This window comes from Mycobacterium sp. E787 (assembly GCF_001668725.1).
Taxonomy (GTDB): Bacteria; Actinomycetota; Actinomycetes; order Mycobacteriales; family Mycobacteriaceae; genus Mycobacterium.
Window position 1 is genome coordinate 1 of the sequence record NZ_LZKL01000119.1, and the last position, 54,462, is coordinate 54,462.

Below are 54,462 nucleotides of genomic sequence, written 5' to 3' on the forward strand. Positions count from 1 at the left end.
CCCGCCACGTTGGACGAGCTGGCGGCGCCGGCCGCCGCCCCGGCCGCCGGTGCGGCGGCCGCCGGCGGCGTCAGCGCACTCACCACCGGGTTCCAGGCCGCGGCCACCGGCGGGGCGAGGGTCAGCAAGGAACCGGAGGCGTCGAAGTTGAGACCCTCGGAGAGGATCTGATAACCGACCGTTCCGGCGCTGAGCGTGTGGAACGTCTGCAACGGATAGCTGTTCAGCACGTCCAGGATCGGATTCGGCCCGTTCAGGTAGTCGATGATCGGGTTGCCCGCGGGAGCCGAGGCCGCCGGTGCCGACATGCCCTGCAGCAGATTCGGCACGTTCGCGAGCGCCGACTGGGTGCTCGAGCCGGTGGCGGTGGCCGCCGCGTTGCTGACCGCGGGGCCCTGGGCCGTTGTTCCGGCCTGGTTGGTCGTCGGCGGCGGTGTGGCGAACGCCGTCAGCCTCGTCGCGGCCGCCGAGGCCCCGGCGTAGCCGTACATCGCCGCGGCGTCCTGCGCCCACATCTCGGCGTACTGCGCCTCGGTGGTCGCGATCGCCGGGGTGTTCTGCCCAAAGGTGTTGGTGGCCACCAGCGATGCCAGCAAGGCCCGGTTCACCTCGATCTCCGCCGGGGGCACCGTGGCCGCAAACGCCGCCTCGTAGGCCGCGGCCGCCGAGCCGAGCTGACCGGCGGTCTGCGAGGCCTGGGCGGCGGTCGCGGTCATCCACGACAGGTAGGGGGTCACCGCCGCGGCCATCGCCCCCGACGACGGGCCCACCCACGGCCCGTCGGCGAGCCCGGACACCACTTCGCGATAGCAGCTCGCGGTCGAATTCAGCTCCGCCGCAAGCGCTTCCCAGGCCGCCGCGGCCGCCGTCAGCGACCCCGCGCCGGGACCCGCGTACATCCGGGCGGAGTTGACCTCCGGCGGCAATCCCGCGAAATCCAGGCCGATCACAGCATCGCCTCCTTGATCAGGCGCGCCGCCGCGTCGCGCTCCATCGCGGCTTCGGCGATCTCCTTGCGCAGCTTGCCGAGCTCTTCGCGCTCCCGGTCGCTCAACGCGCTGGCGACGTGCTGCCGAGCCGGTTGCGCCGGCGCGGGCCGCCCGGCCGCCTCGTCGGCGCCCTGCTCGCCCGGCATCGTCGGGACCACCTTCTGGCCCGACCCGGTTCGTGCCCGCGTCTCCTCGCCGCGGGGCGCGTTGACCAGGCTGCCCACGGGCGGGACGCCGCCGAAGAAGCCCCCCGGCCCGGCCTGCGGCGCGCCGCCGGGGCCGGCCGCCGGCAACGGCGTCGCGGTGGCCGCCAGCCGGATCCCCGGGGTGGCCGACGCCCACGACTGCGGCACCGACAACTTGCCGACGGAGCCCGCCCCACCCGCGCTCGCGGCGACGGACCCGCCCACCCCCGGGTTGACCGAACCCGCCAGCGAACCGAGCCCCGCGGCGGGCGCCACGTCGCCGGCCACGCCCGCGGCCTGCGGAACCGCCAGCCCGTACAGGCCGCCCAGCAGAGGTGTGATGCCCGACGCCGTGAACAACGGCCCACTGATGACCAGGGCCCAGTTGCCGGTGTCGGTGGTGAAGGTGTTGAGCGCCTGGCCGGTGGTGGTGCCCAGCACGTCCTCCACGAACGAGATCGGGTCCCACGATCCCCCGGACCCGAGGCCCTGCAGCGCGGCCGGCACCAGGTTCATCGCCTGCGTCAGGCCGGACTGCGCGCCGGGACCCGTCGCGGCCGCGGCGGCCTGGCTGACCGCGGCGGCCTGGGCGGCCGTCCCGCCCTGGTTGGTGGTCTGCGGCGGCATGCCGAAGGGGATCAGCTTCGTGGCCGCCGCCGACGCGCCCGCGTAGCCGTACATCGCCGCGGCGTCCTGGGCCCACATCTCGGCGTACTGCGCCTCGGTGGCCATGATCGCGGGGGTGTTCTGCCCCAGGAAGTTGGTGGCCACCAACGCCGCCAGCAGCGCCCGGTTCACCTCGATTTCCGGTGGCGGCACGGTCGCCACGAACGCGGCCTCGTACGCCGCGATCGCCGACTTGAGCTGACCGGCCGTCTGCTCGGCCTGCGCGGCCGTTGCGCTCATCCAGGACAGGTACGGGGTCACCGCGGCGACCATCGTGGCCGACGACGGGCCCACCCACGGGCCGCCGGTGAGCTCGGAAATCGCCGAGCGATACGAACGTGCCGCGATGGTGAGCTCCGCGGCCAACCCGTCCCAGGCCGCGGCGGCGGCGACCATCGGCCCCGGGCCCGGCCCCGCGTACATGCGTCCGGAGTTGACCTCCGGCGGCAATGCCGCAAAATCCAGCGTCACAACTCCCCCTGACAAGCCCACCCGGCGCGGGCGCACACATTCCCGGCAGCCGTGCCTGCGCGAACGATGGTTGGACGCTGGCTTCTCAACGCCCGGCAATGCGCGCGGTGCGGTCTCGGCAGAGACGTGGCCGGCAGCGCACCGGCGCGCACTTCGCCATGCCAGCGTCTGGATCGGCGCGCAATGACTACATGGTGGCGCGCCAGGCTGAAACCAGCCTGGTTAACTCCTGATAATTAGCTGAAGGTACGCCCAGACGCTCTGGGCATGCTGGCGGCGGCGCCCCCGCAGCTAACGGCCATCCGGCCGTGGCCGGAGCCACGCGGGGCGCCGCTCGATCGACCTGGACGGGCCGCGGACTACGCCGACGCGAGATGAAAATGCTTATACAACAAGGCGTGTCGCCGGTCCGGACGCGCGCGCCGCCGGGACCTCAAGGGCGGCGTTCAGGGCCGCTCGGGGACCCCACACTCGTGGCCCCCGCAACCCGAAAGCGCGGCCGGTCGATCATGCCGCCGCAGACGTCCGTCCGTCCGGATGGCATTGCCATTGCCATACTCGGCAAGCAATGGCCGCCATCCGGGCGGAGGGTCCGTCGGAACCCGCGGGGCGGGGCTAGTCGCTATAGGGTCCCCACGCGTGTCGCTTCATGGCGGCCGGTTTCTTGCCGAGTTTTCCGGCGCGCACCATCACGGCCAGGCTGTCCAGGATGACCCGGCTGCTCATCAGCGCGGTCTGCTCGGCCCAGTCGTAGGGCGGCGAGCATTCCACCACCTCGATCCCGTTCAGCCCGGGTTCGGAGATCAGCCGGATGAGGTTGAGCGCTTCGCGCGGCAACAGCCCGCCGGGCTCGGGCCAACCGGTGCCCGGCACGAAGCCGGCGTCGATGACGTCGATGTCGAACGACAGGTAGACCGCCTTGGCGTCCTTCCACGCCGTTTCGAGGGCGATCTCGGCGACCTTCTCGATCCCGACGCGCTCGACGTCCCCGACCGTGATCACGGTGCTACCCCGCTGCCGGCCCACCTGAACCCCGGCGCGCGGCGCCTGCCACCCGCCGATGCCGATCTGCACCAGGTTGGTGGCCGGCGCGTTCTTGATGTTGGTGGCGTGAAACCACGGGGTGGTGTGCATGCGCTCGTCGAGGTCGGTTTCCTGGGTGTCGACGTGGCGGTCGAAGTGGATGATGCCCACGTTGCCGTCCATGTGCGGGGCCAGGCCCCGCACGGTCGGGAATCCGATCGAGTGGTCGCCGCCGAGGATCACCGGGAACACGCCCTGGGAGACAACGTGGGACATGGCCTGGCTGATCTGGTCGAAGGACTTCTCGATGTTGGCCGGGATCGTCAGCACGTCGCCGATGTCGACGATGTTGAGTTGCTCCCGCAGGTCGACCCCCAGCTCGTAGCAGTAGGTGCCGAACAGGTTGGTCGAGCGGCGGATCCCCATCGGGCCGAACCGGGTGCCCGGCCGGTAGGTGGTGCCGGCATCCAGGGGCGCCCCGAAGACCGCCACCTCGGCGTCGCCCACGTCGTGCACGTCCTCCAGGAACGGGCACTTGAGGAACGTTCCGCGCTCCCCGGCGAAGTGCGGCAGCTCACCGCGGGAGAAGGTGGACAGCGTGCGGTCGTTGATCGTCGGGGCGGCCTCGAGGCCGTGGGCGAGGCACCGCTCGATCTCTTCGCGATGCCGCCGGGTGGGCAGTTCCGCCTCGGCCTGCTGTGCCCAGCTGCCTTCCCGGTTGGGAATGTCGGCCTGACCGGCGAACGGGTTTGTCATCAATGTGTCCTCTCGTCGCGAACCAATTCACGGCGGAGGATGCCCCGACGACCGGCGTCTAAGCGGAAGACAGGTCCAGGGACCAGTTTTGGGTGAACCGGCGCGTCAGGCATCCCGCGGTCGCCGTCTTGTCGCTTTCCGGGTACGGCGAACTCGTCCGGGCGGCCCCTGCGGCGCGCCGCTATTGAAGGTACCGGCTCGTTCGGCGGGGGCAACTTTCGGCGGCGGCCGTGTCGCACCGCGGCGATCGGCTCCGTCCCACCCGCCGGTCCCGGGCTTCGCCGCATTCATGCGCTGGGTGAAAGGCGTTGCACAGCAATGCGTTTCACGCAGACGCTGCCGCGCATCCGGCCCCCGCGAAGCCGAGACGTTGGCGAGGCGTCGGCCGAACGCAACGAAGAACCGCTCCGGGGCGGCGCGCAGAACCGGCCACCGCGGGTCGTGATTTCCGTTGCGGAGCAGGCATTTTCGCAGCCCGGCCGCCGCGCCGCCGGCAGCCTACGTGACGACTGGTCGAGCGCTGGGAACTTGCTGGGAATTACGCCTCGAGGTTCTGCAGGCGCACCTGGCCGCGGGCCACCACCCGATCGGCGGCGTCGGTGATCGTGACGAGCCAGAGCTGCTGGCGCCGGCCACGGTGGATCGGCTCCGCGCTGCCGTGCACGGTTCCCGAGCCGATCGAGCGCAGGAAGTCCGTGTTGTTGTTGACGCCCACCACGTTGCCGCCGTCGCCGTTGGCGTTGAGCCAGGTGTAGGCGGCAACGCTGGCCATGCTCTCGACCATGGAGCAGTAGACACCGCCGTGCACCAGGCCCATCGGCTGTAGCAGTTTCGGGGTGACCTCGAGCTGGGCGCGTGCGCCGTCCGGTCCGAGTTCGGTGAACCGCAGCCCCAGCTCGGTGTCGAACGGCGCGGTGAAATTCGGCGGCAGGATCGCGTCGGGCGGCGGTGGCACGTTATGTGTCTACACCATTGCCGACCGGCGGCCGGCGGGGCGGAACGGCCGCCCGAAAACGGGCGAGCCCCGCGCTGGGCGCGGGGCTCGCCGATCGAGTAGACCGGGGGTCGCTGCAGCCCTCAGGACTCTGCCGCGGTCATTGTCGCTCGACCGCCATTAGCATAGGCAAGGCTGCCCTAATTTCGCAAGAGCTTCCCGGCGAAACGCGACGCGACGTGACCGCGTTGGTACGACCGGCAGTAGTAAGCGGAGTACGCTGGTTTCGACGCTCAGGAGATGAACGCACTATGGCCAAGCTGACCCGGTTGGGCGATCTGGAACGCGCCGTGATGGACCATCTGTGGTCCACGGCCGAACCGCAAACCGTTCGCCAAGTCCACGAGGCGTTGTCGGCGCGGCGCGACCTCGCATACACGACGATCATGACCGTCCTGCAACGGCTGGCCAAGAAGAACCTGGTCTCCCAGATCCGCGACGACCGCGCCCACCGGTACGCGCCGGTGCACGGCCGCGACGAGCTGGTCGCCGGGCTCATGGTCGACGCGCTGGCGCAGGCGGAGGACTCCGGGGACCGGCAAGCCGCGCTCGTGCACTTCGTCGAGCGGGTCGGCGCCGACGAGGCCGAGGCGCTTCGGCGCGCCCTCGACGAGCTGGAAGCCAATCAACGCGACGACACGCCGTCGGCTGGCGCAGCGGCGGAGGACTGAGGGAGACTGGCAGCGTGGCAGCGCTGGCCTTCACCATCCTCGCGGTGCTGTTGGTCGGCCCCGCGCCGGCCCTGTTGGCACGCGCGACGTGGCCCCTACGCGCACCCCGCGCCGCGATGGTGCTCTGGCAGGCCGTCGCCCTGGCCGCGGTGCTGTCTGCGTTCAGCGCCGGGATCGCGATCGCCAGCAGGCTGCTCGTGCCCGGGCCCGACGGGCGGCCCACCGCCGGCATCGTCGGCGCCGCGGGCCGGCTCGGCTGGCCGCTGTGGACGGCATACATCGCCGTCTTCGCGTTGACCGTGGTGGTCGGCGCCCGGTTGATGGTTGCCGTCCTGCGGGTGGCCATCGCCAATCGGCGCCGGCGGGCCCATCACCGCATGGTCGTCGACCTGGTCGGGGTCGGGCATGGCGCGGCCGCCGCCCAGCCGTGTGCCCGCACGCGCGACCTTCGCATCCTGGATGTCCGGCAGCCGCTCGCCTACTGCCTGCCCGGCGTCCGGAGCCGGGTCGTGGTCAGCGAGGGCGCGCTGCAAACGCTCGCCGACGAGGAAGTCGCGGCGATCCTCACCCACGAGCGGGCCCACCTGCGGGCCCGCCACGATCTGGTGTTGGAGGCGTTCACCGCGGTGCACGCCGCCTTCCCGCGGCTCGTCCGTAGCACCAACGCGCTGCGCGCGGTGCAACTGCTGGTCGAACTGTTGGCCGACGACGCCGCGGTGCGCGCCACCGGTCGCACCCCCCTGGCCCGGGCGCTGGTCGCCTGTGCGTCGGGTCGGGCGCCGTCGGGTGCGCTGGCCGTCGGCGGCCCCAGCACGGTGGTGCGGGTGCGCCGGCTGTCCGGGCGCGGCAACAGCCTGAAGCTCTCGGCCGCGGCGTACCTGGCCGCGGCCGCCGTGATGGTGGTGCCGACCATCGCGCTGGTGGTCCCGTGGCTCACCGAGCTGCGCCGGCTGTTCAACGTCTGACGCCGGCGACCGGCAGCCAAGCACCCCGGGCGGAGACGTGGCCGCTGTGCAACAGTGGCACAGAAAGACTTTCGAATCCCCTCCCAGCCTGAGAGGCCAACACATGAGTTCGTCCGATTCGAATACGGGTACCGCGCAGATCGGCGTCACCGGCCTTGCGGTCATGGGTTCGAACATCGCCCGCAATTTCGCCCACCACGGTTATACGGTCGCGCTGCACAACCGGTCCGTCGCCAAGACCGACGCGCTGCTCCGCGAGCACGGCTCGGATCTTGGAGAGGGCAACTTCGTGCGCTCGGAGACCATCGCGGAGTTCCTCGACGCGCTGGAGAAGCCGCGGCGGGTGCTCATCATGGTCAAGGCCGGCGACCCCACCGACGCCGTCATCAACGAGCTCGCCGACGCCATGGAGGAAGGCGACATCATCATCGACGGCGGCAACGCCCTCTACACCGACACCATCCGCCGCGAGAAGGCGATGCGCGAGCGCGGGCTGCATTTCGTCGGCGCCGGCATCTCCGGCGGCGAGGAGGGCGCGCTCAACGGGCCTTCGATCATGCCTGGCGGTCCGGCCGAGTCGTACAAGTCGCTGGGCCCGCTGCTCGAGGAGATCTCCGCACACGTCGACGGGGTGCCGTGCTGCACCCACATCGGGCCCGACGGCGCCGGACATTTCGTCAAGATGGTGCACAACGGCATCGAATACTCCGACATGCAGCTGATCGGCGAGGCCTACCAGCTGCTGCGCGACGGGCTCGGCAAGACCGCCGACGAGATCGCCGACGTGTTCGACGAGTGGAACTCGGGCGATCTGGACAGCTTCCTGGTCGAGATCACCGCGCAGGTGCTGCGGCAGAAGGACGCCAAGACGGGCAAGCCGCTCATCGACGTCATCCTCGACGAGGCCGAGCAGAAGGGCACCGGCCGCTGGACCGTCAAGTCCGCCCTCGACCTGGGTGTGCCGGTGACCGGCATCGCCGAGGCCGTGTTCGCCCGGGCCCTGTCGGGCTCGGTGACCCAGCGCAAGGCCACCACCGGGCTGGCTTCGGGCGAGTTGGGTGAAAAGCCAAGCGATGCAAAGCAATTCGTCGAGGATGTCCGCCAGGCCCTGTACGCGTCGAAGATCATCGCCTACGCCCAGGGGTTCAACCAGATTCAGGCCGGCAGCGCCGAATACGACTGGGGCATCACGCCGGGCGACCTGGCCACCATCTGGCGCGGCGGTTGCATCATCCGGGCGAAGTTCCTCAACCGGATCAAGGACGCTTTCGACGAGGACCCCGACCTGCCGACGCTGATCGTCGCGCCGTACTTCCGCAGCGCGATCGAGGCCGCGATCGACGGCTGGCGTCGCGTCGTGGTGACCGCCACCCGGCTGGGCATCCCGATCCCGGGTTTCTCCTCGGCGCTGTCCTACTACGACGCGCTGCGCACCGAGCGGCTGCCCGCGGCGTTGACCCAGGGGCTGCGCGACTTCTTCGGCGCGCACACCTACGGCCGCACCGACGCCGATCCGGACAAGCGCTTCCACACGCTCTGGAGCGGTGACCGCAGCGAAGTGCCCGCCTGAGCGCGGCTCGCGTGTAAGAGGGCGCAAAGGGGGCAGTCGACTGTCATGAGGTTCTTGGACGGGCACCGGCCGGGGTATGACCTGACCTACAACGACGTGTTCATCGTGCCCAACCGGTCCGAGATCGCGTCGCGCTTCGACGTCGATCTGTCCAGCGCAGACGGCTCGGGCACCACGATTCCCGTGGTGGTCGCCAACATGACCGCGGTGGCCGGGCGGCGGATGGCGGAGACGGTCTCGCGGCGGGGCGGCATCGTGATCCTGCCCCAGGACCTGCCGATCACCGCGGTGCAGCAGACGGTGCAGTTCGTCAAGAGCCGCGACCTGGTGCTCGACACCCCGGTGGTGCTGGAGCCCGACGACTCGGTGTCCGACGCGATGGCGCTCATCCACAAGCGCGCGCACGGCGTGGCCGTCGTGTTGTTCGAGGGCCGCCCCATCGGCGTGGTCAGCGAATCCTCCTGCCAGGGCGTGGACCGCTTCACCCGGGTGCGCGACGTGGTCGCGACCGACGTCGTCACCGCTCCGCTGGGCACCGAACCGCGCAAGATCTTCGACCTGCTCGAGCACGCCCCCATCGGCGTCGCGGTGGTGACCAACGGCGACGGCACCCTGGCCGGAGTGCTCACCCGGACCGGGGCCGTGCGCGCCGGCCTGTACACGCCTGCCACCGACGCCCGGGGGCGGTTGCGGATCGGCGCGGCCGTCGGCATCAGCGGCGACGTCGGCGCCAAGGCCCGGTCGCTGGCCGAGGCCGGCGTCGACGTGCTGGTGATCGACACCGCGCACGGGCATCAGGTCAAGACGCTGGACGCGATCAAGGTGGTCGCCGGGCTGGACCTGGGCTTGCCGCTGGCGGCGGGGAACGTGGTGTCGGCGGAGGGCACCCGTGATCTGCTGGGCGCCGGGGCGACCATCGTCAAGGTGGGCGTCGGGCCGGGCGCGATGTGCACCACCCGGATGATGACCGGGGTCGGTCGCCCGCAGTTCTCGGCCGTGCTCGAATGCGCCTCGGCGGCAAGGGAAATGGGCGGCCACGTGTGGGCCGACGGCGGCATCCGGCACCCGCGGGACGTGGCTTTGGCGCTGGCCGCCGGGGCGTCGAATGTGATGATCGGCTCCTGGTTCGCCGGCACGTACGAGTCGCCCGGCGACCTGATGCGCGACCGCGACGACCAGCCGTACAAGGAGAGCTACGGCATGGCGTCCAAACGGGCGGTGGTCGCCCGCGCCGGCGAGGAGACCGCGTTCGACCGCGCCCGCAAGGCGCTGTTCGAGGAAGGCATCTCGACGGCGCGGATGGGGCTGGACCCCGACCGCGGCGGCGTCGAGGACCTGATCGACCACATCACCTCGGGCGTGCGCAGCACCTGCACCTACGTCGGCGCGGCCACCCTGGCCGAGCTGCACGAGCGCGCCGTCGTGGGGGTGCAGTCGGCCGCCGGGTTCGCCGAGGGCCACCCGCTGCCGCTGGGCTGGTGAGCGCTGAGCCGCCGACGGTCGATCTGCCCGGTACGTGTTGGCTAACATGTGAATTCACGTGAGTTTTCTCCCTGGCAGCAAAGCGCTGCGTCGCACCGAGGAAAGGGATGACGTGCCGCAGGCACGCGCCGACGCCCCACCACCGGCCCGGGCCGTCCGCAGGAAGCGGCCGTGAACGTCGCCCTCACCGCGGTCAGCCTGCTGGCCATCGCGCTGCTCATCTTCGCCAACGGGGTCTTCGTGGCGGCCGAGTTCTCGCTGACCGCGCTGGACCGCAGCGTGGTGGACGCCAACGTTCGCGCCGGCAGCCGCCGCGACCGCCTCATCCAGCGCGCCCAGCAGCGGCTGTCTTTTCAGCTGTCGGGCGCCCAGTTGGGCATCTCCACCACCACGCTCGCCACCGGCTACCTGACCGAGCCGCTGGTGGCGGACCTGCCGCATCCGGCGCTGAGCTCCCTCGGCATTCCCAACGGGCTGGCCGACGGGATCATCGCGTTCCTGGCGCTGGTGATCGTGACGTCGGTGTCGATGGTGTTCGGTGAGCTCGTCCCGAAGTACCTCGCCGTGGCGCGCCCGCTGTCGAGCGCCCGCGCCGTCGCGGGTTTCCAGTTGCTGTTCTCGCTGCTGTTCACCCCGGCCATCCGGTTGACGAACGGCGCGGCCAACTGGATCGTCCGCCAGCTGGGCATCGAGCCGGCCGAGGAGCTGCGTTCCGCCCGGTCGGCGCAGGAGCTGGCGTCACTGGTGCGCAGCTCGGCCCGCAGCGGCACCATGGACGCGGCCACGGCCGTGCTGCTGCGGCGATCGCTGGAGTTCGGCGAGCTGACCGCCGAGGAACTGATGACGCCGAGGTCGAAGATCGTGGCACTGCAGACCGACGACACCGTCGCCGACCTGGTCGCGGCGGCCGCCGAGTCGGGGTTCTCCCGGTTCCCCATCGTCGACGGCGACCTCGACGAGACCGTCGGCATCGTGCACGTCAAGCAGGTGTTCGCGGTGCCGCCCGGCGAGCGTCCGCGCACCTTGCTGACCACCCTCGCGCAACACGTTCCGGTGGTGCCCTCGACGCTGGACGGCGACGCGGTGATGGCCGAGATCCGCGCCAACCCACTGCAAACCGCGATGGTCGTCGACGAGTACGGCGGCACGGCCGGCATGGTGACGGTCGAGGACCTGATCGAAGAGATCGTGGGCGACGTCCGCGACGAACACGACGACGCCACCCCCGACGTCGTCCCGGCCGGCGCCGGCTGGCGGGTGAACGGGTTGCTGCGCATCGACGAGGTGGCCGCCGCCACCGGATTCCGGGCCCCCGAAGGGCCGTACGAGACGATCGGCGGCCTGGTGCTGCGCGAGATCGGCCACATCCCGGCGGCCGGGGAAACCGTGGAGTTGACCGCCCTGGACGCCGACGGCCTGCTGGACTCCTCGATGCGCTGGCAGGCGACGGTGGTCCGGATGGACGGTCGGCGGATCGACGTGCTCGAGCTGCAGCGGCTGGACCGCCGCGCCGAAACCGCCGCCGGACGGGCCCCCCGATGAACGACCTGCTCGCGGTGCTGGTGGCGGTCCTGCTGATCGGGGTGAACGCGTTCTTCGTCGCAGCCGAATTCGCGTTGATCTCGGCCCGCCGCGACCGCCTCGAAACCCTGGCCGAGCAGGGTAAGGCGCGCGCCGTCACGGTGATCCGCGCGAGCCAGAACCTCCCGGCCATGCTGGCCGGCGTGCAGCTGGGGGTGACGGTCGCCTCGCTGCTGCTCGGACGGGTCGGCGAGGCCGCGGTCGCCAACCTGCTGCGCAGGGCGATCGGGCTCACCGGCATGCACCCGGCGCTGCTGCACACGGTGTCGCTGGTGATCGCGCTGGGAATCGTGGTGACGCTGCACGTGCTGCTGGGTGAGATGGTGCCGAAGAACATCGCGTTGGCCGGCCCGGAGCGCACGGCGATGCTGCTGGTCCCGCCCTACCTGGTGTATGTGCGGTTCGCGCGGCCGTTCATCACCTTCTACGACAACTGCGCCAACGTGGTGCTGCGCGCGCTGCGCGTCGAGCCCAAGTCGCAGCTCGACATCGCCGTCTCCACCACGGAACTGCGGGTGATGATCAGCGAGTCGGTGTCCGAGGGCCTGTTGGACGCCGAGGAGCACGGCAGGCTGACGCGGGCGCTGCAGCTTCGCACCCGTGTGGTCGGCGACGTCGCGCGGCCGCTCGCCGCGATCCGCGCGGTGCGGGTGGCCGCGCCCGGCTCCGGGCCGACCGTCGGCGCGGTCCAGGAGGCCTTGGCGCAAACCGGCTACTCCCGGTTCCCCGTCGCGGATCTCGACGGCAAGTTCGTCGGCTACCTGCACATCAAGGACGTGCTGACGCTCGACGACGACCCGAAGACGGTGATCGACCAGGCGCTGGTGCGACCGCTGCCGCGGGTTCCCCGATCGTTGCCGCTGGCCGACGCGCTGTCGCGGATGCGCCGCAGCAACAGCCACCTGGCGTTGGTGACGGCCGACAACGGGGTCACCGGCGACGTGGTGGCGATGGTGGCCATGGAGGATCTGGTGGAAGACCTCGTCGGGGCCATGCGCGACGCATAGCCGCCCGCCGGGCCCGGCGGATGGGTGGGCCCGCGCGCAGGCCGTATGATCTGCAACGGCTACCAGTCAAGGAAATGCTGGAGAGCAGAGGGTCCCGGCCCGCGGAACATGCGTTGCCAGAAGCGACCCTCGGGACCCGCCGCGGCGCCATCGTTGTGGCTGGAGCCCGGGCGTGACCTGCTGTTGCGGGTCGCCCGGGTAACTGTCGTCGGGCTGCCGGTCGGTAGGCTGACGACGATGCCTGTTGTGGCCGGTGAGGTTCCGCTTGGCCCCTGAGGAGCCCATTTATGGAGGAGAAACATGACTGACCGCGTGTCGGTGGGGAACTTGCGCGTCGCCAAGGTGCTCTACGACTTCGTGAACAACGAGGCCCTGCCCGGCACCGGAATCGACCCGGACAGCTTCTGGGCCGGTGTCGACAAGGTCGTCACCGACCTCACGCCGCAGAACCAGGATTTGCTGAACCGCCGCGACGAGCTGCAGGCGCAGATCGACAAGTGGCACCGGCAGCGGGTCATCGAGCCGATCGACACCGAGGCCTACCGGGAGTTCCTGACCGAGATCGGTTATCTGCTGCCCGAGCCCGACGACTTCAGCATCACCACGTCCGGCGTCGACCCCGAGATCACCACCACCGCGGGCCCCCAGCTGGTGGTGCCGGTGACCAACGCCCGCTTCGCGCTCAACGCCGCCAACGCCCGCTGGGGCTCGCTGTACGACGCCCTCTACGGCACGGACGTGATCCCCGAAACCGACGGCGCCGAACAGGGCACCAGCTACAACAGGGTGCGCGGCGACAAGGTGATCGCCTATGCCCGCCAGTTCCTCGACGGGGCCGTGCCGCTGTCGTCGGGTTCCTGGGCGGACGCGACGGGCCTGAGCATCGCCGACGGCCGGCTCGAAGTCACCCTCGGCGACGAATCCGTCGGGCTCGCCCAGCCCGAGAAGTTCGTCGGATACAGCGGCGAGCTCGGCTCCCCCAGCTGGTCGGTGCTGCTGATCAACAACGGCCTGCACATCGAGATCCTGATCGACCCCGAGTCGCCCGTCGGCCGGACCGACCGCGCCGGCATCAAGGACGTCGTCCTGGAGTCGGCGGTGACCACGATCATCGACTTCGAGGACGCGGTGGCCGCCGTCGACGCCGACGACAAGACCGCGGCCTACCGCAACTGGCTCGGCCTGATGCGGGGCGACCTGGCCGCCGAGGTGGACAAGGACGGCAAGACGTTCACGCGGGTGCCCAACCAGGACCGCAACTACACCACCCCCGACGGCGGTGAGCTGGTGCTGCCCGGGCGCGCGCTGCTTTTCGTGCGCAACGTCGGGCACCTGATGACCAACGACGCAATCGTTCTGAGCACCGACGGCGGCGAAGAAACGGAGATCTTCGAGGGCATCCAGGACGCGCTGTTCACCGGCCTGTGCGCGGTCCACGGCCTCAAGGCCACCGACGCCAACGGGCCGCTGGTCAACAGCCGCACCGGCTCCATCTACATCGTCAAGCCCAAGATGCACGGCCCCGACGAGGTGGCGTTCACCACCGAACTGTTCAGCCGGGTCGAGGACGTGCTCGGACTGCCGCAGACCACGCTGAAGGTCGGCGTCATGGACGAGGAGCGGCGCACCACCGTCAACCTGAAGGCGTGCATCAAGGCCGCCGCCGACCGCATCGTGTTCATCAACACCGGGTTCCTGGACCGCACCGGCGACGAGATCCACACCTCGATGGAGGCCGGCCCGATGGTGCGCAAGGGCACGATGAAGAGCCAACCGTGGATCCTGGCCTACGAGGACAACAACGTCGACACCGGCCTGGCCGCGGGCTTCGCCGGTCACGCCCAGATCGGCAAGGGCATGTGGACCATGACCGAGCTGATGGCCGACATGGTCGAGCAAAAGATCGGCCAGCCCAAGCAGGGTGCCAGCACCGCCTGGGTGCCGTCGCCGACGGCGGCCACCCTGCACGCGTTGCACTACCACCAGGTCGACGTCATCGCGGTGCAGCGGGAACTGGCGGGCAAGAAGCGGGCGAGCATCGAGCAGCTGTTGACCATCCCGCTGGCCAAGGAGCTGGCGTGGGCCTCCGAGGAGATCCGCGAGGAGGTCGACAACAACTGCCAATCCATCCTTGGCTACGTGGTGCGCTGGATCGACCAGGGCGTCGGGTCGTCGAAGGTGCCGGACATCCACAACGTCGCGCTGATGGAGGACCGCGCCACGCTGCGGATCTCCAGCCAGCTGCTGGCCAACTGGCTGAAGCACGGCGTGATCACCAGCGAGGACGTCCGCGCGAGCCTGGAGCGGATGGCCCCGATGGTCGATCAGCAGAACGCCGGTGATCCCAAGTACCTGCCGATGGCGCCGAATTTCGACGACAGCATCGCCTTCCTGGCCGCCCAGGAGCTGATCCTGTCCGGAGCACAGCAGCCCAACGGCTACACCGAGCCGATCCTGCATCGGCGCCGGCGCGAATTCAAAGCCCGCGCCGCCGGTGGGTGAAACCGGCTCGACAATGCGGTGAGCAGTGCCTCTGATGACTAGAATCTGCGCCGAGTCCATGACGAGTCGACGGAAAGGCGGCGGGCACCGGTATGGGTAGGCACAGCATGCCCGACCCGGAGGACTCCGTCGACCGGCCGGCCGACGAATACGTCGCCGGTGATCAGGACGCCGCCGAGGACACCGGTCACCACTACCGCGACGCCGCGGCCGACGACCGTTATTGGCACGACGACTTCGCCGACGAGAACTTTCCCGCGCGCGGCGAGGCGGCCCATCCCGCCGACGACACGTTCGCGGACGGCACCGCCGACGACTATCCGGAATTCCCGCCGCGCAGGCAGGGCCCGGCGGGCGACGAGCCGCCGGCCTCCCCGCCGTCGCTGTCATCCCGGTTACGGGGCGGGCACCGGGGGCTCGGCGAGCGGCTCGGCGGCCACCGCAGCGAGGGCGGGCGCCGCGGCGTCAGCATCGGGGTGATCGTCGCGCTCGTCGCCGTGGTCGTCGTGGTGGGCACCGTGATCCTGTGGAGCTTCTTCGGCGACGCGTTGTCCCACCGGTCGCACAACGCCGCCGCCCGCTGCGTCGGGGGTCAGGAGTCGGTCGCCGTCATCGCCGACCCGTCGATTTCCGATCCCGTGCAGCAGCTGGCCCAGAGCTACAACTCCACGGCCGGCCCGGTCGGCGACCACTGCATGGTGGTGAACGTCAAACCGGCCGGTTCCGACGCGGTGCTCAACGGGTTCGCCGGCAAGTGGCCCGCAGATCTGGGCGGGCAGCCGGCGTTGTGGATCCCGGGCAGCTCGGTGTCCGCCGCGCGGCTCGCCGCCACCGCGGGCCAGAAAACGATCACCGAAAGCCATTCGCTGGTGACGTCGCCGGTCATGCTCGCCGTCCGGCCCGAGCTCGGGCAGGCGCTGGGCAACCAGAACTGGGCGGCGCTGCCGGGCCTGCAAACCAACCCGAACGGGCTGGCCGCGGTGAACCTGCCGACGTGGGGGTCGCTGCGGCTGGCGCTGCCGACGAACGGCAACGGCGACGCGTCGTATCTGGCCGGCGAGGCCGTCGCGGCCGCGTCGGTTCCGGCGGGCGCGCCGCCCACCCAGGGCACGGGCGCCGTCCGCGCCTTGTTGAGCGCCCAACCCAAGCTGGCCGACAACTCCCTGACCGAGGCGTTCAACGCCCTGCTCAAGCCCGGCGACGCGGCGGCCGCGCCGGTGCACGCGGTGCTGACCACCGAGCAGCAACTGTTCCAGCGCGGCCAATCGCTGTCCGATGCCAAGAGCACGCTGGCCTCGTGGCTGCCGGGCGGCCCCGCGCCGGTCGCCGACTACCCCACGGTGCTGCTCAGCGGCCCCTGGCTGACGCCGGAGCAGACCTCCGCCGCCAGCGGGTTCGACCGCTACCTGCGCAAGCCCGAGCAACTCGCGAAGCTGGCCAAGGCCGGTTTCCGGGTCAACGGGGTCAACCCGCCGAGCAGCCCGGTGACCAGTTTCGCGGCGCTGCCCGCCACCCTGTCGGTGGGTGACGACGCGATGCGCGCGACGCTGGCCGAAGCCATGGCCGCCCCGGCGAGCGGACTGGCCGCGACCATCATGCTCGACCAGTCGATGCCGGTCGACGAGGGCGGGAAGACCCGGCTCGCCAACGTGATCGCGGCGCTTCGGGACAAGATCAAGTCGATGCCGCCCAGCGCCAGCGTGGGCCTGTGGACCTTCGACGGCCACGAGGGCCGCTCGGAGGTGCCGGGCGGACCGCTGGGCGACCCCGTCGGCGCCGCCGGAGGCCAACCGCGCTCGGCGGCGCTGGCGGCCGCGCTGGACAAGCAGTATTCGTCGGCCGGCGGCGCGGTTTCGTTCACCACCCTGCGCATGATCTACCAGGAGCTGCAGACCAATTATCATGCGGGCCAGGCGAATTCGATCTTGGTGATCACCTCCGGACCGCACACCGACCAAACCCTGGACGGCGCCGGACTGCAGGATTTCATCCGCAAGAGCGCTGACCCGGCCAAGCCGATCGCGGTCAACGTCATCGACTTCGGCAGTGACCCGGACCGCTCCACCTGGGAAGCCGTCGCGCAGCTCAGCGGCGGCGGATACCAGAACCTGTCCACGTCGGCGTCACCGGACCTGGTCGCCGCCATCAACACTTTCTTGAGCTGAGGGCGTCGGGGGCGAGCACGGCTGACGCGGCGCTGTCACCCCTTCCGCATACGATCGTGGGCGTTGCCGAAGGGAGCGTCATGCAGGTCGATTTCACCCCGGATCCCCAGCTCTATCCGTTCGAGTCGCGGTGGTTCGACAGCTCGCGGGGGCGTCTGCACTACGTCGACGAGGGCGACGGCCCGCCCCTGCTGCTGTGCCACGGCAATCCGACGTGGAGCTTCCTGTACCGGAACATCATCGTCGCGCTGCGTGACCGGTTCCGTTGCATCGCACCGGATTACCTCGGGTTCGGGCTGTCCGAGCGACCCGCCGGATACGGATACAAGATCGATGAGCACGCGCGGGTGGTCGGCGAATTCGTCGATCACCTCGGGCTCGACGGCTACCTGACCATGGGCCAGGACTGGGGCGGCCCGATCGGGATGGCGGTCGCCGTCGAGCGCGCCGACCGGGTGCGCGGCGTCGTGCTGGGCAACACCTGGTTCTGGCCGGCGGACACGTTCTCGACCAAGGCGTTCAGCCGGGTGATGTCCAGCCCGCCGATGCAGTACGCCATCCTGCACCACAACTTCTTCGTCGAACGGCTCGTCCCGGCGGGCACCCAGCACCGGCCGAGCGCGGCGGTGATGGAGCATTACCGCGCCGTGCAACCCAGCGCGGAGGCGCGCAAGGGCGTGGCCGAGATGCCCAAGCAGATCCTGGCCGCCCATCCGCTGCTGGCCCGCCTGGCCCGTGAGGTGCCGGCCAAACTGGGCGACAAGCCGGCGCTGTTCGTCTGGGGCATGAAGGACTTCGCCTTCCGGCCCGGCACGTCACTCCCGCGGATGCGCGCGACGTTTCCCGACAACGTCGTGGTCGAGCTGCCCGACGCCAAGCACTTCATCCAGGAGGACGCGCCGGACCGGATCGCCGCGGCGACCATCGAGCGCTTCGGCTGACCGGCCGCGGCGACAACCTAGGCGAACGCCTCCACCGGCGGGCAGGAGCACACCAGGTTGCGGTCGCCGTACGCGCCGTCGATGCGGCGCACCGGCGGCCACACCTTGGGCCGGAAGCCTTTGCCCAGCGGGTAGGCCGCCTCCTCGCGGGTGTACGGGTGATCCCAGTGCGAGACCAGCAGGCACTCCGCGGTATGTGGCGCTCCCCGCAGCGGGTTGTCGTCGGCCGACCACTCCCCCGAGCCCACGCGGTCGATCTCGCGGCGGATGGCGATCATGGCCTCGCAGAAGGCGTCGATTTCGGTCAGGGTTTCGCTCTCGGTGGGCTCCACCATCAGCGTGCCTGCCACCGGGAAGCTCATGGTGGGCGCGTGAAAGCCGTAGTCCGCCAAGCGCTTTGCCACGTCGTCGACGGTCACGCCGGTGGACTTGGTGATGCCGCGCAAGTCCAGGATGCACTCGTGGGCCACCATGCCGTTCTCCCCTGCGTAGAGCACCGGGAAGTACTCGTCGAGCCGCCGGGCGATGTAGTTGGCCGACGCGATCGCGGTCAGTGAGGCCGCCCGCAGGCCGCTAGTTGCTCCGCCGCCCATCATCCTGATGTAGGCCCAGGTGATCGGCAGGATGGAGGCCGACCCGTAGGGCGCCGACGACACCGCGTGGCCGCCGGGCAACTCCGGCGCGTAGGGGTGGCCCGGCAGGAACGGGGCCAGGTGCGCGCGCGCCGCGACGGGGCCGACGCCCGGCCCGCCGCCGCCGTGCGGGATGCAGAACGTCTTGTGCAGGTTCAGGTGGCTGACGTCGCCGCCGAACTTCCCGGGCCGGGCCAGCCCGACCAGCGCGTTGAGGTTGGCGCCGTCGATGTAGACCTGACCGCCGGCGTCGTGCACGGCCGCGCAGATCTCGGCGATGTCGTGCTCGTAGACGCCGTGCGTGGACGGGTAGGTGATCATCAGCGCGGCCAGCCGGTCGGCGTGCTCGGCCACCTTGGCCCGCAGGTCGTCGAGGTCGACGTCGCCGTTCTCGCGGCAGGCGACCACGGCCACCCGCAGCCCGGCCAGCGCCGCGGACGCGGCGTTGGTACCGTGCGCGCTCGACGGGATGAGGCAGATGTCGCGGTGCGGCTCGCCCCGGCTGGCGTGGTAGTCGTGGATCGCCAGCAGGCCCGCGTACTCGCCCTGTGAGCCGGCGTTGGGCTGCAGCGAGACGGCGTCGTAACCGGTGATCTGCACCAGCCAGCTCTCCAGGTCGGCGACCAGCCGGCGGATCCCCGCGGTGTCGGAGGCCGGCGCGAACGGGTGCAGGCGGGCGAACTCCGGCCAGGTGATCGGTTCCATCTCGGCGGCCGCGTTGAGTTTCATCGTGCAGGAGCCCAGCGGAATCATGCTGCGGTCCAAGGCGACATCCTTGTCCGCCAGCGTGCGCAGGTACCGCATCATCGCGGTTTCGGTGCGGTATTGCGTGAATGCGGGATGGGTGAGGAACTCCGAGCTGCGGGTGGCGATGCCGACGGACTCCGGCTCGGCGGGCTGAACCCCGAACGCCTGCAGCACCGCGGCCACGTGCTCGTCGGTGGTGACCTCGTCGCAGGCCACCGACACGTGGTCGGCGTCGACGCGCCACAGGTTGATGCCGTGGGCCTTCGCCGCCGCCAGCACCTCGTCGGCGCGCCCGGGGACCCGGGCCAAGACGGTGTCGAAGAACGTGTCGTGCACCAGCGCGGCACCCAGTGCCGCACCGATCCTGCGGGCCTGGGTGTGGACCCGCCGCGCGATCGCGGTCAGCCCGTCGGCGCCGTGGTAGCTGGCGTACATCGCGGCCATCACCGCCAGCAGCACCTGTGCGGTGCAGATGTTGCTGGTCGCCTTGTCGCGGCGGATGTGCTGCTCACGCGTCTGCAGCGCCAGCCGGTAGGCCGGTGACCCGTCCGCATCCAACGACACCCCGACCAGCCGCCCCGGCAGCTGGCGGGCGTGCTTGGCGTGCACGGCCAGGTAGCCGGCGTGCGGGCCGCCGAATCCCATTGGGACACCGAATCTTTGGGTGGTGCCGAACGCGACGTCGGCACCGATCTCGCCGGGCGGTGTGATGAGCGTCAACGCCAGCAGGTCGGCGCCGACGGCGACCAGCGCGCCCCGGTCGTGGGCGGCGGCACCCAGCGCCGACCAGTCCGTGACCCGGCCGCTGGCGCCGGGCAACTGGGTGATGACCCCGAAGAAGTCACCGTCCGGGAGGCCGTCACGCAAGTCGGCGGTGACGATCTCGACGCCCAGCGGCCTGGCCCGGGTGGCCAGCACGGCCGCGGTCTGGGCGAAGACGTCGGCGTCCACCGCGAGCCGGTTGGAGCCGCGCGCCGCGCGGTGCATCAGGGTCATGGCCTCGGCCGCGGCGGTGCCCTCGTCGAGCATCGACGCGTTGGCCACCTCGAGGCCCGTCAGGTCGGCCACCATCGTCTGGAAATTCAGCAGCGCCTCCAGCCGGCCCTGACTGATCTCCGGCTGATACGGGGTGTAGGCGGTGTACCAGGCCGGGTTCTCCATGATGTTGCGCAACAGCACCGGAGGCGTGAGCGTGTCGTAGTAGCCCTGCCCGATCATCGACACGGCCACGGTGTTGGCGTCGGCCAGGCGCCGCAGCTCGGCCAGCGCCTCGGCCTCGCTGGCGGGCGGCGGCAACTGCTCCAGGCCGGGGGCGGCGCCGCCGTCGACGAGCCGGTCCAGGATGCCGGTGGGAACCGCCTTCGATGCCAGCTCGTCTAACGACTCCACGCCGATGACGGCGAGCATGGCCGCGACGGCCTGGCTGTCGGGGCCGATGTGCCGGTCTGCGAACGTTGATTGGTCGGGCACTCGCGAACTCCTGAGGTCGAGGGACTGGCGGCCCTCTCCCTCTGTCTTCACCCGCGGCCCGGGCGCCTGAGAGATTCGGCGCCGGGCGCCTTTCCCCATCGGCGGGTGGGGATCGTGTCTCCACCGCTTTCCAGAGGCGTCGTCAACTCGCGCGGTCCGGGTGCCTGAGAGGTTGACGGAGAGGTGTTGCTCCTTCGGCGTCCGTGACTGGCAGCCACGGAACTCTCCCGCCCGAGTGCGACGCGCCCGCCAGTTTACCCGTGGCCCGGACGCGGTGGCGAACAGACGCAAAAGCCCGCGACACGCCAGGCTTCGGGGGGCTTTTGTGTCTGCTCGCGGAGAAAGTGGCGGCTAGCCGATCTTGCGGTCGCGGTGCTTGCGCCGGGAGGCCAGCTCGTCCTCCGGGGCGGCGATCGATTCGCCGCCGTCGGCGCGCTCGCCGTGGAAGTCGGCGATGACGCCGGTCAGCTCGCGCATGGCCCCGGAGACGGCGATGCCGAACACGCCCTGCCCGCCCTGCAGCAGGTCGACGACCTCTTCGGCCGAGGTGCACTCGTAAACGGTGGTGCCGTCGGAGAACAGCGTGATGTTGGCCAGGTCCTGGACGCCGCGCTGGCGCAGATGGTCGACCGCCACCCGGATGTTGTGCAGTGAGATGCCGGTGTCGAGCAACCGCTTGACGATCTTGAGGACCAGGATGTCCTTGAACGAGTAGAGCCGCTGGCTGCCGGAGCCGGCCGCGCTGCGGATCGACGGGACCACCAGCGACGTGCGCGCCCAGTAATCCAGCTGCCGGTAGGTGATCCCGGCGATCTGGCAGGCGCTCGGCCCGCGGTAACCCACGAGCTCGTCGGGCACGGAATCGTCGGGAAACAGCCCGGGTTGCACGGGCGCGCTCGCTGCGGTGACGGTCGGGTCGCTGCTCGCGGCGGTCGCATTGTCAGCTAGGTCCAGCTGCTCTTGACGTGGCTGCTCGCTCACGGTGGTTCCTCTCGCCGATCGCGCTGTCGTCATTGGCTGCACCGCAGCCACGTTTGCTCAGGCCCGAGTGCTAGAGAGCTTACGCTTTTCGATAGCCGCCGCGCCCGTAAGTCGTGATCAAAGTATGGCGGCTGCGCGGCCGTGTGGCCGCACTATCGGCCAGCGTGTCGACATCGCGGTGCCAGATGAGATGGATCCGTGATGTCGGGATCCAGCCTAGTGGTCCGGGATGGCCCGGGGTCAGGTGGCCTTGAAGTCGTCCGGCGAGACGCTGTCCAGGAATTCCTTGAACTTCTCCACCTCGTCCTCCCGGACGGCGGTGTTGCCCTCTTCGTCGCTCTCGTCGGGGATGAGCAGGCCGGCCTGGGCGAGGACCGCCTCCTCGACGTAGATCGGAACGCCGACCCGCAGCGCGATCGCCACCGAGTCCGACGGGCGCGCCGAAACGGTGATGTTGCGGTCGAAGACCAGGTCGGCGTAGAAGGTGCCCTCCTGCAGATCCACGATCCGCACTTCTTTCAGCGAATGCCCAAGGGCGGCAATGAGATCCCTGATCAGGTCGTGCGTCAGCGGGCGAGGCGGTTCGACGCCTTGCTGCTCCAGCGCGATGGCCGCGGCTTCCGACTGGCCAATCCAAATCGGCAGGTATCGGTCACCGTTGGCCTCGCGCAGCAACAGCACCGGCTGGTTCTGCGGCTGCTCGACGCGAATGCCGACAACACGAACTTCACCCATTTGTGTCTGCCCTCCGCATATGCCGCTCTGGTCGCACTGCCAGCCTGGTGTGCACACACCAAGCTGTCCAACGAAGTCTAATCCTCAGCGATGCAGAACGTCGCGAACGGCGGACTTGATCAGCGAGGTGTGCAGTGTGATAGCGAGCGCAGCCACCTCACGCGCCAGGTCGTCGGCGCGGTCGCGGGCGCCGGTCTTGCCCGCTTTGACTACCGGCCCGGCAATTTGGGCGATCAGGTCGGACTGGCGGTCGGCGGCGTTGCGGAAGGCGCGCAGATGCCGCGGTTCGACGCCGTACTCCGATAACGCCCGCGCGCACTGGAGGATCACCACGGCGTGTTCGTCGAAGAAGCCGCCCGGGCCGGTGGTGATGACCCCGGCCTTGAGCAGCGCCGTCAGGAGATTGTCGTCGACCCCGGAGCGTTCCAGCAGGTCTTCGCGGCTCAGCCGGACGCGGGGCGGAGCGACCGCCGCCGCGTCGGGCCTGGCCTCGCCCGCGGCGCCGACGTCCCCGCCGTCGGGCACCGACACCAATCGCGGTACCCCGTAAGGCGATCCGATCGGCGGCAGCTCACCGTGGGGCTGGGCGTCCAGCTGCGCCCTGATCACCTTCAGCGGCAGGTAGTGGTCGCGCTGGGCGGTGAGGATGAACCGCAGCCGGGCACAGTCGTAGGCGGTGAACCTCCGGTATCCGGATGCGGCGCGCTGCGGCGTCACCAGCCCCTCGGCCTCCAGAAAGCGGATCTTGGAGATGGTGACATCGGGGAAATCCGGTCTCAACAGATCCAGGACCGCCCCAATCGACATCCCGGCGAGTGCCGGGCTATCGGGCGCGCTCACTACCCTCCGGAACCTCCATCGTCGTCACCCTGCTTGGGGCCGGTCAAAAACACCAACCGGAACTTGCCGATCTGCACTTCGTCGCCGTTCGCGAGCACCGCCGAATCGACGGGTTCGCGGTTGACGTACGTGCCGTTCAGGCTACCGACATCGACGACGTGGAATTCGTTGTTTTCCAACCGGAATTCGGCGTGGCGACGGCTGACCGTGACGTCGTCGAGGAAGATGTCGCTGTCGGGGTGCCGGCCGGCGGACGTGATGGGCTGGTCAAGCAGGAACCGCGAGCCCGCGTTCGGTCCCCGTTTGACGACCAGCAGCGCCGAGCCGGCGGGGAGCCCTTCGACCCCCGACACCGCGCTCTCGGTCCCCGCCTGCGCGGGGGCGTCCAGTTCGTTGAGGAAGTCGGCACGGAAGACGGAAGTCGTCTCTACCGTGACTTCGTCAGAGGTCTGGTCGTTATCCATGTCCGTCACGCGCTGCTCCTCACTGGCCGCTGTGGCGTTATCCGGCCGGGCGGCTCGCCCGGCTCTCGTTTTCTGGCCCCGTACTGCTGATTACTCGACTGTCCAGTGCCTTCCAGTGTCCCTCAAATGCCGATCTGATGAACGTACCGCGCACCGGTCCGCAATGCGCCCACCCCCGACCTCGGATCCGCGCCGCCCGCGTCGGCGGGCGGGGCTGGCAGGCACATTAGCAACCGTCATTCCGTCAGGGTCCCCCGGTAGGCCTCGGCGTCGAGCAGCGCCGAAATGGCCGACTGGAGCTCGGCGCCGTCGGAAACCTGGACATCCACCAGCCAGCCGGCCCCGTACGGGTCGGAGTTGACCAGCTGCGGACTGCCCTCCAGCTCGCCGTTGACCGCGGCCACCGTCCCGGAGACCGGGGCGAACAGGTCCGACACCGACTTGGTCGATTCCACCTCGCCGAACGATTCGCCCGCGCTCACTTGGCTGCCCACATCGGGCAGCTGGACGAAAACAACGTCGCCGAGGGCCGACTGCGCGAAGTCGGTGATGCCCACCCGGACGGTGTCCTCACCGCTTCGTCGAACCCATTCGTGTTCGGCGGTGTAGTGCAGATCGGACGGAATATCGCTCACGGGTGATCCTGTTCTGGTCGCTTCTCGCACGGCAAGTTCACTTGACGGGCTGAGCGTATTGGTGCGGTTTTGGTTGCCGCAAGGTGGTCACGTCCACCTTGTCGGCCTGCTGCACGGACATCCGCGCGCCGACGCGCTTGACGCTGTCCTCCGCGCCGCCCGGGATGTTCATCGCCGCGGCCAGCGTGGGCGGATCGCCAATCGCCAGAATCGAATACGGGGGCGACAGGTTCTTTGTGTCGATGGTCAACGAGCCAGGCGTACCCACAATCCAGGTATCGACACCTACCCGCACGGACTGGTGGGCGTCGTTGACCTCGATCGCCTCGGCGCCGGCGGCGCGCAACTCGTTGACCACGTCGAGCATCGCCTCCGGTGACACACCCGGGCCGGGGTCGTCGATCGTGACGGTGACGCCCGGCCCGGTGGCGCCCACGGCGCCGACCAAGATGGACAGCGCGGCCAGCCTGGCCTGCGCGCTCTGGATGGCGGCCTGATCGTTGTTGCCCGAGGCCTGCAGGGAATTCAGCGTGTTCTGCAGTTCGCTGACTTCGGTGTTCAGGGTGGCCTCGCGCTGCCGCAGCGAATCCAGCAGCACCAGGAGGTCGGCGGGGCGGGCGGTGTCCAGCGAATCGCCCGACTTGGTCTGGCGCACCTGGGTGACGATCGCGATGCCCAGGACCAGGCACAGCACCGTCGCCAGCGTTCCGAAGACGAGCCGGGAGCGTCCGCTTCGCAGCAGGCCGGAGAGCCCCGTGCGGTGAACCGGTCCGATCTCAGGGCGCGGGCGTTTGGCGGGCAGTTCGTGGCGGCCATGCTGACCGGCCTCGGCCGGCTTGCCGCCCTCAGGCTGACCGTGCCGGCCTGGCGCGTCAGGACTTTCGTCGGGGCCGCGGTCGGGCGGGTCCTCGTTCACGACGATCTCACCTCTTTCACTGCGCCGCTCCTCATCGTCGCCGGCGCGCCTCACTGCGCCACTCAAGCCCCGAACAGCCGGCGGCGCAGCGCCGCGGCGTTGCCGAAGATCCGGATGCCCAGGACGACGATGATGGCCGTGGAAAGCTGCGTGCCGACGCCCAGCTGGTCGCCGACGTACACGATCAGCGCGGCCACGAAGACGTTGAACACGAACGACACCACGAACACCTTGGGGTCGAAGATGCGTTCGAGGTAGGCGCGCAGCCCGCCGAACACGGCGTCGAGCGCGGCCACCACCGCGATCGGCAGATAGGGCTGGATGGCCTCGGGGACGGCGGGGTGGAAGATCAGGCCGAGCACGATGCCGACGGCGAGCGCCGCGATTCCGATCATGCACAGCACCCCGTGTCGGAGCGGCGAATCCGTCTCGAGAGGAGTCTTCTCACTGGGGCCCAATCTGTTTGGCGAACTTCACATCCCGGATCGATCCGGCGGGCAGCGACAGACCGTCGGCGACGTTCACGGTGACGACGACGCCGTAGGAGGACTCCAGCAGCCGCAGACGCTGCAGTCCCGGGCTGCTGTCGAAGACGTCTCGCATCGCGTGCGGTGGGCCGATCGCGAGGATCTGGTAGGGGCTGCTGGTCGGGTTGTTGTCGACCAGGATCGCCCCGCCCGCCTGACGGATGGTGACGTTCGGCCCGATCCGGACGCCGCCGACGGAGATGGCTTCGGCGCCGCTGGCCCACAACGAGTTGACCACCAGCTGCAGGTCGCGGTCCAGGATGATCTGCCTGCTGCCGCTGACGCGCTGCTTGGACACGTCGGAAAGGTTCGGGCCGGCACCGGGATCCGTCACGGTCACCGACAGACCGGGCCCGATCACCGCCGTGCTGGCCGCCGCCAGGCTGAGCGCGTCGAGGCGGTTCAGCAGCCGCTGGCCCTCCGCGTTCTCGGCCAGCGCGCGTCGTTGCACGTCGTCGACTTTCGCCGACAGCGCGCCGCGCTCCCTGCCCAGCCTGGTCGCCGTGGTTTCCGACGAACGCACGCTTTGCAGCAGCAGCTGCTGCGCGTTGCGAACGCCGGGAGCAACCGAGCGGGCCTGGGCGACGGCGGCGGCGAAGACCGCGGCGATCAACAGCGCCGCCACCGCCTCCCAAAGCCAGCCGACGGCCCGGTCCCGCCCGCGCCGCGGCGTGTCAGGGCCGCCGTGCCGGGCGGCGGCCGCGGCGTACCCCGGATCCAGGTGCTCCGACAGCAGGGCGCGCAGCAGCGACGGCACCGGGATCAGTTGCGGCCGGGCCGCCTCGTGGGCGCTGCGGCCGGCGTTGGGGTCGTAGCCGCCGAGCAGGCGGTCGGGCTCAGCCATGTTCACTCGCCTTGGGCGAAATCGGTTGCCGTACAGGATGTTTCAGCTTGGGCATGCGGCGCAGCACCAACACCATCTGCACCGCGTACAACACGAACGCCCAGAGGTACATGTAGAGGCCCCAGCCCAGGAAGCCACAGCCGACGGCATGCAGCACGCGGCTCCACCTCGCGCCGCCCGTTCCGAGCAGGACGAGCGGGAAGCCGGACATCAACGCGAAGGTGGCGGCCTTGCCGACGTAGGTCACCGGCAGCGCCGTCAGTCCGCGGCTGCGCAGCAACGGCAGGGTCGCCGCGAGCAGCCCGTCGCGCACCAGCAGCGTGATGACGAACCACCACGGCACGATCCCGTCGACGGCCAGCACGATCGGAACGGTCGCCATGTACAGGCGATCCACCGCGGGGTCCAGCAGAACGCCGAGCCGCGAGGATTGGTTGAGCGTGCGGGCGATCTTGCCGTCGGCCCAGTCGGAGGCCCCGCTGAACATCAGGATCGCCACCGCCCAGCCGTTGGCGTGGGCGAACAGCAGGGCGTAGATGAACACCGGGATGAGCACCAGGCGGATGGCGCTCAGGGCGTTGGGCACTGTCAGCACCCGGTCGGGCGGAAGCACCTGCTCCATGAGCCGTGACATTAGCCGAACGCCGAGTGTGAAGCTGGCCGCACACTCGAGCCCGAGCGTGCGGCTGGACGCACATTGGGCGGCTCGGCCTAGCGGAACACCCCGGGCAGGCTCAGGGTCGACAGCGTGTCGTCGGACAGCGGGTTGTCGTTGACCATGTACGTCCACGTCGACGTCGGCCGTGCCAGCTTGGACAGGTCCAGGCCGGGCTCCTCCTCGAGCACGTTCGCGGTCTCGAACGTCTGCTGGGCCGCCTCGATCGCGTCGGCGGCCAGCGACGCGAACGCGTCGACCGCGAGCCGGTGGAACTCGTCGAGCGGGTTTTGGCGCCCCAGCGCGCGCAGGTGGATGCTTTCGCGGATGTCGGCCAGATACGCCAGGTGATCGGCCCAGCCCCGGTCGAGGTGATACAGCATGATGAGCCGGCAGATCTTCTCGAGGCGCTCCTCGGGGATCTCCTTGGCCAGCTCCTCGTACCGGTCCGGCGCCAGCTCGGCCAGCTCCTCGCGCGCGGTTGCGGTGCGCAGCAATGTGTTTCGCCGGTCGACGATGATGGCGCGCTGCTGGGCGATCAACTGGTTGTAGCGCCAGGTGTTGGCGTGCACGTCCAGCATGCGGCCCTCGGCGACCCGCTGCGCGTGGTCGAGCATCCCGGCCGCCTTGGGGCTGACGATCCGCCCGTCGTCATCGGTCTGCATCGGGAGCTTGTTGTGGTCGAGGTTCGCGGCGACCACGTCGTCCTCCCAGCTGGAGAAGAACACCGACGATCCGGGGTCGCCCTGGCGTCCGGCGCGCCCCCGCAGCTGGTTGTCCAGCCGCTGGGTGTGGTGGCGGCCCGTCCCGACGACGTGCAGCCCGCCCAGTTCGGCGACGCGGTCGTGGTCGGCCTCGTCGGACCCGCCGAGCCGGATGTCGGTGCCGCGCCCGGCCATCTGGGTGGACACCGTGACGGTGCCGTACTCGCCCGCCTCGGCGATCACCTTCGCCTCCTCGGCGTCGTTCTTGGCGTTGAGCACGACGGCCGGCACGCCGCGGCGCAGCAGCCGCTCGTGCAGCTCCTCGGACTCGGCCACGTCACGGGTGCCGACCAGTACCGGCTGCCCGGTCTGGTGCACCTCGGCGATGTGCTCGACAATGGCGTCGTTCTTGGCGGCGGCGGTGATGTAGACCCGGTCGGACTCGTCCTCGCGAATGTTGGGCTCGTTCGGCGGGATTGGCGACACGCCGAGCTTGTAGAACTGGCGCAGCTGCTCACCGGCGGCCAGCGCGGTGCCGGTCATGCCGCAGACGGTGGCGTAGCGATTGATCAACGCCTGCACCGTGATCGTGTCGAGCACCTCGCCGGTCTCGGTCGTCTCGATGCCCTCCTTCGCCTCGACGGCGGCCTGCAGGCCGTCCGGCCAGCGCTGCAGTTGCGCGATGCGCCCGCGCGCGGAGTTGATGAGGTGGACGGCGTCGTCGCGGACGATGTAGTGCACGTCGCGCTGCAGCAGCACGTGCGCGTGCAACGCCACGTTGACCTCGGTCAGCGTGGTGCCGACGTGCTCCTCGGAATACAGGTCGATACCGCCCAGCGCCTTCTCCACCTTGCGGGCGCCGACGTCGGTCAGGTGCACGTTGCGGCTGTCGGCGTCGGTGTCGTAATCGGTGCCCGCTTCCAGCTCACCGACCAGCTTGATGATCTCCAGCCGCGGTGTCTCGCGATGCGTGGTGCCGGCCAGCACCAGCGGGACCAGCGCCTCGTCGACCAGCACCGAGTCGGCCTCGTCGATCAGGGCCACGTCGGGATTGGGCGAGACGAGGTCGTCGACGTCGGTCACCAGCTGATCGCGCAGCACGTCGAAGCCGATCTCGTTGACCGAGGCGTAGGTGACGTCGCAGCTGTAGGCGGCCCGGCGCTCCTCGCTCGTCGACTCGGCGGTGATCCAGCCGACCGTCAGCCCCAGGGCCTCGATGAGCGGGCCCATCCACTCCGCGTCCCGGCGGGCCAGGTAGTCGTTGATCGTCACCACGTGCACGTGCCGGCCGGCCAGCGCGTATCCGGCGGCCGCGATCGCGCCCGACAGGGTTTTGCCCTCACCGGTGGCCATCTCGATCACGTCACCGGCCAGCATGCGCAGCGCGCCCAGCAGCTGCACGTCGAACGGCCGCAGCCCCGTCGTCCGCTCGGCCGCCTCCCGGGCGATCGCGAGGAACTGCGGGATGTCGGCCGATTCGGCGAGGTCGTCGAGCTTGAGCAGCCCGGTCGCCTTGCGCAGCTTCTCGTCGCTGAGGTCGGCGGCTTCCTTGTCGTACTCCGAGGACGCGGTGACGTCGGCGAGGGAGCGGCTGCGGTTCTTCTCGGTGCTGGCGCCCAGCAGTCGCCAGAATCGGCTACTCAGGCGGCCGGGTTGGGTCCGGGTGGTCTTCGACACAGGTCAACGGTACGCGAGCGCCCGGCTGCCGCGAGCGTGCGTGTTTGCCCGCGACACGCCGGGGCTTCGGAGTACAACTGCGCACCCTCGCGGCCGGTCAGGCCAGGTTCGACCGGCGCGGGTACGCGACGGCCGGGTCGGTGAGCACGTTGACGACGGCGGGCAGCCCGCTGGCGAAGGCGCGTTCCAGCGCCGGGCGCAGCTCGACCGGCGCGGAGACCAGCTCGCCGTGGCAACCCAGGGCCCGCGCCACCTCGTCGTAGCGGGTGCCCGGCCGCAGCTCCGCGACCACCGAGTAGCCGTACAGCGCCTCCATCGGGTGCTTTTCAAGTGCCCAGATCCCGTTGTTGCCGATCACGGACACCACCGGCACGTTGTGCCGCGCCAGGGTGTCCCACTCCATGCCGCTGAAGCCGAACGCGCCGTCGCCCTGCAGCAGCACGACCTGGCGGTCGGGCCGGGCCAGCTTGGCGGCCAGCGCATAACCGGGGCCCGAGCCGAGGCAGCCGAACGGGCCGCTGTCCAGCCAGCAGCCCGGCAGGTAGCTGTCGATCACCCGGCCCGCATAAGACCCGAAGTCGCCGGCGTCGATGACGACGATCGCGTCGCGGTCCAGCAGCGGCGCCAGCTCGGCGTACACCCGCATCGGGTGCAGCGGAACCCGATCGTCGGCGAGTTCGGCCTTCTCGGCGCCGCGCGCCGCCGTCTCGGCCGCGCGCAGTTCGTCGACCCAGGCCCGGTGGTCGGCGCTTGGCGTGTTCGCCAGGGCGGACAGGATCGCGGTGAGGTCGCCGTAGAGCCCGGCGGCGATGGGACGGGGATGCGCGCGGCCGGGTTCGGCGCGGTCGGCCACGACCAGCTGGGTCTCCGGGCCGAACACCTTGCCGAAGCCGAGCCGGAAATCCATTGGCACGCCGACGATCAACGCCACGTCGGCCTCCCCCAGTGCCTTGGCCCGAACCCGCGAAAACGCCATCGGGTGGTCGGCGGGCACGACGCCGCGGGCCATCCCGTTCATCAGCACCGGGATGTGGCGTTCCTCGGCCAGGCGCAGCAGCGCCGCCTCGGCGCGCCCCCACCAGACGTTGGTGCCCGCCATGATCACCGGCCGCTTCGCCGCGGACAGCAGGCCGGCGGCCCGGTCCAGTGCGGCGCCGTCGGTGGCGGGCGGCGCCGGCAGGTCGGTCAGCGCGCCGGGCCGGCTGTCGTCCTCCGACAACGAAAACGCGTGATCCATCGGGAAGTCGACGAACCCAACCCCCGACGGGGCGCCGACCGCCGCCCGCAACGCTTCGTCGACCAACCGGCCGGCGTCGTCGGCCGACTGCGCGGTGGCGGCGAATCGGGCCAGCGGGGCCACGAAGGGCACGTGGTCGATCTCCTGCAGCGAGCCCATGCCCCAGCGCCCCGCGGGGGCCCGACCGCCCAGCACCACCAACGGCGACTGATTCTGCTGCGCGGCGGCCATCGCGCTCATCCCGTTGGTGACGCCCGGCCCGGCGGTGAGCGCGGCCACGCCCGGCAGCCTGGTCACCTTCGACCAGCCCTCGGCGGCGAACGTCGCGGTCTGCTCGTGCCGCGTGTCGATCAGCCGGATACCCTCGTCACGGCACCCGTCGTAAATGGAAAACAGGTGGCCGCCCGACAACGTGAAGACGGTGTCGACGCCGCTGGCTTTGAGCCGCCGCGCGATGAGCCGGCCGGCGTGCAATGTTTGTGTGGGGATGGCGTCGGTGCTCATAACCGCAGCCTAGCCAGATCCTTCGGGTAACTTCGCCGGAGGATTTTTGTTGAGCACAGGCTGGACACCTCGGCCGTAAGGAGACGTCGACCATGGGCCCGAAGCCGTTCAAGCCGTCGATCGATTGGTCGACGGCACCCATGGATTCGCTGCGGTGGATCGCCATCGCGTGGGCGATCGGGGCCGTGTGCCTGCTGGCAGTGCTGTTCGCGTTTCGGTTCCTCACCCCGTGGGGCCGGCAGTTCTGGCGGATCACCCGCGGATACTTCGTCGGCCGGGCGAGCGTCAAGGTGTGGCTGATGCTCGGCGTGTTGCTGCTGTCGGTGCTCCTCTCGGTGCGGCTGACCGTGTTGCTCAGCTACCAGGGCAACGACCTGTACACGGGCGTGCAGAAGGCCGTGCAGGGCATCGCGGCCGATGACGACGCCATCAAACAGTCTGGGATTCATGGCTTTTGGATGTCGATTGCGATCTTTTCCGTGCTCGCGACGCTGTACGTCATCCGGTTCATGATCGACATCTACCTGACACAGCGGTTCATCATCGCCTGGCGCATCTGGCTGACCGCCCACCTCACCGACGACTGGCTTGACGGCAAGGCTTATTACCGGGACCTGTTCATCGACAACACCATCGACAACCCGGACCAGCGCATCCAGCAGGACATCGACATCTTCACCGCCAATGCCGGGGGCACTCCGAACATCCCGTCCAACGGGACGGGCAGCACGTTGCTGTTCGGGGCCGTGAATGCGGTGGCCTCGGTGATCTCGTTCGCCGCGATCCTGTGGCAGCTCTCCGGGAATCTAGAGGTTTTCGGCCTGGTGTTGCCACGCGCGATGTTCTGGACGGTCCTGGTCTACGTGCTGGTCGCGACGGTGGTCGCGGTCTGGTTGGGCCACCCGCTGATCCGGCTGAGCTTCAACAACGAGAAACTCAATGCCGCATTCCGTTATGCCCTGGTGCGGTTGCGCGACGCGGCCGAGGCGGTCGGGTTCTATCGCGGTGAACGAGTCGAGCGCGCGCAACTGTGGCGGCGCTTCACCCCGATCATCGCCAACTACCGCAAGTTCGTGCGCCGCACCATCATCTTCAACGGCTGGAACTGGTCGGTGTCGCAGGTGATCGTTCCGTTGCCGTGGGTGATCCAGGCGCCGCGGCTGTTCGCCGGGAAGATCGACTTCGGTGACGTCGGCCAGAGCGCGACGGCGTTCGGCAACATTCAGGATTCGCTGTCGTTCTTCCGCAACAACTACGACGCGTTCGCGGCATTCCGGGCGGCGATCATCCGGTTGCACGGGCTTGTCGATGCCAACAGCCAAGGCCGCGCGCTGCCGACCATTCTCGTCAAGCCGAGCGAGGAGTCGACTGTCGAGCTTCGCGGTGTCGAAGTACGCACGCCCGCCGGCGACCGGCTCATCGATCCGCTCGACGTGCAGTTGGACGAGGGTGACGCGTTGGTGATCACCGGGCGCTCCGGGGCCGGCAAGACCACGCTGCTGCGCAGCCTGGCCGAACTGTGGCCGTACGCGTCCGGGACGCTGTGCCGTCCCGATGGCGAAAACGCGACGATGTTCTTGTCGCAGTTGCCCTATGTCCCGCTGGGGAGCCTGCGTGGCGTCGTGTGCTACCCGAACTCGCCCGACGCCGTCTCCGACGACGAGCTGCGCGACGTGTTGACCAAGGTGGCCCTCGCGCAGCTGATCGACCGGCTCGACGACGAGCAGGACTGGGCCAAGGTGCTTTCGCCCGGTGAGCAGCAGCGGGTCGCCTTCGCGCGCATCCTGCTCACCAAGCCGAAGGCCGTCTTCCTCGACGAGGCCACCTCGGCGCTGGACGAGGGCCTGGAATTCGCGCTCTACCAACTGGTGCGCACGGAATTGCCGGACACCGTCCTCGTCAGCGTCAGCCACCGGCCGACCGTCGAGCAGCACCATGAGCAGGAGCTGCACCTACTGGGCGGCGGCGAATGGCGGCTGGGCCCGGTGGAGAAAGAGCCCGCGCGGGTTTGATCTCCTAACGCTCCTGCGCGCCCCCGGCACCGGGTCTTGGCGCGCCTACGCTCTCGCGGCCCCTCGGGCCGCGCTCGCTCCAGCGCTACGGGCCGCGTGCGCTCCGGCGCGGCGACCGAAGAACGAACCCTCCCCCAGCTGCGTGCCGCTGGCATAGCCCTTGCCGTCCTGGGCGATGTTGGACGCACACGCCCCCACCGCGTACAGCCCCGACACCGCCGAACCGTCCTCGCGCAGCACTTGTCCGTCCACGGACACGGCCAGCCCGCCGACGGTGAAACCGGCGTACATCGCCTTGCCCAGCGACATGTCGAACGCGCCCCACGGCCCTTTGTCTTGCGGCGCAAGGAATTCCGGCTGCTTGTGGAAGTCGGGGTCCTCGCCGCGGGCGGCGTGGGTGTTGTAGCGGTCCAGCGTCGCGACCAGGTTGCCCTGCGGAATGCCGAGCGCGGCTTCCATCTCGGCGACCGTCTCCCAACCGTCGATCAGCGGCACCAGCGGCATCTTGGGATGCTCCAGATGCGCCTCGTCGACGATCAGAAACGCCGCGCTGTCCGGCTGATCCATGATGAACCCGGCCGTGCGGGAGTGGTAGGAGTCCTCGGCGACGAACCGCTGGCCGAGCTTGTTCACGATGATCCCGGTCAGCAGGATCGACGGCGGGTAGGGCGGCGCGGTGATGAAGATCTGATCCATGTGCTGGGTGGCGCCGCCGGCGGACACGCCCATCCGGATCCCCAGCCCGTCGTCGTAGGTGTTGCCGAGGACGAACGGCTTCTCCCCCAGCTTGGGGGTGTACTTGGCCACCATCTCCGGATTCATCACGAATCCCCCGGCAGCGATGATCACCGAGTTTGCCTTGATCGCACCGGTTTCGGTGAAGCGCTTCCACGCCACGCCGGTCACCCGGCCCTTTTGGCCGGAATCGTCCACGATCAGCTGGGTGGCGGCCGTCTCGTAGCGGACCTGCACGCCGAGGCTCGCGGCGCGCTTGAGGAGCAGATCGATCACCATGCTGGCCCCGCCCGTGTCGCCGGGCACGGGCACCTTGTGGCCGCGCGGCGCCGGCACCGCCTTCTCCAGGAAGGGCCACACCTTCTCGTTCCCGGTGAACATCAACCCCTCGGTGTTGGGCTGGATCACCGCCTTGCCCGGGAAGTAGCTGCGCTCGAACTGAAAACCCAAGTCTTCCAGCCAATTGAAGTGCTCGACGCTGCCCTCGCAGTACGCGCGAATTTTCGCATGGTCGGGCTGGCGCGACACGGCGACCAAATACTTGTACATCTCCTCGGGCGAGTCGGGGTGCCCCGTCGCCTCTTGCACGGCGGTCCCGCCGCCGAGGTAAAAATGGCCTCCCGCAAGGGAAGTGGTGCCACCCGCCGCGGCGGCGCGCTCGAGCACCAGCACCCGCGCGCCGGCCCCCAGCTTCTCGGCCGCACTGACCGCCGCGCAGCCGCCGCCGATGCCGAATCCGATCACCACCACGTCGACGTCGTCCGACCACGACGCCACCGTGCCGGCGTCGATCGTCGTTGGGATCTCGGTGCTCATTGGCGCCACTCCTCCACATCGCTTCGTCCCCCTCGCCGCTTCGCGGCTGGGGATGCCCCCACTGCATCGTCGCCGGCGCGGCTCACCCCTGCTGCTCCCGTTTGATGTAGTCGTAGAAGGCCCTCATCTCGGGCGCGATGTAGGCGATTTCGAGGAACGGCACCCCGGCCTGCCGCGCCGACACGTAGGCGAACCGGATACCGCCGGCCATCACACCCTGCTGCACCACCGGCGCTCCTTGGCCGGCGGCCTCGGCCAGGGCCGAGTCGAATGCTTCCGGGCTCGCCGCCTCCACGCAGATGTGGTGCAACCCCGCCCCCGATTCCCGGAGGAAGTCACTATAGATGTTCTCCCCGCGGACGGGTTCGATCAGCTCCAACTGCATGTCCCCGAGGTAGCTCAGGGAGATGCTGGCGACGAAGTCGGCCGGCTTGCCGAGATAGCTGCACGTATCCGGGGCAAAGTGCACGTCGGGAATCCGCACCCACTTCCGGACGCCTAACAGGCCGGTGAGGGCCGTTTCGGTGGCATCCAGGTTCGGGGTGACCCACGCGATCTGCGTCGGCGATTGAGGAGGAAGGGTCATCGCTTCGCAGGATAGCCCAGTGCGGCGGCGGCCAGAAAGGCGCAACACGACTTTGCCGCGGGCCGCCGCGTCGGGCTGGGCAAAACGCGGTGAACACGTTCTAGTTCCGGGCGTCAGTGCCGGGTGAGCACGTCGACGAGCAACCGAAGCTGGGTGTCGAACACCGCCGCGGGGTCGGTCAGGGTGTCGGTGCCGTACTGCCCGAACACCTCGAGGCTGATGGCGCCGAGCACGCCGGCCCACAGCAAGAAGCACTTGGCGATCACCTGGTCGTCGCCCGGAAACCCGAACTCCTGACGGATGCGGTCGAAGTCCGACGACATGGGTTGCGGCGCAGGGTCATTCGTCAACCGGATGTCTCCGGTGGCGATCCCGGCGGCGACGGCGTCGAAGAACGCGCCGACCACCCGGGTGCCGGCCGGGACCGTGCGCTCCGCCGGCGCGTGATACCCGGGCACCGGGCTGCCGTAGAGCAGCGCCCACCGGGCCGGGTGGGCGACGGCCCACCGCCGTGCCGCCCGCCCGATGGCGATGACGTCGTCGCTCCACAGATCGCCGACGGACTCGCGGGCCCGGTCCACGGCGTCGGCCAAATCGGAATAGGCGTCGACCAGCAGCAACGTCAGCAGCTCGTCGCGGCTGGCCACGTACCGGTACACCGCCGAGGACACCATGCCCAGATCGCGGGCGATCGCACGCACCGACAACCCCGCGGCGCCGCGATCCACCAGCTGGCGCCGGCCCAGCTCGATGATGCGCGCCTCGATCTGCTCCCGCGACTCCTGGCGTTTGCCCACGCCGCCAGTCTGGCACAAACCGAGATCACCGCTCTTGATTTTCGGTCGGGGCTGTGGCAGCGTGTCCAGACGAAGAGAGCACCGCTCTCTAAGATCGGAGAGGACGCACCATGGCCACGCGCTACGAAGAACCGAACGGGATGGCGCGCGCCGCCAACACCGTCATTCGCTGGCTCGCCGAGCTGGGAATCAGTATCGCCGGCACCCGCGCGTTGCGCGTCCGTGGCCGCAAAAGCGGTAAACCGCGCGCGGTGGTGATCAACCTGCTGACCGTCGACGGCGTCGACTACCTGGTCTCACCGCGGGGCAACACCCAATGGGCCCGCAACGTCAGGGCCGCGGGCGTCGTCGAGGTGGGCCCGCGCTGGCGCAGGCGACGCGCCCGGGTCAGCGAGGTGGACGACGCGGCCAAGCCCGTGGTGTTGCGGCGCTACCTTCAGCGGTGGTACTGGCAGGTCAAGGACTACGTCGGCGGATTGACGCCGGACTCCACCGATGAGCAGCTGCTCGCCGGGGCGCCGACGATCCCCGTCTTCGTGCTCGAACCCGCCCGCTGAGGGTCGGGACGCGGCGTCAACGGGGGTTGGTCGTGGCCCCGAGATCCTGGCGGACCTGGTCCGAGGCGGCCCGCCACGACACCGCCGCGGGCAGGTCTCCCCACACGCTGTTGAAGATCCCGACGATCTGCCCCGGCCCGCCGCTGGGCGCCAGGTAGACCGGCCCCCCGGAATCGCCCTTCTGGCTCTGGACGCCGTGTGACATGGTGAACCAGCCGTTGTTGACGCTCTCGACGGTTCCGCACGTCTCACCGGTGATGACGCCGAAATGGCAGACCGGTTCACCGGGCTGCAGCGTCGCGCCGGGGTTCGATTCGAGTGGGCGCCCGCCCGGCAGGATGTTGTTGGCGGTGACGCCGCTGTCCAGCACGATCGCCTCGTAGTCGTTGATCACCTGATCGGTCGCCACGGTCGTGCCGCTGGGCGTGTTGTCTCGGAACGTAGCGAGCCTGCCGATGGCATTGTGTTGCCGGTCGTAGACGACCCCGCTGCCCCGGCAGTGCCCGGCGGTGAACGCGATCTTCAGCGCCGGGTCAACGTACCCCAGGGTGCACACGCGGCTGTCCTGATGGATTTCCATCCCGGGGAAGACCAGCGGGGGGTCGGCTTTGGCCGGCGCCGCGGCCGGCCAGCATGCCAATACCGCAACGGAAGCCGACGCGGCGAACGTGCGCATTGCCAGGCGGTGCACCATGAGCTCCCATCCGTCCGCGAAAAGACCGACCCGAAGGGTGACGTTACGACTCAGTCTCACCCCTTGTTGATCTTTTCGCACGTGACGGCGCTGGCGTTACCCCGGCGTGACCATCGGGACGGCATCGGCGGACCGGCCCGCCGCGCGCGGTAGCCACCCCGGCGGCCCGAAGACGTAGCCGAGCCGGTCCCGCAGCCGGTTCGCCGATCGCCAGTCGCGGGCGATCGCGACGTATTCGCGGGTCTGCAGCGTCCAGATGTTGAACGTGTCGACCCGCTTGGTGAGGCCGTAGTGCGGGCGGAACAGCTCGGCCTGGAAGGTGCCGAACAGGCGATCCCAGATGATCAGGACGCCGCCGTAGTTCTTGTCGAGATACAACTGGTCCATGCCGTGGTGCACGCGGTGGTGCGACGGGGTGTTGAGGATGAACTCGAAGGGCCGCGGCAACTTGTCGATGCGCTCGGTGTGCACCCAGAATTGGTAGATCAGGTTCAGCGACCAACTGAAAAACACCATCCACGGGGGAAGGCCCAAGAGCGGCAACGGAATCCACATCAGGATCTCGCCGCTGTTGTTCCACTTCTGGCGCAGCGCGGTGGCGAAGTTGAAGTATTCGCTGGAGTGGTGGGCCTGGTGCGTCGCCCAGATCAGCCGCACCCGGTGCGCGATCCGGTGGTAGGTGTACCACAGCAGGTCGACGCCGAGGATCGCGATCACCCAGGTGTACCACCGGTTTGCCGCCAGGTGCCACGGCGCGAGGTAGGCATAGATGCCGGCGTAGCCGAACAGGGCCAGGGCCTTCCAGCCGGCCGAGGTGGCGACCGAAACCAGGCCCATCGACAGGCTGGCCACGGCGTCGCGGGCCAGGTAGGCGCCCGACGCGTGCCGCGCCGGATAGGCAGCCGAGGCCTCGAGGCGCTCCAGCTTGCGCGCCGCCGTCCATTCGAGGGTCAGCATCAACAGAAAGAACGGAACGGCGAACAGCACGGGGTCCCGCATCTGCGGGGGCAGCCCGAACCAGAACCCGAGGACGGCATTCACACGGATAGATTACGACCATCGGCCAACGCCGGTAACGGCGCGTACCAATGAGGTGTTGAGCACTTGACCGCTGTGGTGGTAGTGGGCTCGGGGTTTGCGGGACTGTGGGCCGCACTCGGCGCCGCACGGCGGCTCGACGAGCTCGCGGTGCCGGCCGGCACGGTGGACATCACCGTGCTGAGCCCGCAACCCTTCCACGACATCCGGGTGCGCAACTACGAGGCCGATCTGAGCGCCTGCCGCATCCCGCTCGCGGACCTGCTCGATCCCGTGGGCGTCGCGCATGTCACCGCCGAGGTGACCGCCATCGACACCGGCGCCCGCACGGTGACCACGTCGAGCGGTGCGACGTTTGGCTACGACCGGCTGGTGCTGGCGGCGGGCAGCCGCGTGGTCAAGCCCGACATACCGGGGCTGCGGGAGTTCGGCTTCGACGTCGACACCCACGACGGCGCGCTCGCGCTGCGGCGGCACCTGCGCGAGCTCGCCGCGGAGGCGCCGACGCCGGCGGCCGCCACCGTCGTCGTGGTCGGGGCCGGCCTGACCGGCGTCGAGGTGGCCTGCGAATTGCCGGCGCGGCTGCGCGACTCGTTCGGCACCGTCACCCCCCGCGTGGTCATGATCGACCGCAACCCCGCGGTGGGCTCCGACATGGGCTCCTCGGCGCGCCCGGTGATCGAACGGGCCTTGACGGCAAACGGCGTCGAGACCAGGACGGCCGTCGGCGTCACGGAGGTCACCCGGCGCGGTGTGTCGCTGTCCTCGGGCGAACGGCTGGAGGCGCACACGGTGGTGTGGTGCGCCGGCATGCGGGCCAGCGCGCTGACCGAGCAGCTCCCCGTGCCGCGTGACCGGCTGGGCCGGGTGCGGGTCGACGATTACCTGCGGGTCGTCGGGGTGCCGTCGGTGTTCGCCGCGGGCGACGTCGCCGCGGCGCGCATGGACGACGAGCACCTGTCGGTGATGTCGTGCCAGCACGGGCGCCCGATGGGCCGCTATGCCGGGTACAACGTCATCAGCGACCTGCTCGACGAGCCGATGCTGGCCCTCCGAATTCCTTGGTACGTCACGGTTCTCGATCTCGGCCCGGCCGGTGCCGTCTACACCGAAGGGTGGGATCGGGCGGTGGTCTCGACGGGAGCGGAGGCCAAGGCCACCAAGCAGACCATCAACACCCGCCGGATCTACCCGCCGCTGACCCGCAGACGCGCGGAGCTGCTGGCGGCAGCCGCGCCGGAGTTGCAAAACCGCCCCTGATCGGGATCAGTCGGACTGCACCTGGTCGCCGGCGTACCAGTGCACCGCGCGCACACCCGGCTGCAGCGACAGCTCGGCCACCAGGCGCTCGAGTTTCGCCGGGGTGTGGCCGTCCATGAGCAGATGTGCCGTCAGCGTGATCTCGTCGTCGTCGTCGGCCGGCCCGGTGTGGATGCCGCGCAGCGTCATGTCGTTGCCGCTGGCGTGCTGCACGATCTGCGCGCGGGCGTGCTTCTCCGTTTTGGGGCGGCAGACCACCTGCACCAGGAAGGGCTGCAGGCTCTCGTCCTCGTCGTCGGTGTTGTCGCGGTCGATCAGCCGGCCGAGCGGGCGGCCGAACAGGTGGATGGCGATGACGGTGCCGGTCCCGATCAGCGTGAAGACGAGGTGTCCCGACGCGGCCAGCACGCCGATCGCAGCCGAGCACCACAGGGTGGCCGCGGTGTTGAGCCCGCGGACGTTGACGCCCTCGCGCAGGATCACCCCGCCGCCGAGAAAACCGATGCCGGACACCACATACGACGCGACGCGCGTCGGGCTGGTGTCCTCGGTGGCGACGGCGTACAGCACGAACAGGGTCGCCCCGGCCGCGACCAGCGCGTTGGTGCGCAGGCCGGCTCGCCGGGCCCGCCATTGCCGCTCCAGCCCGATCAAGGCGCCGCAGCCCACCCCGACGGCCAGGCGGAGGGCGAAATCGGCGACGCTCAGCGTCTGCATGAGACCGCACTCCTTCCCCCGCTCGCCGCGCTGGTCGGCGGCAGCTAAGCACTCGCAGGTGAACGGCAGGTGGACCGCAGCCGATCCGGTTGTCCGGCGGCCACCTCCAGGAAACCGCCGGTTGCGCTACGACTTGGAGAGTTGGTGGGGGCAGTAAAACTTCGCCGCGATCATCGCGAAGTTGGACGCGTTCTCCATGTCCATTCCGGGATTGTGGGTCTTGACGTCGTGGACAAGTTCGAGACCCGATTCACCGTTGTTGAGGCAGGTGCACACGGCCTTGCCGGACGTGACCGCGGCGTCCGGGCTGGAATAGTGGATGCCGACCTGCTGCAGAGCGGCGAGGAATCCCCCGTCGTCTCCTTGCGGCGGAGGGGGCGGATCGGCATACGCGGGCGCGGCGAAGCCGATCGCGGCCGCGGCGCCAATGGCTGCCAGTAGCAGTCTCATGCTCATCACTCTCCCAATGTCGTTGCGGCCTAACCTATTTGCGCGTCTGAGGGCACGACCTGCGGCTTGTCGCCCTTTCGCAGGTGCACGGCGTGGATGCCGGGCTTCTTCGCCAGCTGCTCGAGCAGGGCGTCGAGGCCCTCCTGATCGACGTTGTGGTGCTGCACGCTTTCGGGTTTTTCCGAAATCTGTGCCACCAGGCGCTTGAGCTTCTCGGGCGACGCCGCGTCCTTGAGGTCTTTGATCGGTTTGACGCGGCCGCGCACCCCGGCGCCGCGCAAGGCGTCGGGGCCCCCGGCGCCCAGGGCGCTGCCCAGCATTCCCGCGACGGACATCGAACTGAGCAGACCGCCCGCCCCGAGCGCGGCGGCGGGCACCGCGTCGGGCCCGGCGGCCGACAGCGCCGCCGCTACCGTCCTGACGGCCGGGGTGGCCGTGGCCCAGCTGGGCGGGACCGACAACTTGCCGACCAGCGTGCCGGCGTTGCCCATGCCCGCCGACACGGCGTTGTACAGGGTCCCGCGGCCGAAGCCCAGCGCCCCCAGCCCCGCCCCAAGCGCGTCCTTCGGGAGCGCCCCGTATCCAACCGGCGGCGCGAACTTCAGAAACTGCGACACCGGGAAGTTGATCAGCAACCCGATGTCGTTGAATCCCGTGGTGAAGCTGAGCGGGACCTTGATGGCGTTGTAGAGGTTGCCGTAGAGGGTGCCCGCGCCAGATCCGAACAACGAGTTCAACAGCCCGTTCATGGTGTCCGTGTAGTCGGTGGCGAGGTTCGACAGCCCCTGCAGAATCGGGTTGGTGCTGGTGAGCGGGTTAGCCGCTTCCGACAAGAGGTTCCCTACGGTCCCCGCCGGGGTGGCGGCGGCTTGGGTCACCGCGGCCGCTTGCGCCGCCGTGCCCGCTGTGTTGGTCGTCTGCGGCGGCTGGTTGAACGGCGTCACGTTGGACGCGGTCGCCGACGAAACGAGGTAGTTGTCCATCGCCACGGCGTCTTGCGCCCACATCTCGGCGTATTGAATTTCGGTCGCGGCGATCGCCGGGGTGTTCTGTCCGAAGACGTTGGTTGCCACGAGCGACGCCAGTTGGCTGCGGTTGGCAGCGATCTCCGCCGGCGGCACGTGCGCGGCGAAGGCCGTCTCGTAGGCGGTTGCGGCGGCGGTGGCCCGGGTCGCAGCTTCGGCGGCCTGCGCCGCTGTGCCCTGCATCCAGGCCAGGTACGGCGTGACCGCGGCGACCATGTTGACCGATGACGGACCCACCCACGATCCGCTGGTCAGGCTGTCGACCACCGAAGAATACGAGGACACGGTGGACTGCAATTCGCTCGCCAGCCCATCCCAGGCCGCGGCGGCCGCTCGCAGCGACCCCGCTCCCGGGCCGGCGTACATCCGGCCCGAGTTGAACTCCGGCGGAAAAGCTCCGTAAAACATCGTCTATACCCCTTGCCTGCTCGTCTGCGCCCGAGTGGACGGTGCTGCTGGGTTGGTTCCCGTCACTGCCGTCACTCCTCTAGCACCGGAATGACGATGATCGTGGCCGCGGCGGGGTCGGCCTCGATGACACCGCCCAGTGAGCCGAGCGCAGCACTACCGCTGCCCCCGGACTGGAACGCGGCGGCCCCGACGGCGCGACCGGCCAGGCTCGAGAGCGCCATCTGGCCGAAGACCCCCTCCTCGCCCGTGAGCGAGGCCGCCGGCGCGGCAGCGAGGTTCGTCGGCAAGACCGACGCCAGTGTCCTGATCGCCGGGGCGGCCTCGGTCCAGCCCTGCGGCACCGACATCCCCCCGACCAGGGCGGCCTTGCCCATCGAGCCGCCGACGGCCGAGCTGAGCATGGGCTTCACGGCGCTGGCCCCCTGGGTCAGCGGCGCCAGCGCCCCGCTGATGGCCTTGGGACCGGCAAGGTAAGCGGCGGCACCCTGCCCGTTCTGGCCCCATGCGTACGCCTGCCCGAAGGACAGGAACGGGCCGCCGGGTATCGAGGCCAAGCCCTGCAGGGAGTAGGGCCCGGAGGCGATGGTGCTCATGATGTTGTTCCAGGCGGTCAGGTCGCCCGAGAGGCCGGTCGGCAACGTCGGCAGGGTTGTCAACTGCGGCAGGCTCAGGCCCGACAGCAGGTTTCCGGTCGTCGCCGTCGGGGCCGTTGGCGACGTGACGGTCGTCGCAAGGTTTTGCAGGAAAGTCGGCACATAGGTGATGAATTGGGACAGCTGCGTGCCAATCGACGCCGCCGGCGTGCTGGTGGATTGAGAGACCGCGGCCGCTTGGGCGGCCGGTGCGGCGCTGCCGGTGGTCTGCGGCGGCTCGGTGAACGGGGTGAGCTGTGACGCGGTGGCCGACGAGGCCGCGTAGGCGTACATCGCGGCGGCGTCCTGGGCCCACATCTCGGCGTACTGCGCTTCGGTGGCCGCGATCGCCGGGGTGTTCTGACCCAGGAAGTTGGTGGCGATCAGCGCCATGAGCAGGGCGCGGTTGGCCGCGATCACCGGCGGGGGCACCGTGGCGGCGAACGCCGTCTCGTAGGCGCCGGCCGCGATCTTGGCCTGGGTGGCCGCCTCTTCGGCCTGAGCGCCCGTCGCACTCATCCACGCCACGTACGGGCCGGCCGCCGCCGCCATCGCGATCGACGACGGCCCTGTCCAGGGCCCCGCCGCCAGGGTTTCGATGGTGGACCCGTACGCGGCGGCCGTCGACTGCAACTCCGTCGCCAACTCGTCCCAGGCCGCCGCGGCTGCGAGCATCGGCCCCGCCCCGGCGCCGACATACATCCGGCCGGAGTTGACCTCCGGCGGTAGCGCCCCGAAATCGAACATCTATTCCCTCCGGTCCCCTAAGTGGCCGCCATGGTAGGCGCGGGCCGTTAGCCGCGGCCGCAATCGAGCCGTAGCTCAAATGGAATCCATGGAATCCGGCGTTGAATCCATGGATTGATTCACTTGTTCGAAGAAACCCAGTCCCATTTCGTTGCCCGGCAAATGCAGCCGATCGCGCGACGACCAGCCATTTGGGCCCCGCTGCCCGCAATTGATCTCATCGTGATCGGAAAATATTCGTCGCATGTTCCCGCGATGTAAGGCTAACGTAAATAACGCGTGGCAGATGTCGTCTTTCGCTGTGAGTGCGCTGCCGGACAGCTAATACAGACCTGGACCGTAAGAGGGCGTAGAGACGATATACAGCGTCTTTTCAGCAACTAGACAGAAAGCTCTGATAACTTGCGAATCGCCTTGCGGCAGAATGACGACCAGCGAAGCTGGTTAAAGGCGCGGATAACCATTTCGGCATAAAGGCGCGAGTCTCGAAATGTCTTAATGCCGGGAGCGCGCTATTACGCGCCGCGGGCGTTTATTTGAGTTCGCCAATATGTGACTCATGTGTTGGCTGATGCACCACCAGAAATTGCGTCCAAAAGCCCTTGCGCTCGGCTAGAGCTCGCGCTACTCGATGCCGTTGCATGTTGCTGGCGGCGGCCTGCCCCTTTTGCCCGCCACCGAGCCGCCGGCCGGCCGGGCCGGGACCGTAGCGTTGGCGGCGTGGCCGTCGCCAACTCGATAGCTGATCGTCATGCGGTGCTCCCCTGAATTTCACCTAGCGTACGCATCGATACCTTCCACACCGCTGATTAGCTGCTGGGGATTTTCTGTGAGGAGGGCGCGGGCCTTTTTTGTCCTCACCGGCGCCGATCGGACGAAGAGGCGGCGTCCGAAGCGTTTCCGCGAGGTTGCGGAACGCTCATTCCGCCGACGCGCCCGCTGTGAGGCCGCATACAGTGCCCGCCCTACCCGCGGCCCGCGGCCGCGCGACGAAGGTCGGCCGGAAGCCGTACTGCGGGGCGGCCCGCCCGTACGGCTGGGCGCCCGCGGCCCCGATCGGCATGGCGGGGAGCGGCACCATGGGCGTGCCCCCCAGCGCAGAAGCCAGCGGGCCGGCCAGCGGTGCCGGCGCCGTCCAGCTCGGCGGCACCGACATCGCGCCGATCATCGGGGCGCGGCCGACGCCGGCCGAGACGGCGTTGCCGAGACCACCGCCGCCGCCTACCGGGCCGGCCATGGCTTCGCCGAGCGCCCCGCTGGCCGCCTGGCCTGCGGCATCGCCGACCGCGTTACCCGCACCCTGCCCGCTCAGCAGCCCCAGGAACGGGGCCATGGTGTTGCTGGGCATGTAGAACCCCGACGAGAAGACGGTGTTCCACAGGTTGGCGTCGGGACCCCATTGCGCCCAAAGGCCGTCCAGCACCGACGATCCCGAACCGGACCCGGTCAGCAGGCCCACCACCTCCGTCGCCGGCGACGACGACACCGGCGAGGACAGCCCCTGCAGTGCGCTCGGCAGCGCCGACATCAGCTGGGCCAGGGCGTTCTGCTGGGTCCCGGCCGGGGTGGCGACGGCCCGGGCCACCGCGGCGGACTGGGCGGTGAGGCCACCGGGGCTGGTGGCCGCCTGCGGGTCGGTGAACGGGCTCAGTTGCGCGGCGGCAGCCGAGGAGGCGGCGTAGGAGTACATCGCCGCGGCGTCCTGGGCCCACATCTCGGCGTACTGGGCCTCGGTCGCCGCAATCGCCGCCGACAGCACCGACCCGTAAGAGGCTGCGGTGGCGCGCATTTCGGCGGCCAGCGCGTGCCAGCCCGAAGCGGCTGCCAGCATCGGGCCCGAACCCGCCCCGGAATACATCCGGCCGGAGTTCACTTCGGGGGGAAGCGTCGCGAAGTCCAGTGCCGCGGTCATCGTCGGCCTCCTGTCTTTCTCGCGGCCGCGCATCGGCAGGCGGCGGGAGTGTCGAATCGTGTTGCGGCCCAGGCTGATAGCGTGTCAGCCCGGGCCGGCGCCTGTGGGCGCGCAATGACAAATGGCATCGGACTTCTCCTCACGGAAGGGCCGATCCCGGGTCAACCAGGCAGTGCTGGCGCGCTTTTGCCCACGCCAAAGCCGCGGTCCCCGAGGCGAATTCACGCGGAAGCGGCCGGTAAGGGCGAGCCGTTCAGACTGAAAAGGAGCCGGGGTCGGATCGAAACGAAATGGTCGATCTGGTATACGGACTGTCGTCGGGACTCATTTCGCTCTCACCTCCTCACGGCTGTGGCACACGGGGATGCCTTGAATGCCTTGCAATACCCTTGTCCGGCAAGCGCATTGCGCGCAGCATGCACACGGGGAGGAGCGCCAGGGCAGAACACCCCGACACCGCACACCTCTCGTCAGAGCTTTGGCACCACACGGCGTATCCGGCTCGGTAGCGCCGGAAGCCACTTGGGCTCAACCCTTAATCCGGGAGGAGCTGTCCTGACCCTGGGCGTCTTTCGACGTTCGAGGTCAGTGGCCTGTGTCCGTGCAGACGCCTCACCTAGCGAGGTGCTTGCAGAGGCCATGGTGGCACCGCGGGCCCGGACCAATCAAGTCGGGCTGCCACCCGCTTGCGACGGATAGCAGGTCGGCGCCGAGCTATCCCGACTTCTTTTCGGCCACCGCGGCCTTGAGTCCCTCGGCAAGGTCATCGCGGGTCAGTTCCTTGAACCGGAGCAGTTGCGCCTCGCTGAACTCGGTCAGATCGCTGGCCAGCACCGCGTCCAAGTCCTCGTCGTCCAGGCGGAAGCTCCGGTGATCGCGGGCCTTTTCCACCACGTTGCGAACGAAGCCGGCGTTGCCGAGCGTGTCGATGCCGCGGATCAGGTCCCCGTCTTCCGAATAGCTCTCGTCGAGATAGAACTTGGTGTACGACGGCAACAACACCTCAACCTCGGAGTCGGCGACGATGTCCTCGTTGTCGCGTGCCATCAGCTTGGTGAGCGCCAGCAGCTCGTCCGGTGTGTAGCTGAAGAACTCGATCACGGTCGAAAAGCGCCGCCGCAGACCCTGATTCACCTCCAGCATCTTGTCCATGGCCTTGGCATAGCCGGCGCCGAAGACCACCAACTCGTCGCGATGGTTCTCCATATACAGCAGCAGGGTGTTGATGATCGCGTTGCCGTAGGGGTCGCCCTGGTGGTACCCGGTCTCGTGCAGGGTGTGCATCTCGTCGAAGAACACCGCCCCACCCAGCGCGCCCTCGAGCATTTCCTCGGTGTTCTTTTCGGCGTCGGCCATGTACCGGCCCAACAGCTTGGTGCGGCTCGTCTCCACCACCACCGGCTTGCGCAACACCGTGAGCCCACACAGCTGCTTGGCGAACGCGCGCGCCACCGACGTCTTGCCCGTCCCGGGCGGCCCGAGCAGCAGGGTGTGGCGCGAGGTCACCGGCACCGGGAGGCCCATCTTCTCTCGGGCCAGGTTCACCTTGGTGGTGGACTTGATGAGCTTGATTTCCCGCTTGGCCCGTTCCATGCCCAACATCGCGTTGAGCTCGGCGTCGCCTTCGGCCAGGTACTTGGCGGCCTCCTGCGCGTGGCGGGCCGCCTCCGTCTGGGCGCGGGTGGGCGCGCTGTCCGGATCCCACGGGTCGGTGCGGGCCTCGATCGTCTCCGGGTCGGTCAGTATCAGCCGGTAGTTCGGGTTGTCCAGCGCTTCGCGGGCCGGGGCGAACTTCGGATCCCGCGAGTAGACCCGGCGCAACAGCTCGACGGCCTCCTCCTCACGGCCCACGTGCCGCAGGCACATGCCCTGCGTGTACAGCGCGATGTTGGCCGCCCCCGGGACCCGGTCACCCTCGACGGCGGCCTCGCCGCGCCGGAAGGCCTCCTCGAAGACACCCAGGGACGCCAGCGCGGTCGTCGCCATCGCGGCGCCGGCGGCCTTCAGTTCGGGGTGCCGCCAGGTCTTGCCCTCGGGGAACTGGGCGAGCACGTCCGGCCAACGCCCGGTGCGGAAGTACAGCACGCCCCGCACGTAGTTGACCACTTCCTCGTCGAACGGATGACGGGGCTCGACGCCGTCGAGCAGCTTGGCCGCCTCCTCGTACCGCTTGGCCTCGGCGAGGACGGCGGCATAAGCGCACGCCAGCGACTCCACGCTGGTGACGGCGAGGCGCAGGAACAGCCCGTCGGAAACCTCCGGCCGGAACTGCAGGTCGGTGACGCCGAGGCGGCGGGTCTCCCAGCCGAACGTCCTGACCGACGCCCACGCGCCGGCCAGCACGTCGAGGCTCTGCTCCCCCGCCAGCATCCGCGCCAGCCAGGCATCGCACATGCCCGGGTCGAGCGTGGTCGCCGTGTTGAACATCTGCGCGGCGACCTGCGGGTTGTGGCTGGGCTGCAGCCCGTTGACCGAGATTCCGGACGCCAGAAGTCCGGCGACCATCGCATTACGGGCGTCTTCGGCGGTGGATTGAGGCCGCGTCATTGCGCTGCAGGCACGCTCGCTGCGCTCTCCCTGACCTGACCGACCGGCAGCACCAGATCCTCGTCATCGAGCAACGGACGGCTGGGCACGACCAGCAGGGGGCGAGCCGTCGGCGCCGGCAGGCTGGCGCGCACCGCGGCCAGCTGGCGGCCGGTGAGCCGGTTGAGTCCCGACGAATCCTTTCGGGGGAGCCGGCTTTCGCTGTGGTAGCGCACCCACGCCGCCAGCTGAGGCCGGCCGCCGCTGGTGTCGAGCCGGATCGTGATCACGGCGGCCGCCACGTCGGGCACCAACAAATCCTCGAGGGTCTGGGTGCTGATGTCCGACGGCGTCAACCAGAAGCTGGTGGCGAACCCGTTGAAGTGCTTGAGGTACCGCCAACCGGGACGGCTCCAGGTCGGCTCCAGGTCGGCCAGCACGGCGCTGTCGACCTCGGCGAGCTGTTCGGCGGTCAACGGCTTGGCCACGCACGTCTGGCCGTCGAGATCCTGGGCGAGCCGCTCGGTGGCCGCCGCCAGCGTCGACGCGAGCGAATCGCGGGCCGCGACGGCGGCAACGTTGCGTTGCGGGTTCATCCGCAGCACCAGCCAGGTGCGGCGCACGTAGGAGGTGGGCTCGTCGCTCACCACCCCCCATTCCTCCGGCCCCCAGTCGTCCAGCTTGGACTTCTCGGCGGCTCGGCCCTCGGGGCCGCCGCGGCGGACCTTCATCGAGACGATGTCGATGCCGTCGAGGTGAATGTCGAACTGCCGCAGTCCGTCAGCGACGGCATGCACAGGCAGGGTGGCCGCCGTCGTCCGGTGCCGGTGGCGCCCGGAGGCGTCCTCATCCCCGCCGTCGATCGCGATCACGCTCACCAGCTGGCCTTCGTACTGGCGCACGCCGACCTTGTCGCGCCCGTACCGGCGCTGGTGGTCGATCGCGGGCGTGCATCCCGCCGTCAGCGCCGTGCCAGGGTCGGCGGACCAGTCCCACAGCCAGGTGGCCAGCCCGGAGGTCACCGTCAGCCCGTGGTGGGTGACCAGCGACAGCAGCGTCACCAACGACGCCAGCCCGACACCCACCCAGAACGCGATGTGGTGCTCGCCCTGCCAGGAGGCCGGGCAGTGGCTGGCCACCAACAGGATCAGGATGTCGACCAGAAACACCGCGGTGACCCGCGGCCACGACAAAGACAGTCCAAAACTGCGCTGCGCCTTCATTACTTTTGCTGCTCCGACCTCATTGCTGCTTTCGTGTTCGCTTGATGAACACCGCTATACCGAACACGGCGCCGCCGATCAGCAAGGCCGCGAACAACCCTCCGGCTGCGACCCATACTGGCACCATATCGCGGTCCGGGGCCGGTTTCGGAATGTTCAGGGGTGCCGACAGTTGCTGCGGCGGCTTTGCCGGACCGTCCGGGACGTCCCAGGTCAGCGCCGCGACCGGGTCGACCACGCCGTATCCGACCTGGTTGTCCACCCCGCGCGCCGGCGCCCTGGCGGTGCGCTCCAGGCGATTGATCACCTGGTACGCCGACAGCTGCGGGTACTTGGCTCGCACGAGGGCCGCCACGCCGGACACGATGGCCGTCGAGAAGCTGGTGCCGGCGGGAACCAGGAGCGTGTTGTCGGGGCCGTCGATGGCGTTGATCAGGCCGTCGTCGCGGGGCGAGAGCCCGATGACGTCGGTGCCGGGCGCGGCGATTCCGACCCACGGTCCCGCCACGCTCGTCGACCCCTGCCCGCCGCCCTGGGTGAGCGGACGGCCTTCGGTGTCGACCGCCCCGACGGTCAGCACGTAGTCGCTGTACCAGGAGGGTGTCACCACCGTGGTGACGCCGCTCCAGTCGCGGGGGTCCTTGGGCTGCATGGGATCGAACGCGGGGTTCTGCTTGCAGTCCTTTTTGCTGGTGTCGCCGGCCGCGGCCACGATGACGACGTTCTTGTCGACGGCCGCATAGCGCACGGCGGCGCCCAGCGTGCGCTGGTCGATGATGTTGCGCGCGCTCATGCAGGTGACGTCGGAGATGTTGATGACCGTGGCGCCCAGGTTCGCGGCGTGCACGATCGCCCGCGCCATGGTCTCGACGTCATCGACCTTCGCCCGCGTCTGCGGGTCCTCGTCACCGGTGTAGGCGTCCTTGAGGCCGAAAGCCTGGCTGGACTGCCGGATCGCGATGATGTCGACGTCCGGGGCGATTCCGCTGTAGGCGTCGGGGGCCTGCGAAGACGGCGCTCCCGGGGGCGGTGCCGGGGGTGGCGGCGGTTTGGGCGGGTCGAGTGGACGCGGTCCGGTCCGGTTGACCGGGTTGTCGACGCCGATCACCTGGCGGCCGCCGGAATAGCCGGGTATGGTCACCGTCCCGCCGCCGTGGTTGGCGGCCGGCGCCTGACCGGGTCCCGGCGCAGCTCCGGCCGGTGCCGGCGGCCCCGCCGGTGCGGGGGGGCCCGCGGGTGCCGGCGGCGGAGGGGGTCCCCCGAAGGGTCCGGGAGCCGGCGCCTCCGACTGGGGCGGCGGGGGCACCATCGTCACCGTCTGAGGCAGCGGCGACAGGGTCACCGTCTGCGGCGGCGGGGCTTTGGGGGGCGGCTCCGTGGTGGGGATGGTGACCGGCTTGCGCGGCGCCGCGGGCGGCGCCGTCGCGCCGTTGGCCGGGGCCGCGCCGATCATGGACGCCACGATGGTGCCGTGCGCGTCGCAGTCCGACAGGCCGTCGCCGGACATGATGTAGTCACCGCCGGGAATGAGGTGCGGAAACCGCGGGTGCGGCGTCACACCGGTGTCGATGACGGCGACCTTCTGCCCGGCCCCGCGCCCGAATTGCCAGGCCTCCTGCAGGTTGAGCATGTCCATGTACTTCGGCTGCAACCGGAAGTCGGTGCCCGGCAGCACCCCGACCTCGGTGCAGTAGGAGTTCTGCTTCATCGGCGCCGGCGGTCCCGGCGGGCCGTCCGGCGGCACCGCGCCCGGATCAACCGTCGGCGGGGAGATCGCGGACGCGGGTGGCAAACCGGCCAGTGCACCGGAAGTGAGCAGGAGCGCGGCGACGGTCGCGCGCGATGCGCGACCGCGCCACGCCCTGCTCTTAGCGGTAACGGATCGCGGCATAGACATTCATCAGCCACAATGCCAACGGGAAGATCGGCATCAGGCACAGGTACTCGACGTATTCCACCAGCTTGCGGAACAGCGGGCTGTAGATGGTGTTGGGCACCACCGCCGCGGCCGTCATGCCCAGCGCCGGCAGCAGCACCAGGATCGCCACGCTGATCGACACCGCCAGCGGCGACTGCAACCCGAGCGCGTAGCGCACCACCACCGCGGCGACGATCAGCACCGCCGTCGCGGCAAGGGTGATGGCCTGCCAGCGATCGACGTACGAGCGGCCGCGCAGCATCAGGAAGCCGGCGCAGAAACCGGCCAGCAAGAGCGGCAGCCAGCGCTGGAAGGTGTGCGGATCCGACAGCGCGGTCAGCGAGACCACCATCAGCACGCCGAGCCCGAGCAGCAGACCCGTCAGGAACGAGCGGGCGCGCTCGGCCTGCAGCACCACGTCGCGGACCGACGCGGGGCCCTCCAGGACCGGAGCTCCGCCGTCGGGGCGCACCACCGTGGTGGGCAGGTCGGGTCGCGCCTCGAACACCCAGCGGCTGGTGGCCGACGGGAAGACGGGCAGCCGAATGCCGGCGAGCCGGCGGGACATCGCCGGGGCGGCCTGGTAGGCCAGCACGCAGACCAGCACCACGCAGGTGAAGTTGGTGACGGCGCTGGTGTTCGCCACCATCCGCGCCAGGCTGGCGACGGCCGCCACCGCGCTGATAGTGACGATCGCGGTGTAGATGGCCAGCCGCCGGCCGGTGAAGCGCAGGGTCAGCGCCGCGGCGACCGCGAGCACGCCGAAGCCCAGCACCGCCTGCGGGGAGCCGACGCCGCCCGGCGGCGCCGAGGCCGCGGCCACCGTCAGCGGCGCGAGGCCGCTCAGCAGCATGATGTCGGCGACCAGCCGGTCCGAGGTGGTCTTCGCCCGCATCGCCAGCATGATGGCGACCGTCAACACGACGGCGGCGATGACCGCGGAGTAGGCGGTGGGCAGCCACGAGTTGTGGTGCCAGCGCCACCAACCCAGCAGGCCCGACGCCGCGGTGACGCCGATCGCCACCATCGACGCGCCGACCTGCACCGCAACCGTCGGGTCGATCGCGGCGAAGCGCTTGCTGAGGTTTGCCGAGACGGCGGTCGAGATGTGCTCGATGACCTGCGACCGGTGCTCGGTGTCCGGCAGGAACCGGATCCACAACCGGTCGCCGTCGTAGACGTCCTGCTCGGTCAGCGACTGGGTGGCCCGCAGGGGGGTGCCGTCGACCAGGCACAGCGCCCACCGGCCGCGACCGGTGGCCTCCAGCGGGGTCTCGCCCAGCTCGCGGAGCCGGCTGTTGACCACCTTCAGCAGCGGGTCGGTCATCACCGACACAGGGGCGTTGGCGTCCAGCAGGACGCCGATCTGGACGCCCTCGCCGGCCATGATGCCGACGACTACCGCCCGAGGCTGTGAGATTCCCTCAATGTCTGCCTGTAGGGCGTCAGCTACTCCTACTGCGGTCATCGCCCAGCACCCCCTGCCATGGTGAATGTGTAACCCCGTGTCGCCAGATGCGCGGGCGCCCCGGTCGCTTCACTCGCCGCGGCGCTGCGGCCCCCGGAGAGGTACAGCTCGACTAATTCGGATTTCATCTGCCTCGCCTTGCGCTAAGGAGTTGTGGTGACACTGCTTTGAAGATTTGCTGATGATTCTAGAGAAGTATGCCGTCTTCGCATCCCGATCGCATGTTGTCGGCAAAAGCGTTGGTAAAGTTTGTGTTTCACGCGGATGTCAGACCCTGCTGTGCGTTTTCCACTCGCCGTAAGGCAGCGTGTCGAGCACGGTCTTGATGCCCACCTGCACCAGTTGCGGGGTCGCCGGGCAGATGGCCAGCCACGCCTCCCCCGAACCCGCGGTGCGAGCCTGCTGGTAGAGGGCGATGCGACCACCCGAGCCGTCCTTCAACGACAGCACCGAGGCGCTGGGGCCCTTGGCGTCGTCCCGGTACTGGCGCGCGTACACCGCGACCTCGGCCGCCGGATCCGACAACGCCTGGCCCAGCGCGGCGACCGTGGCGGCGCTGATGCCCATCCGCCGCAGATCACCGCCCGAGAAGACGTTGAACCCGGACTCCTGCCAGGACTTCGTCGCTTCCAGCATCTCCTCCAGCGGGACGTTGACCGCGTTGATCGCCGCGGGCTCCGCATGGTGGATCGACTCCAGCCCGTCCAGCACCAGCGACGCGATGGAGGCGCTGTCCGCGACGGCGACGTCGTCGACGGTGATGTCGCTGCCGACCCGCACAGCCGACACCCAGTGCTGGCCGCGGCGGGCCAGCACCACCCGGAACTCGTTGTCGGGGATGTCGCGCGAACCGGGCGGTTGGTTCTCGTCGTCAACGACGCCGTAGAGCAGCTTGCCCCGCGACAGCAGGGCGACGACCTCGAGGTCGGGCGCAGCCAGGACCCGCATCCGAGCGGCGACCTGCTCGTGCACCTCGTCGCCGACGACGATGCCCTGCTCGCGCATCACCGCCATTCCCGGGTGTTCGTTGAGCCAGTCGCTCGAGTCGGTGGAGACGAACGGCCGGCACCTCAATTCGGGCGCGACGTGTCGGATGTCGAGCAACGCCTGGAGCATCCAGAAGCCGTCGACGTTGACGGTGATGTCGGTGCGGGTGCTCTGTTGGTCCATCAATAGCCTCGGCGGTCGAAGTGGTCGAAATGGTCGAAGTTTACTGAAACCGCAGGACGCGGCAGCACACCACGTATCGGTGTGCTGCCGCGCCTGAAGTTGCGAGTTAGGCCCAGCTGGACCCGACGGCGCTGTCGGTGCTCGCCATGTTGCTGCCGGCGCTCTGCACCTTCTGGCCGTGGGCGTTGGCCTGCTCGTAAATCACCTGGAAGTTACGACCCAACTGGGTGAT

Annotated in this window: 42 protein-coding genes, 2 pseudogenes and 3 riboswitches; of the genes and pseudogenes, 12 read left to right on the forward strand and 32 right to left on the reverse strand. The window is 69.5% G+C overall.

Going from position 1 to position 54,462, the window contains the following annotated elements; translation table 11 throughout:
* The 4 genes from A5705_RS22840 to A5705_RS22855 all read right to left on the reverse strand — a co-directional run.
* Positions 1-941: PPE family protein (locus tag A5705_RS22840; protein WP_156763210.1), on the reverse strand; the 941-nt coding region annotated here is incomplete at its 3' end.
* Positions 942-946: 5 nt separating this feature from the next.
* Positions 947-2,311 carry a PPE family protein gene (locus A5705_RS29075; RefSeq protein ID WP_068280231.1) on the reverse strand — a complete coding sequence of 455 codons (1,365 nt, stop codon included), beginning with the start codon at positions 2,309-2,311 and terminating at the stop codon, positions 947-949.
* A 615-nt stretch (positions 2,312-2,926) separates the two neighbouring features.
* Positions 2,927-4,090, reverse strand: a complete 1,164-nt coding sequence (locus A5705_RS22850) for an agmatinase family protein (RefSeq protein ID WP_067882864.1) — start codon at positions 4,088-4,090, stop codon at positions 2,927-2,929.
* Positions 4,091-4,207: 117 nt separating this feature from the next.
* Positions 4,208-4,275: riboswitch (guanidine-III (ykkC-III) riboswitch) on the reverse strand.
* Between the two features lie 353 nt (positions 4,276-4,628).
* Positions 4,629-5,045: a PaaI family thioesterase gene (locus A5705_RS22855; protein WP_067882863.1), complete on the reverse strand. Its 417-nt coding sequence runs from the start codon at positions 5,043-5,045 to the stop codon at positions 4,629-4,631.
* Positions 5,046-5,335: 290 nt separating this feature from the next.
* Here A5705_RS22855 and A5705_RS22860 point away from each other — a divergent pair, with 290 nt between their 5' ends.
* The 9 genes from A5705_RS22860 (at position 5,336) to A5705_RS22900 (ending at position 17,968) form a co-directional block, all read left to right on the forward strand.
* Positions 5,336-5,755 carry a BlaI/MecI/CopY family transcriptional regulator gene (locus A5705_RS22860; RefSeq protein ID WP_067882862.1) on the forward strand — a complete coding sequence of 140 codons (420 nt, stop codon included), beginning with the start codon at positions 5,336-5,338 and terminating at the stop codon, positions 5,753-5,755.
* Positions 5,756-5,769: 14 nt separating this feature from the next.
* Positions 5,770-6,720: a M56 family metallopeptidase gene (locus A5705_RS22865; RefSeq protein ID WP_068280233.1), complete on the forward strand. Its 951-nt coding sequence runs from the start codon at positions 5,770-5,772 to the stop codon at positions 6,718-6,720.
* Between the two features lie 103 nt (positions 6,721-6,823).
* Positions 6,824-8,290, forward strand: coding sequence for an NADP-dependent phosphogluconate dehydrogenase (gene gndA / locus A5705_RS22870; protein ID WP_068280236.1), 1,467 nt, complete (start codon positions 6,824-6,826; stop codon positions 8,288-8,290).
* A 45-nt stretch (positions 8,291-8,335) separates the two neighbouring features.
* The gene (locus A5705_RS22875) at positions 8,336-9,772 is read left to right on the forward strand and encodes a GuaB1 family IMP dehydrogenase-related protein (protein ID WP_067882859.1); all 1,437 of its coding nucleotides are present in this window, start codon (positions 8,336-8,338) and stop codon (positions 9,770-9,772) included.
* A 171-nt stretch (positions 9,773-9,943) separates the two neighbouring features.
* Entirely contained in the window at positions 9,944-11,314 is a 1,371-nt protein-coding gene (locus A5705_RS22880) for a hemolysin family protein (protein ID WP_068280240.1), read from the forward strand.
* Positions 11,311-12,360, forward strand: a complete 1,050-nt coding sequence (locus tag A5705_RS22885; protein ID WP_067882857.1) for a hemolysin family protein — start codon at positions 11,311-11,313, stop codon at positions 12,358-12,360. The genes A5705_RS22880 and A5705_RS22885 overlap by 4 nt, the downstream gene beginning before the upstream one ends.
* Positions 12,361-12,660: 300 nt before the next feature.
* Positions 12,661-14,862, forward strand: coding sequence for a malate synthase G (locus A5705_RS22890; protein WP_067882856.1), 2,202 nt, complete (start codon positions 12,661-12,663; stop codon positions 14,860-14,862).
* Positions 14,863-14,954: 92 nt separating this feature from the next.
* Positions 14,955-17,027 (forward strand): substrate-binding domain-containing protein, encoded by a 2,073-nt coding sequence (locus A5705_RS22895; protein WP_068280243.1) that lies wholly within the window; start codon positions 14,955-14,957, stop codon positions 17,025-17,027.
* Positions 17,028-17,107: 80 nt separating this feature from the next.
* A complete protein-coding gene (locus A5705_RS22900; RefSeq protein WP_068280246.1) occupies positions 17,108-17,968 on the forward strand; it encodes a haloalkane dehalogenase in 861 nt (286 codons plus the stop codon).
* A 17-nt stretch (positions 17,969-17,985) separates the two neighbouring features.
* Here the strand turns inward: A5705_RS22900 and gcvP are convergent, their stop codons facing one another.
* From gcvP to A5705_RS22960, 12 genes and pseudogenes are all read right to left on the reverse strand, one after another.
* A complete protein-coding gene (gene gcvP, locus A5705_RS22905) occupies positions 17,986-20,817 on the reverse strand; it encodes an aminomethyl-transferring glycine dehydrogenase (RefSeq protein ID WP_068280249.1) in 2,832 nt (943 codons plus the stop codon).
* A gap of 142 nt (positions 20,818-20,959) precedes the next feature.
* Positions 20,960-21,057, reverse strand: a riboswitch (glycine riboswitch).
* Between the two features lie 111 nt (positions 21,058-21,168).
* On the reverse strand, positions 21,169-21,798 hold the full coding sequence (locus tag A5705_RS22910; protein ID WP_067882852.1) for a MerR family transcriptional regulator: 630 nt from the start codon (positions 21,796-21,798) through the stop codon (positions 21,169-21,171).
* A gap of 240 nt (positions 21,799-22,038) precedes the next feature.
* Complete coding sequence (locus A5705_RS22915; RefSeq protein WP_067882851.1) at positions 22,039-22,533, reverse strand: bifunctional nuclease family protein; 495 nt, start codon at positions 22,531-22,533, stop codon at positions 22,039-22,041.
* Between the two features lie 84 nt (positions 22,534-22,617).
* Positions 22,618-23,373: a MerR family transcriptional regulator gene (locus A5705_RS22920; RefSeq protein WP_067882850.1), complete on the reverse strand. Its 756-nt coding sequence runs from the start codon at positions 23,371-23,373 to the stop codon at positions 22,618-22,620.
* Positions 23,373-23,837 (reverse strand): glycogen accumulation regulator GarA, encoded by a 465-nt coding sequence (gene garA, locus A5705_RS22925; RefSeq protein WP_369803371.1) that lies wholly within the window; start codon positions 23,835-23,837, stop codon positions 23,373-23,375. Before garA ends, A5705_RS22920 begins: the two co-directional genes overlap by 1 nt.
* A gap of 236 nt (positions 23,838-24,073) precedes the next feature.
* Positions 24,074-24,472: a glycine cleavage system protein GcvH gene (gene gcvH, locus A5705_RS22930; protein ID WP_067882848.1), complete on the reverse strand. Its 399-nt coding sequence runs from the start codon at positions 24,470-24,472 to the stop codon at positions 24,074-24,076.
* Positions 24,473-24,509: 37 nt separating this feature from the next.
* Positions 24,510-25,348 (reverse strand): annotated as a pseudogene (locus A5705_RS22935) (DUF881 domain-containing protein).
* Positions 25,349-25,450: 102 nt separating this feature from the next.
* Positions 25,451-25,783: a small basic family protein gene (locus tag A5705_RS22940; protein WP_066960535.1), complete on the reverse strand. Its 333-nt coding sequence runs from the start codon at positions 25,781-25,783 to the stop codon at positions 25,451-25,453.
* Positions 25,784-25,832: 49 nt separating this feature from the next.
* A complete protein-coding gene (locus A5705_RS22945) occupies positions 25,833-26,759 on the reverse strand; it encodes a DUF881 domain-containing protein (RefSeq protein WP_067882846.1) in 927 nt (308 codons plus the stop codon).
* A complete protein-coding gene (locus tag A5705_RS22950) occupies positions 26,752-27,381 on the reverse strand; it encodes a CDP-alcohol phosphatidyltransferase family protein (RefSeq protein WP_068280254.1) in 630 nt (209 codons plus the stop codon). The genes A5705_RS22945 and A5705_RS22950 overlap by 8 nt, the downstream gene beginning before the upstream one ends.
* Before the next feature lie 89 nt (positions 27,382-27,470).
* Positions 27,471-29,795, reverse strand: a complete 2,325-nt coding sequence (gene secA2 / locus A5705_RS22955; protein WP_068280258.1) for an accessory Sec system translocase SecA2 — start codon at positions 29,793-29,795, stop codon at positions 27,471-27,473.
* A 97-nt stretch (positions 29,796-29,892) separates the two neighbouring features.
* A complete protein-coding gene (locus A5705_RS22960; protein WP_068280261.1) occupies positions 29,893-31,536 on the reverse strand; it encodes an acetolactate synthase in 1,644 nt (547 codons plus the stop codon).
* Positions 31,537-31,628: 92 nt separating this feature from the next.
* Between A5705_RS22960 and A5705_RS22965 the strand changes: the two genes are divergently transcribed.
* Positions 31,629-33,548, forward strand: coding sequence for an ABC transporter ATP-binding protein/permease (locus A5705_RS22965; RefSeq protein WP_068280264.1), 1,920 nt, complete (start codon positions 31,629-31,631; stop codon positions 33,546-33,548).
* Between the two features lie 45 nt (positions 33,549-33,593).
* On the opposite strand, the gene A5705_RS22970 is transcribed toward A5705_RS22965, so the two are convergent.
* The 3 genes from A5705_RS22970 to A5705_RS22980 all read right to left on the reverse strand — a co-directional run bounded on the left by A5705_RS22970 (position 33,594) and on the right by A5705_RS22980 (position 36,482).
* Complete coding sequence (locus A5705_RS22970) at positions 33,594-35,099, reverse strand: FAD-binding protein (RefSeq protein ID WP_068280267.1); 1,506 nt, start codon at positions 35,097-35,099, stop codon at positions 33,594-33,596.
* 82 nt (positions 35,100-35,181) lie between these two features.
* Entirely contained in the window at positions 35,182-35,685 is a 504-nt protein-coding gene (locus A5705_RS22975; protein ID WP_068280272.1) for a VOC family protein, read from the reverse strand.
* Between the two features lie 113 nt (positions 35,686-35,798).
* Positions 35,799-36,482 carry a TetR/AcrR family transcriptional regulator gene (locus A5705_RS22980; protein WP_197521322.1) on the reverse strand — a complete coding sequence of 228 codons (684 nt, stop codon included), beginning with the start codon at positions 36,480-36,482 and terminating at the stop codon, positions 35,799-35,801.
* A gap of 110 nt (positions 36,483-36,592) precedes the next feature.
* On the opposite strand from A5705_RS22980, the gene A5705_RS22985 reads away from it, so the two are divergent.
* Positions 36,593-37,039: a nitroreductase family deazaflavin-dependent oxidoreductase gene (locus tag A5705_RS22985; RefSeq protein ID WP_068280278.1), complete on the forward strand. Its 447-nt coding sequence runs from the start codon at positions 36,593-36,595 to the stop codon at positions 37,037-37,039.
* Between the two features lie 16 nt (positions 37,040-37,055).
* Here the strand turns inward: A5705_RS22985 and A5705_RS22990 are convergent, their stop codons facing one another.
* Both A5705_RS22990 and A5705_RS22995 read right to left on the reverse strand, forming a co-directional pair.
* Positions 37,056-37,733: a hypothetical protein gene (locus tag A5705_RS22990; RefSeq protein WP_067882838.1), complete on the reverse strand. Its 678-nt coding sequence runs from the start codon at positions 37,731-37,733 to the stop codon at positions 37,056-37,058.
* Positions 37,734-37,829: 96 nt separating this feature from the next.
* The gene (locus A5705_RS22995; protein WP_068280281.1) at positions 37,830-38,774 is read right to left on the reverse strand and encodes a sterol desaturase family protein; all 945 of its coding nucleotides are present in this window, start codon (positions 38,772-38,774) and stop codon (positions 37,830-37,832) included.
* A 63-nt stretch (positions 38,775-38,837) separates the two neighbouring features.
* Here A5705_RS22995 and A5705_RS23000 point away from each other — a divergent pair, with 63 nt between their 5' ends.
* The gene (locus A5705_RS23000; protein ID WP_068280284.1) at positions 38,838-40,031 is read left to right on the forward strand and encodes an NAD(P)/FAD-dependent oxidoreductase; all 1,194 of its coding nucleotides are present in this window, start codon (positions 38,838-38,840) and stop codon (positions 40,029-40,031) included.
* A gap of 6 nt (positions 40,032-40,037) precedes the next feature.
* On the opposite strand, the gene A5705_RS23005 is transcribed toward A5705_RS23000, so the two are convergent.
* The 11 genes and pseudogenes from A5705_RS23005 to A5705_RS23055 all read right to left on the reverse strand — a co-directional run.
* Positions 40,038-40,748 carry an MgtC/SapB family protein gene (locus A5705_RS23005; RefSeq protein ID WP_068280287.1) on the reverse strand — a complete coding sequence of 237 codons (711 nt, stop codon included), beginning with the start codon at positions 40,746-40,748 and terminating at the stop codon, positions 40,038-40,040.
* A gap of 126 nt (positions 40,749-40,874) precedes the next feature.
* The gene (locus A5705_RS23010; RefSeq protein WP_067882876.1) at positions 40,875-41,198 is read right to left on the reverse strand and encodes a DUF732 domain-containing protein; all 324 of its coding nucleotides are present in this window, start codon (positions 41,196-41,198) and stop codon (positions 40,875-40,877) included.
* Positions 41,199-41,227: 29 nt separating this feature from the next.
* Complete coding sequence (locus A5705_RS23015; RefSeq protein WP_067882834.1) at positions 41,228-42,631, reverse strand: PPE family protein; 1,404 nt, start codon at positions 42,629-42,631, stop codon at positions 41,228-41,230.
* A gap of 71 nt (positions 42,632-42,702) precedes the next feature.
* Positions 42,703-44,013, reverse strand: a complete 1,311-nt coding sequence (locus tag A5705_RS23020; RefSeq protein ID WP_068280290.1) for a PPE family protein — start codon at positions 44,011-44,013, stop codon at positions 42,703-42,705.
* 919 nt (positions 44,014-44,932) lie between these two features.
* Positions 44,933-45,925, reverse strand: coding sequence for a PPE domain-containing protein (locus tag A5705_RS23025; RefSeq protein ID WP_068280302.1), 993 nt, complete (start codon positions 45,923-45,925; stop codon positions 44,933-44,935).
* A gap of 457 nt (positions 45,926-46,382) precedes the next feature.
* A riboswitch (M-box (ykoK) riboswitch) is annotated at positions 46,383-46,556 on the reverse strand.
* A gap of 83 nt (positions 46,557-46,639) precedes the next feature.
* The gene (eccA, locus tag A5705_RS23030) at positions 46,640-48,472 is read right to left on the reverse strand and encodes a type VII secretion AAA-ATPase EccA (RefSeq protein WP_067882832.1); all 1,833 of its coding nucleotides are present in this window, start codon (positions 48,470-48,472) and stop codon (positions 46,640-46,642) included.
* Positions 48,469-49,674, reverse strand: coding sequence for a type VII secretion protein EccE (gene eccE / locus A5705_RS23035; protein WP_068280293.1), 1,206 nt, complete (start codon positions 49,672-49,674; stop codon positions 48,469-48,471). Before eccE ends, eccA begins: the two co-directional genes overlap by 4 nt.
* Before the next feature lie 19 nt (positions 49,675-49,693).
* Positions 49,694-51,565, reverse strand: a complete 1,872-nt coding sequence (locus A5705_RS23040; RefSeq protein ID WP_068280296.1) for a type VII secretion-associated serine protease mycosin — start codon at positions 51,563-51,565, stop codon at positions 49,694-49,696.
* Complete coding sequence (eccD, locus tag A5705_RS23045) at positions 51,543-53,060, reverse strand: type VII secretion integral membrane protein EccD (protein WP_067882829.1); 1,518 nt, start codon at positions 53,058-53,060, stop codon at positions 51,543-51,545. The genes A5705_RS23040 and eccD overlap by 23 nt, the downstream gene beginning before the upstream one ends.
* A gap of 267 nt (positions 53,061-53,327) precedes the next feature.
* Positions 53,328-54,230 (reverse strand): ESX secretion-associated protein EspG, encoded by a 903-nt coding sequence (locus A5705_RS23050; protein ID WP_068280299.1) that lies wholly within the window; start codon positions 54,228-54,230, stop codon positions 53,328-53,330.
* A 106-nt stretch (positions 54,231-54,336) separates the two neighbouring features.
* A pseudogene (locus A5705_RS23055) lies at positions 54,337-54,462 on the reverse strand (type VII secretion protein EsxI); the annotation flags it as partial.

What these genes read in the sequence shown, in the direction of transcription:
- A5705_RS22850 (WP_067882864.1), bottom strand. Translation starts at nt 4,090, where the DNA reads ATGACAAACCCGTTCGCCGGTCAGGCCGACATTCCCAACCGGGAAGGC.
- A5705_RS22860 (WP_067882862.1), top strand. Translation starts at nt 5,336, where the DNA reads ATGGCCAAGCTGACCCGGTTGGGCGATCTGGAACGCGCCGTGATGGAC.
- gndA (WP_068280236.1), top strand. Translation starts at nt 6,824, where the DNA reads ATGAGTTCGTCCGATTCGAATACGGGTACCGCGCAGATCGGCGTCACC.
- A5705_RS22875 (WP_067882859.1), top strand. Translation starts at nt 8,336, where the DNA reads ATGAGGTTCTTGGACGGGCACCGGCCGGGGTATGACCTGACCTACAAC.
- A5705_RS22885 (WP_067882857.1), top strand. Translation starts at nt 11,311, where the DNA reads ATGAACGACCTGCTCGCGGTGCTGGTGGCGGTCCTGCTGATCGGGGTG.
- A5705_RS22890 (WP_067882856.1), top strand. Translation starts at nt 12,661, where the DNA reads ATGACTGACCGCGTGTCGGTGGGGAACTTGCGCGTCGCCAAGGTGCTC.
- A5705_RS22895 (WP_068280243.1), top strand. Translation starts at nt 14,955, where the DNA reads ATGGGTAGGCACAGCATGCCCGACCCGGAGGACTCCGTCGACCGGCCG.
- A5705_RS22900 (WP_068280246.1), top strand. Translation starts at nt 17,108, where the DNA reads ATGCAGGTCGATTTCACCCCGGATCCCCAGCTCTATCCGTTCGAGTCG.
- A5705_RS22915 (WP_067882851.1), bottom strand. Translation starts at nt 22,533, where the DNA reads ATGGGTGAAGTTCGTGTTGTCGGCATTCGCGTCGAGCAGCCGCAGAAC.
- garA (WP_369803371.1), bottom strand. Translation starts at nt 23,837, where the DNA reads ATGGATAACGACCAGACCTCTGACGAAGTCACGGTAGAGACGACTTCC.
- A5705_RS22940 (WP_066960535.1), bottom strand. Translation starts at nt 25,783, where the DNA reads ATGATCGGAATCGCGGCGCTCGCCGTCGGCATCGTGCTCGGCCTGATC.
- A5705_RS22945 (WP_067882846.1), bottom strand. Translation starts at nt 26,759, where the DNA reads ATGGCTGAGCCCGACCGCCTGCTCGGCGGCTACGACCCCAACGCCGGC.
- A5705_RS22950 (WP_068280254.1), bottom strand. Translation starts at nt 27,381, where the DNA reads ATGGAGCAGGTGCTTCCGCCCGACCGGGTGCTGACAGTGCCCAACGCC.
- A5705_RS22960 (WP_068280261.1), bottom strand. Translation starts at nt 31,536, where the DNA reads ATGAGCACCGACGCCATCCCCACACAAACATTGCACGCCGGCCGGCTC.
- A5705_RS22965 (WP_068280264.1), top strand. Translation starts at nt 31,629, where the DNA reads ATGGGCCCGAAGCCGTTCAAGCCGTCGATCGATTGGTCGACGGCACCC.
- A5705_RS22970 (WP_068280267.1), bottom strand. Translation starts at nt 35,099, where the DNA reads ATGAGCACCGAGATCCCAACGACGATCGACGCCGGCACGGTGGCGTCG.
- A5705_RS22975 (WP_068280272.1), bottom strand. Translation starts at nt 35,685, where the DNA reads ATGACCCTTCCTCCTCAATCGCCGACGCAGATCGCGTGGGTCACCCCG.
- A5705_RS22985 (WP_068280278.1), top strand. Translation starts at nt 36,593, where the DNA reads ATGGCCACGCGCTACGAAGAACCGAACGGGATGGCGCGCGCCGCCAAC.
- A5705_RS22990 (WP_067882838.1), bottom strand. Translation starts at nt 37,733, where the DNA reads ATGGTGCACCGCCTGGCAATGCGCACGTTCGCCGCGTCGGCTTCCGTT.
- A5705_RS23005 (WP_068280287.1), bottom strand. Translation starts at nt 40,748, where the DNA reads ATGCAGACGCTGAGCGTCGCCGATTTCGCCCTCCGCCTGGCCGTCGGG.
- A5705_RS23010 (WP_067882876.1), bottom strand. Translation starts at nt 41,198, where the DNA reads ATGAGACTGCTACTGGCAGCCATTGGCGCCGCGGCCGCGATCGGCTTC.
- A5705_RS23015 (WP_067882834.1), bottom strand. Translation starts at nt 42,631, where the DNA reads ATGTTTTACGGAGCTTTTCCGCCGGAGTTCAACTCGGGCCGGATGTAC.
- A5705_RS23020 (WP_068280290.1), bottom strand. Translation starts at nt 44,013, where the DNA reads ATGTTCGATTTCGGGGCGCTACCGCCGGAGGTCAACTCCGGCCGGATG.
- A5705_RS23025 (WP_068280302.1), bottom strand. Translation starts at nt 45,925, where the DNA reads ATGACCGCGGCACTGGACTTCGCGACGCTTCCCCCCGAAGTGAACTCC.
- eccA (WP_067882832.1), bottom strand. Translation starts at nt 48,472, where the DNA reads ATGACGCGGCCTCAATCCACCGCCGAAGACGCCCGTAATGCGATGGTC.
- eccE (WP_068280293.1), bottom strand. Translation starts at nt 49,674, where the DNA reads ATGAAGGCGCAGCGCAGTTTTGGACTGTCTTTGTCGTGGCCGCGGGTC.
- A5705_RS23040 (WP_068280296.1), bottom strand. Translation starts at nt 51,565, where the DNA reads ATGCCGCGATCCGTTACCGCTAAGAGCAGGGCGTGGCGCGGTCGCGCA.
- eccD (WP_067882829.1), bottom strand. Translation starts at nt 53,060, where the DNA reads ATGACCGCAGTAGGAGTAGCTGACGCCCTACAGGCAGACATTGAGGGA.
- A5705_RS23050 (WP_068280299.1), bottom strand. Translation starts at nt 54,230, where the DNA reads ATGGACCAACAGAGCACCCGCACCGACATCACCGTCAACGTCGACGGC.